Here is a 57,671-nt window from a genome sequence, read left to right as displayed (position 1 = left end):
GTTACCTTCTTCAGGTGACGCATCATTGACAACAACTATTGCACCAAGTGATTGCAACAATTCAGCAGCTGCATATCCGCTTTTGGCAAGGCCGAGCACTAATACGCGCTTCCCTTTAAAATCATTCGGCTTAATCATTTAGAACACCTCCAACAGTAAAGGGATGATCGCAGCTAAAAATGCCACTCCCCAAAAAACGATGACGATTTTCCATTCTGACCATCCAGATAATTCAAAGTGATGGTGAATCGGACTCATCTTGAAAACTCTTTTACCCGTCAATTTGAAGCTGGTAACTTGAATCATTACCGATAAAGTTTCAACAACATAGACAATTCCGATGATTAGAAGAAGAAGTTCCTGCTTCACTAAAATGGACAGCATGGCAATGGTTCCACCTAATGCCAGTGAGCCAGTATCACCCATAAAAACTTTAGCAGGCTTCATATTAAACAATAAAAAGCCGAGCATAGAGCCAGCAACAACAAATGAGAATATTGCTATGTCGTTCTGTTCATATGCGAGAGCGTACACACCGAAAGCGGCAAATGCGATCGTGGAAGTTCCTGCAACTAATCCGTCAAGACCATCGGACAAATTAACCGCATTTGAAAACCCGACTAGCCAAAACACGAGGAAAGCCACGTAGAAAACTCCCAAATCAAATGAAAAATCGGTAAACGGAATGGCAACAGTCGTTTCAAAAGGTCCCATTTTCAAAAGGAAGTAGGCAATTATCGCAATGACAATTTGACCGATCAATTTTTGGATGGATGTTAGACCCAAATTTCTTTTCATAACGACTATAATAAAATCGTCCAAAAATCCAATCAACCCGAAGCCCGCGAGAACAATCATTAATACAATCGTCTGGGTAGTTAGTACATCTTCATATATGTATGATAAGGCAAGCATTGAAATGATAATGGACCCCAGGAAAATAAGGCCGCCCATAGTAGGCGTGCCCGCTTTTTTCTTGTGGGCATCCGGGCCTTCTTCCCGGATGCTTTGCCCGAACTTCAGTCTTCTAAGCAGAGGAATGATTAACATGCCTAAGATTGCTGTTATTACGAATGCGACGGTAATTACCGTTATTGTAGCTTCGAGTTTCATAGTATGTTCTCCTTAACTTTTTTAAAAATACATTGTTATTCATTCTTCGGTATAGACATGGATAACATCATCCACATTCATAAGCGCATCCGGCTCAGGCATCTGATATTTTACGACTTCGCCTTTTCCGTGCCATTCAATACGATACGTATGAAGTTGACGACCAATCATATCTTTTGTCATTCCTGTCAAGTCAGGTACACGATGTGTAATCTGATCTCCCCAACGATATTCTTTCTCGAGCTGGTCTGTGCGTTTTTCTACACCAGCTAGCGGCGCAATTTCCTCAATAATTCTTCCGACAATTGGAGCTGCGATGACGCCACCAAACTGGACGGAGTTTTTCGGGCTGTCGACTGCGATGTAAACGAGCAATTCAGGATCGTCTGCAGGTGCAAAACCGATGAAGGACACGATATAATCACCGTCACGGTATGCTCCGTCCACAACTTTTTGTGCAGTTCCAGTTTTCCCTCCAACTCGTAAACCATCGTTGAAAGCATTGCGGCCAGATCCATTCGCGACAACAGACTCCAGCGCTTCTCTCACTTGGGCAGACGTCTCTTCACTAATGACCCGTCGTTTCAATTCGGGTTCAAAAGCTTGTAACGTTTCACCTTTATCATTCTTAATTTCCTTTACAATATACGGTTTATATAAGTTACCGCCATTGATAGCCGCAGCAACCGCCTGTACTTGTTGAATCGGTGTTACAGAAATACCTTGACCAAATGCTGTTGTCGCCTGTTCCACAGGCCCAAATCCTTCTTTTGAAAAGAGTATTCCTTTTGCTTCACCAGCAATACCTGATCCTGTCGTTTCACCGAATCCAAAATTACGGATATAAGCGTCCAATTTCTCTCCACCGAGTCGCTGACCAATTTCAATGAAGCCTGGATTACAGGAATTTTCCACTACTTCCAAGAAAGATTGATGCCCATGTCCGGATCTCTTCCAGCATCTCAACTTGGCATTAGCAACCATTGTATATCCCGGATCATGAAAATGTTCGTCATGCAAATCGATGACTTTCTCTTCTAGTCCAGCTGCTAGCGTTAAAATCTTAAACGTGGAGCCTGGTTCGAACGTCATCCACACAGGAAGATTTCTATTATAAATGGACGGATCCACTTCTTGGTAAGCTGTCGGATGGAAGGAAGGCATGGATGCAAGCGAAAGTATCTCACCAGTCTTTGGATTCATAATAATACCTACGGCTTGTGTGGAGTCATATTTCTCCATAGCTTGAATCAATTCGCGTTCCATGATTTTCTGCATTTCAACGTCGATCGTCAATTCAATCGTGGCTCCGTTATCACCAGTTTGAAATCCGTCGTCCACATGTGGTAATGGAACAGCCCTTGCATCAGTATACATTCTTATTTTATCGCCTGTACCTTGTAGTATTTCGTCATAAGCATATTCAATACCTGCCAAACCTTGCCCATCATATCCTGTAAAACCAATTAATCGAGCTAACAAATCGTCATTTGGGTAATTACGGGTAAAATCAATACCTGTATATAATCCTTCAATTTGCAGTTTTGCAATTTCATCCGCCTGCTCTTTAGTAATATTTTTTCCTTCAGGCGCAAGCTTTACCATATATTCCTTTTTCGTCATCTTTTCAAGCAGTTTTTTTGAATCCGTTTTGAGAATAGCAGCTAGCTCGATAGCCGCTTTTTCTGGTTGTCGATTTTGTGAGGGCATGAAATATAATGTCGGAGCAAGACGATTGCCTACAATAAGTTCCCCATTCCGATCATTAATCTCACCCCTAATCGCGCCAAAAGGGATTTCTCTATCCCAGTTTTCTTCCGCTTTCGCTTTTAACCATTCATGCTTAATGATTTGAACGTGAAAAAGCTTTCCGATGACCAGTGTAATAGAAAAGAGAAATATGATAAAGACAGCTCTTAATCTCTTTTTCGACTGTAAATCTGCATATTTACGCAGCGCCCCACACCTTTCGTTTTTCTATCAACTTATGAATGGATACGGTTGTCTATACATCATCCACCAATTATCTCTTCTACCTCTTCTGCATCTTCTTCAAACTCTCTTGGTGTAAATTGCATTTCAGGCGAACGCAACTGCAAGACGACCGGATCTTTTTCACTAATTACCGAACCTTGTGAAAGACTTTGTTCAACTACGTATCCATCGCCATTCAAACGTATATCTAGCCCTGATAACATCTTAAACGATAGAACCATTTTTTTCGACCACCCGGAAAAATTAGGCAATGTTGTTTTACCAGTTGTTTCCAACAAAACAATCGAGCCTTTAGTCAATTTTGTTCCTTTTTCAGGATATTGACTTATCACTTTTCCACCTTCACCGATTAAAATCGGAGTAAAACCTTGTTCAAGTATTGTATCAGTTGCAGTAGCAGAATCTTTATCAACGTTATTAATTAGCGAAACGGTATTCGACACACCACTGTCTTCAGGTACGATATTCATATACTTTAAACTACTATCCATAATTGTCGTAAACAATTCTGAAACCGGATCGGAACCATACTGACCGATCTCTAATTGTGGTTGTTGTACGATGACATATGTTAATAGTTGCGGGTCGTCGATAGGAGCCATTCCTAAGAACGAGTACAAATAATTACCGTCTCCCGCTAAATACCCTCTACCTTGTTTTTTCGGTATTTCAGCCGTTCCCGTTTTACCGCCTACGGTATAATCAGATAATGCGAACTTCTTACCAGTACCTGCTTCAGAAGTTACTGTAGAAGCTAAAATTTCTCTCACCTGTTTAGCAGTCGCTTTAGATATAGGAGACTTTCGCTCTTCGGGTTGATGGTCTTCTACAGTCTTTTTTGTATTCGGATCAATAATTTTGTCAATAACATAAGGTTTCATCATCTTTCCATCATTAGCGATCGCTGTAGCGGCTTGAATCATCTGGATTGGTGTTACCGTTGTCCCTTGTCCGTAAGAGGTGGTGAGCCGTTCACTTGGGTTAATATCTAGCAGAATTCCAGAAGCTTCATGTGGCAAGTCGATGCCGACTCTTTCACCAAAACCGAATCCTTTAAGATATTCAATGAACGTCCGGTCTCCCATACGTTCCAACAAATAGGCCATCGATACGTTTGATGAGCGTTGGAATCCTTCAAGGAACGTTATTCTTCCCCAACCTGTTTTGTTGACGTCCCTTATTGTTTTATCGTAAATCGTATATTGTCCAGATTGGTACTCAGCCATCGGATCCCATTTCTCTTCTTCAATTGCGGCCGCCAATGTAAACATCTTCATAGTAGAGCCAGGTTCGACTGTATTTTCTACAGCATCGTTTAACCAATTCTCCGTCAAACCTTCCCGTGTCCCGGGGTGGAATGAAGGTCGCTGACTCATCGCGTAAATTTCTCCAGTTTTCGGGTTCGCTACAACGACAAGCATTTTAGCTGGAGTATATTTCTCTTGTACTTGATTCATAGCGTCTTCAACAAAATTCTGTATCGTTTTATCAATCGTCAATTGAATTGTCATACCGTCTTTTGCCGGCATTATCTGTTTCTCTGTCTTAGGAAGAACAAATCCCCAGAAATCCGTTTTATAATCCATTTTACCGTTTACGCCAGTGAGCAGGTCGTTGTAAGTTTTTTCAAGGCCCATCTTGCCGACGGTTGTAATTTTTTTATCTGCATTTTCCTCTTTCATTGCAAACCCGATTAAATACGAAGCGAAATCTCCGTTAGGATAGAACCGTTTTTTATCTTCTATGAATTGCAGACCTGTAACTTCTTCTTTATCAGCTGCTTCTTTAATCGCTAGCATCGTTTCATGATTGATATCGCGTCCGGCTTTACCGAATTCTGTTTGATAGACTTTGTAATCATCCGTATTTTTTGCAACAGCAGAAGTCATCTGACCAAGGATCTTTTCTTCCTCCATCGGGATGAATCTGCTCAACAGTTCAGCTGTCTTTTCATAGTTCACAACATGTCTTGCTTTCTTAGCGTTTTTCTCAGTTGCCGATTCGGCCAATATGGCTATAAGTCGATAACTTAACGTATCAGAAGCTATTAATTCGCCATTCCTGTCAACTATTTCTCCTCTTTCGGCTTTCAATATCGCTTCTTTGGCATATTTAGCTTCTGCCATCATTGCGAGTTGACGACCTTCCGCCTGACCTGTAATTTGTATGCTTAAAAGCCGTCCGAATAACAGCAAAAAGAGCCCTCCGAAAATTAAAAACATCAGAAAGGCTCCCCATTGAAATCGAAACTTCTTTTTCATCGTCCAGGCACAACCTTTACGTTCTTCTCGTTAAGATTCAAGCCGAGCTCCTTCGCTTTATTCCAAATTACTTCGTATGTAGATTTCTCGCTCACTTGGATGGACAATTCAGTATTCTGTTTGGTTGTCTCGGTAATTTCTCGATTCAATTTCTGAACTTCCAAGTTCGTTTCGTTGACTTGTGCTTGAGTGTGCAAAATCATTGTTGAAAAAATAACGAGTGCTCCCGCAAAAAGCATGAACAAGAATTTCTCACCTGCTGAGAAAAACTTTCTGGAACGTCTAACCGGCTCTTGGTTTTCACGTCTTTCCGGTGCTCGCGGCTGCTCAATTTCATGTACCGTATTCGTTTGGAAAATTCTCTGTTCCAATGCCATCTAACAATTCCCCCTTTTTATTTTTTCTCTATGATCCTCAACTTTGCAGAACGGGATCTTTTATTGCCAGCAATTTCTTCTTCACTTGGAATAATAGGTTTTCTCGTAACTAGCTTAAAATCCGGATCCATTCCATCTGGTATGACCGGCAAATTCGGCGGAAGCTCTGGTAGCGATGACGCTTCCTTGAATATTGTTTTACATAATCGATCTTCAAGTGAATGGAATGTGATGACTGCTATACGTCCACCTGTATTTAACACCATCAAAGCATCTGTCAACGAATCTTCAGCTGCACCGAGCTCATCGTTCACCGCAATGCGAATTGCCTGAAAAACTCTTTTTGCTGGATGTCCGCCAGTTCTTCGCGCAGCAGCAGGAATTCCTTCTTTTATTAGTTCTGCAAGCTCGGAAGTCGTGCGAATCGGTGAATTCTTTCTTGCCTCTTCAATTTTTCTTGCAACACCTTTTGAGAACTTTTCTTCGCCATATCTGAAGAATATACGGACGAGATCTTCATATCGCCATTCGTTCACTACTTCAAAAGCTGTCAGTGGCGCATCTGTGTTCATGCGCATATCAAGAACTGCATCATGGTTATAGCTAAATCCTCTTTCTGGTGTATCCAATTGTGGCGAGGAAACACCAAGATCATATAGAATGCCATCGACTGAAGTAATGCCAATCTTGCCTAGCTCGCTTTTCAGATTTCTAAAATTCGAATGGATAAAAGTAACTTTCTCTAAATGTTCGGCAAGCTTTTCCTTCGCCGCATCGATTGCCGTCATATCCTGGTCAAAACATAGCAAGCGACCTGATGTTGACAACTTTTTAGCAATCTCAAGACTATGGCCAGCTCCACCAAGTGTGCAATCTACATAAATGCCATCCGGTTTAATGTTAAGCCCATCGACGGCTTCCTGCAGTAATACTGTTGTGTGATCAAACATCGAAACCGCCTCTTTCAGTAGTTGTCATTAAAAGTCAAAGTCAATAATGTTTTCTGCTATTTCATTGAATGACTGCTCAGATTCATCATAATAACTATCCCATGCATCTTTGGCCCAAATTTCAATACGGCTGGAAACACCAATGACGACACAGTCCTTTTCAACTTTCGCATAATCGAGTAATGAGGTTGGAATATTCACTCGGCCCTGCTTATCAATATCCACTTCGGTTGCACCGGAGAAGAAGAATCTTGCGAAGGCACGTGCATCTTTTTTAGTTACAGGCAACGCTTTCAATTTCTCCTCTAACCGTTTCCATTCCTCCATAGGGTATCCGAATAGGCAATTATCCAATCCACGAGTCAACACGAAACCATCCATCAAATATTCCCTGAATTTCGAAGGGACAATTAGACGGCCTTTTGTATCGACAGTGTGCTGATATTCGCCCATGAACATACTCTTCACCCCACTATATGAATTTAATGTACCACATCCCCCCACATTCCTCCACTCATATTCTATTTTACTTTTAAAATGTGTCAATAGTACTTGTTTCATTGAGATATTGCACAAAATTGGAAGACGCCAAACCTTCACACCAAAGCATAAAAAAACTTCCAGTCGATGAACGACTGGAAGAAGTTAAGTATGTTTTATAAATAAACGATTTTATGGGTACCATCCATTTCCATTGCTTGCATAAGCAAATCATCGACTAACGATGCACCATAACTGTTCATAAAGAAGTAAGGGGTAAAAATTCTCTCTTGTAAAGTGCCTACTGGCAATATTTCATTTTCAAGCGAATCGTATTTGCTTAGAACTACATCATGTTGAATCAGTAATTCCTCTTCCGCTTTTCTCTTTAAGTAATCGAACTGTTTTTTATGCAATCTATAGTTCTTCTCAAGTATTTGTTTCATGCCTTTACTTGCTACGCTTGCTAATTCGTCATAGCTCTTTTCTAAACGGTGCTCGGTTTCTGTTAGCACACGGTCAAAAATCTCATTATGGAATGATGCCAGTAATTCCTCACGATCTTGCTGAACTTTTCCAGCTAAAACATCTTCAACTGACAATGATAGTTCGTTCAACAATTGTTTAGATTTAGGTGTTATAAAAGTCATTGAAATCCGAGGAACGATAATTGGCATTTTTATACCTAAATGGTGGAATGCATCTTTTAGTAATGCCCAATAGGCGATTTCACCGCCACCGCCAACAAAAGCTAGAACAGGGAAAACCAAATCTTGTATTATCGGACGTGTTGCCACATTATTACTGAGTAGCCATGGTTGTTCATCCGCCATCGCTAGCATCTCCACTTCAGTAAACTGAATTCCTGTAGTTTCATTTACAAAGTAACCTTCTTTTTTAGACAGCAAAACACGACCTGTTTCATGTACATAAAAGAGATTAGCTGCGTCAAGTTGAGCTTGAATGGGTCGGTCGTATCCAGCAGCCTCGAACACATCTTCTCGACGGACGATTAGTTCCGAAAGCCTTTCAGCTTCGCTAATTAATTTCTTGAAATGCTTAGTCTCAAGTTCACGTAAAGGTCGATAGGCAGAATCGATAAATAATAACCCTTTCTCTTTAAACAGTCCATTCATTAATTTTACAAAGAACCTCGTAAATGTCTTCTCGGACTTGACTGCTTCAAGAACACTTTCTTTTAATGATTTAGTGTAGTCAGCTTCTCCAAACTGCCGGAAAACATCTTCAATGAAACTGATCATTTTTTCTTGTGAATAAGTAGCATCAGAAGCCATTAACTTAAAAACGAATTTTTCATCATACTGTCGCTTCGTCACTTTACCTGCCGTTTTAGTATAGACATGATTGATTTCATTCAGATCATGGTCTTCTCCAGCTATCCAAAAGACCGGTACAACCGGGACATTTAACTGTATCCTTTTCTGTTCAGCTAACAGAAGGACCGTTATTGCCTTATGCACGGAATAGAGAGGACCTGTCATTATTCCAGCTTGCTGACCACCAATTACTACGATGCCGTCTTGTGCCAATTCTTCAATATGTATTGACGCTTCAGACGAAATACCGAACGGAGCCATGTATGACTGAATGACAGAAGCAAGTTCACTCCTCATATACTCTCTTCCCGATAATTCATTCATTCTTTCCGCATATGAACCGTCTTCATTTTTGTAGTCAAAAAAAGTATGTATGAATTGTTCATTATGATTGTAAGCTTGCAGCACTTTATTTTCGTTTTGTAATACTATTGTTTCAATCTCCATCATGAATGCCCCTTTTTACTGGTTTGAAAAGAGTATATCATCCACGTTCACTGTAATGAAAAATATACGCTCTCCATTAGTTGTAACGGCGAATCATTTTAAGTATTCCATTATTTTTAATGATATCCCTACTACAAGTAATAGAATATACGAAAATGACAGTAGCAAAAAACAAGCTCTCCACGTCTTATGTAGAAATCGGACAATCTGAAATTCCTTTTCTTTCATCCGTTCTTTTGTTGCAAAATAGAGTGCAGTCAAAATGGACACTCCACTTATGGCAAACCCTGACCCTTCCCCGAAAATCGTTAATGAGATTATGTACACAGATATGAATAAAAATGGCGTTGTCCAATCAGCAGATTTCCGCATCATACTCGCTGGCGACTTACCTCGCTTTCGCATGATGATTAAAAACGAAATCATTGTAAGAAAAGGGAACAAAACAATTACACCAACAATAAATGATATGAGCATTTTCACAATTACAAATCAACTCCTATTCATAGCGCGAAGCACGTTTTCCAATATCTTCATTAACGGCATGTTTTTCCCTCGTTCATCAGCCATCCGGAGTAATGCAGTGACAATCGTGTCAATTTCCATTGGCTTACCAAGTAGACGGTCTTTCAACATAGAGGATTCGTTGTTACGCGTCTTAAAGCAGACTTCTTCGACAGCAGATATCGGTAAATCGCTTCTCATCTCTGGGAAAACATTCATTATTTCTTCGTATAATTCATAAAATAGTTTTTTTGCATACGTATTTTCCAACAATTCTCCATTCCGTATTTGAAGAATGGCTGTCAATGGATTAATCATGCAATTTATTAATACTTTACGAAAAAGAATACTTTTTGCATCTTTTACAACTTCAATAGGAAACGAACTCGACGCACTTTGTTTCATCAAGACAAGCGCTCCAGCATTTCCACGATATGGAGCGATTTTCATCATTCCAATGCCATTATGGGAAACCGTCCTATCATCGATCCTCGTTGCTCCATGCTCTATAGTTGCAAAAAACAGAACCGGCAAAGTAGTATCGCTCACCATTTCAAAATGCGAAAAGCCATTTTGCACAAAAAGAATCGGACTTTCCATGTCTTCATCTATTAAAGTCTGGACAAGCGAAGTGACACCTCCTGATTTTACAGCAATAATCCACAGAACTTCCTTAGACAAATTTCGTATATCTGTTTCAGCGCCTATTTCACCGATAATCGTTGAGTCATGTCCATTGATTCTTCGTATGCCTTGTTGTCGTATAAGCTCTGCCTGTTCTGGCCTTCTTACGAAATATGTAACTTTCCAACCGCTTTCAGCAAGATATGAACCAATTAACAGACCGATAGAACCAGCTCCTGCGATCACTACTTCCATCGCCGTTTCCTCCTTCTCAAAAGGGCGCCCTCATTCATAAGGCGCCCTTCATAATCATTTATTCAATTATACAGGATAAACGGAATGTTTTTTAGGTGGCATCGGTAAATCTTTTGTTGAATACATTATAAATCTACTTGCAAGTACTTTTCGCAAATCAGAAGGAGCGATAATTTCATCGATTATCAATTCTGATGCCATCTTATAAATATCGATTTCCTCTTTATATTCTTTATGTTTCTCCTGAACGAAAGCAATTTTCTCTTTCGGATCTTCAATCGCTTCGATTTTATTCGAATAGACCGCATTAACAGCCGCTTCAGGTCCCATTACAGCGATTTGCGCCGTCGGTAAAGCGATGCAGACGTCAGGTTCAAATGCAGGACCCGCCATTGCATATAAACCCGCACCATACGCTTTGCGCACGACTACAGAAATTTTCGGAACTGTTGCCGAGCTCATCGCCATGATCAGTTTCGCACCGTGTCGGATTATTCCATCGCGTTCCACTTTCGTACCAATCATGAAGCCTGGCACATCCGCCAAGAATAGTAACGGAATAGAGAACGCATCACATAGATTAATGAATTTAGCCGCCTTGTCAGCTGAATCGATGAAAAGCACTCCACCTTTCACTTTTGGCTGATTTGCAACGATTCCAACTGGCCGTCCTTCAATACGGGCAAGACCCGTAATAAGTTCAGGTGCGAATAGTTTCTTCACGTCAAAGAAACTTCCTTCATCCACAAGTGCGTCAATTGCCTCATACATATCGAATGGTGCATTCTGATTTTCAGGAATGATTTCTTCCAGAGTGCGACCAGCTTTCGCTTCAACCGACTCCTTTATTCCAGGTTTTTCAGTGAAGTTTGCGGGGAAGAATTCTAAGTACCGACGCGCTTCTCTAATTGCTTCTTCTTCGTTTGCAACGAGCACATCTCCACAGCCGCTCACCGAACAGTGCATCTTCGCTCCGCCCATTTCTTCAAGCGTCACTTTTTCACCGATCACTTTTTCAGCCATTCGCGGTGATCCCAAATACATTGACGCATTACCTTCAACCATGATGACAATATCACAGAATGCAGGAATGTATGCACCACCTGCTGCAGACGGCCCGAACAACAGACAGATTTGAGGGATGAATCCCGACAACCTCACCTGATTGTGGAATATTTTACCCGCACCCCTGCGATTTGGGAACATATCAAGCTGGTCTGTAATTCGAGCACCTGCTGAATCGACTAAATATAACATCGGAACTTTATTTTTTTCAGCAATTTCCTGAATCCGAATGATTTTTTCGACTGTTCTCGATCCCCAAGAACCTGCTTTTACAGTCGAATCATTCGCCATTACACAGACAGTTTGGCCATTCACTTTCCCCATAGCAGTCACAACACCATCTGCCGGCAAATCGCTCGCTTCACAGTTTGCAAAACGCCCATCTTCCAAATACTCACCATCATCGAATAATAGACCGAGACGTTCCCGAACAAACAACTTATTCTGTTCTTTTAACTTTTCATGATACTTAGGCTGACCCCCAGCCATCACTTCTTCAATTCTAGCCGCAAGCTTTTCATTGTAACCTGTCAGTTCAGTTTGTTTCGTCATCGTCATACCCCTTCCGTTCAACTATACAGTGATTTGCTATTGAATCTGGTTTACGCTTCGATTACCGCAAGGACGTCATCTTCATTTACAAAATCTCCAACTTGCACATTTATGGAAGCAACTTTACCCGCAACATCCGTTTCTACCGGGATTTCCATTTTCATAGATTCCAAAACGATAACGACTTGTCCTGCCTGCACTTCTTCACCTTCAGTTACATTTACCGTGAATACTGTTCCAGCCATTGCTGCTTTTAATTGTGTCATTTACATTTCCTCCTTTTGTTTTTCCAGCCATTTTGGCAATACACCCGTATTATAATCTCCATCAATAAATTCAGATGAACCTATGAATTTTTGAAAGAGTGGTATATTCGTTTTTAACCCGTCAATTTTAAACGCTTCAAAAAATCCCTTCGACTTTTCTATTACTTCTTGACGATGAGCACCGTGAACAATCACTTTCGCAATCATCGGATCATAAAACGGCGTTACACTCCCACCCTCGTCATATCCTCTGTCAACACGCACTCCGTCTATTTCCTCAAAATACAACTTGGCAATCTTGCCGGGTGAAGGCATGAATGTCTTCGGATCTTCCGCATAAATGCGATATTCGATAGCGTGACCAGTTGAACGGATCTCCGACTGCTCTATAATCGGCAATTCAGACCCACGCGCAACATCGATTTGCCACTGCACGAGATCGAATCCTGTCACTTCTTCCGTGACCGGATGTTCCACTTGCAGACGGGTGTTCATCTCAAGGAAATAGAATTCATCATTGTCACCTAAAATGAACTCCACTGTACCCGCATTACGGTAATTAACTGCTTTCGCCGCTGCTACTGCAGCAGCGTGCAAACGATCTTTCACATCTTTCGATAAGCAAGGAGAAGGTGATTCTTCAATCACTTTCTGATTCCTTCTCTGTACAGAGCAATTCCGTTCAAAGAGATGGACTACATTCCCTTTTGTATCTCCAAAAACTTGGACCTCTACATGACGCGCTTGCTCTATGAATTTTTCCAAGAAAACAACGTCACTGCCGAAATACGCTTTTGCTCTTGTTTTGACGGATTGGTAATGTTGACTGAGCGCTTGCTCATTTTCACACCGAATCATACCGATGCCTCCACCGCCCGCACTCGCTTTCAGCATAATTGGATAGCCAATTCCTACTGCCGCTTCAATCGCTTCTTCAAGAGTTGCGATACCTTCATCTGTTCCAGGTACTACAGGAACACCTGCATCTTTCATTTTCAAACGCGAAGCAATTTTATCACCCATCAATTCAATCGTGTCCGCATCAGGTCCAATGAATAGTAGACCTGCATCTTCAATTTTGCGAGCAAATGATGCATTTTCGGACAATAAACCGTACCCAGGATGGATAGCATCGACATTTTCGCGCAGTGCGATGTCAATGATGTCATCTGCCTTTAAATAGGATTGCTGAACAGGACCTGGCCCTAGCAGAAATGATGCATCCGCCGCTTTGACAAATGGCATTTGTTCATCAGCTTCTGAGTAGACCGCAACAGTTTGAACGTTCATTTTTTTACACGTTCGTATAATTCTAAGCGCGATTTCCCCACGATTCGCGATAAGGATTTTTTTCATATAGTTACCCCCAAGTTGCTTGAATTGAATTTCTCCACTTATACAGTTTATACGATGAATGAAACCGTTTTCAACTATTTGTCGAATTTCATTGAATTTATTGGGTAATGTGATCGGTTTCAAAAACCTACATATCGCTATCTTTTATAGGAATTTCTTGTTTTTTTATTCAGAAATTCAGCTACAGCTTGGTGGTGCGCTTCACTTTCCCATAGCAAAGAACATTGCCTCGCTTCTTCAACCATTCGTTCACGAACATTGTTATTCACCCAATTTGCAGTGGCTACTCTTTTATATGACCTATGAACATTTGGATGAATAGATTTCATGCGATCTATAAAACAATCAAGCCCCACTTGAGCGTCTCCTTCAATAACTTCCGTTGCCCATCCAAGTTCTTTTAGTTGCTGAGCAGTATGTATTTTAGCTTCTGACAATAATTTTAACGTATGATCATGCCGACTCAATTTCTCAAACAGTTGCGTAGCGCCTCCCCATCCACTTGTAATGGCGAGAGTACCTTGGATGAATCCAGCCTTCGCTGTAGACATTACGACTCTGTAATCACACGCTGAAGCGATTTCACAGCCACCCCCTACTGCTGCTCCATTGACAAGAGCTATAACAGGCATAGGCAATGTGGATAGTCTATATAATAGGCCAGCCATTTTACTTAACATTGGAAACGCCTCATCAGCCGTATGGTATCCATGAAATTCAGTCAAATCACCACCAGAGCAAAATGCACGGTCGCCACTTCCTGTAATGACAGCAAAAGCGATTTTTTCATTTTCTTCAAGTTGTGCTAAAAAACTTGCTAATCCATCCATCACTTCAGTGTTGATGGCATTTCTCATTGCAGGACGATTAATTGTGAATGTAGCGATGTTATCATTAAATTCAATTTTATAGGACAAGATGATACCTCCCAGTTGGAAATTACGGATCTAAATCAAGAACTAGAATTTATAATTGGATATAGAAAAACCACCGGAGCCATGGCCTCGCGGTGGTTTTTGAGTAGGTGAACCTGAATTATTCTCCTACTACGTCTTTTCCTTTGTAATGACCGCAAGATTTGCAAATGCGGTGTGCCAATTTAATTTCGCCACAATTATCACAAGTTGTCATGCCTGGAACTTGTAACTTGTAATGTGTACGACGAAGTCTTTTAGCTGTTTTAGAAGTTCTTCTTTTTGGTACTGCCATTTGGGCACCTCCTTATAATCGCCTATTTCTTGTCAGAATCAAAAAATCCGGCTAACCCAGCTAATCTCGGGTCAACTTTCTTTTCTTTTTCTTCGTGTTGCAGTGCCTCGTATTCTTCATCAGTCGTATACGACCAACCTTTCCCCTCTGCGCTTTTCATCTCATCTGCATTTTCGCTGAAAATCTGTAAAGGCACTTCAAGAAGAATTAATTCTTCGAAAACTGGGGTAGGATCAACAACTTCCCCGATGACCGGGTGAATGTTATCATCTGAAGCAAGGGTGGTTTCGTCCCAACTGAATTGCTCGTCCGTTTCAATTGAAAATGGGAGTTCCACATCTTCCCAAGTTCGGGAACATGGTAACGTCATCACACCTTCAAGATGAAAATGACAAGTCAATTTTTTCGAACCGATTACACAGCTACCCGTTACGTGGACAGGCTTGATATCCCGGATTTCCGGATTCCGTTCTTTAACGGAGTCAAGGTTGACCGCTTCGTCAAGCGGCATAGCACCTTGCCTGTATTTCTGTAGTTGATGAATGGACCATTTCACGTCAATATCACCTCAAGACAACACTGTTGATTATATAATGGATAAAAAGGGATGTCAAGATATTTTCTTGTCACCTAAAACGCATCAAAGTATAATGCAAATAGATTATATCGAAGGAGTGAGCAGAATGGAAGCGACAGGCATTGTAGTCGAATATAATCCTTTGCACAACGGTCATGTCTACCATGCGCAACAAGCAAAAAAGGCGACAGGCGCTCAACTAGTAGTCGCCGTAATGAGTGGAAACTTTTTGCAAAGAGGAGAACCGGCTTTTGTTGATAAATGGGCACGAACGAAGATGGCTTTAGCTGCAGGAATCGATATTGTGTTTGAATTGCCCTACAGCTTCGCCACCGGTCATGCGCCGGTATTCGCTGAAGGAGCAATCCGCTTATTGGAAGCAGCCGGCTGTTCCACCTACTGCTTCGGAAGCGAAGACGGGGATTTAAATATGTTTAAACAAAGCCTTGAGCTCATCGACCATTCTAAGGATACATACGAGCATGAGGTCAAACTCGCTGTCCAAGATGGCCTTAGTTACCCGATGGCATTGAACAAAGCGTATATGACACTTAACGAAACAGGCAACGGTGCCGCCGATCTATCTAAGCCAAATAACATTCTAGGCTTCCACTACATGCAAGCTGCCAAATTCATCGGTTCAACTATGAAACCTGTCACTATCCAACGACTAGGCGCAGACTATCATAAAGAAACACTTGAACTCGGGGAGATTGCAAGTGCGACAGGAATAAGGAACTCTTACTTTTCTTCATCGAGTCTTGATCAAACAAACGATTTTGTCCCTACTATGACTCGTGAGTTGCTCGTTAAATGGCAACAAGACGGGTTACGTTTTGGTCAATGGGAAGTTTTTTATCCTTACTTACGTTTGATTATTTTACGTGACGGTCCTGAACATTTAACTCATATCGCTGACATTACGGAGGGCATTGAGAACTTAATTTATCGTGCAGCGAAGAAACATTCAACTTTTCAACCATTCATGCAAGCTGTAAAATCAAAACGTTATACATGGACACGTATACAACGTATGCTCACACACATTCTAACAGGTTTTACGTATAATAAGCGGTCAATGATGCAAACACCCTCTTACTTGCGTTTGCTTGGCATGACGGTGAATGGACGAGCTTATTTAAACGAAAAGAAAAAAAGCCTGCGTTTGCCATTAGTTAGCAAAGCAGCCTCTCTTCTAGATCCAGCGTTAGCAATGGATATCCATGCTTCTGATATTTACGCATTAGGAACCGGACTTCCTACAAGTCAGGACTATTCATTAGCACCAATAATAGAAAATCACTTCTCTTCCAATTCCTTTAAATAAGCTAAAGCATCATCTACTGTTTTAACAGGCACGATTTTCATTTTCGTGCCTATTTTTTTGCCCATTTCTACAGCCTCTTCATAATTTGTCCGAATACTGGGATTGAGTTTACGAACACTTTCTGGCAACTCATCATCCGGAGCGAAAAATATTTCCACACCTTCACGATCTGCTGCAATTACTTTAAAGTCAGCTCCACCGATACGGCCGACAGTACCATCAGGTAACATCTCTCCGGTGCCTGCAATATTATAACCTTTTGTTAAATCTTCATCGAGCAGTTGATTCATAATCTCAAGCGTGAACATCAACCCTGCTGAAGGCCCTCCGATGTCTGCTGTATTCATCTTCACTTCAGGATCTGTCGTTAGTTCCCTATCTTCTTGGAACTGCACGCCAAGACCAATTTTACCCTCAGATTTTGGAATTTCACTTAATGTCAAGTCCACATCTACTTGTTTCGAATTTCTGTCCACTGTAACTGTAATCTGATCTCCTTTGTTCATACCTGCTATAAGTTCTGCAAACTCGCCAGGTTTTTTTAAAGTATTTCCTTCGACAATGCGGATCTTATCACCCGCCTGAAGTTTTCCATCAGCAGCTCCGCCTTCAACAACCTTTGCAACAAATATTCCATCATACGCTACAGTGACTGGAATACCTACTCTGTCAAAGGCGACAGTAATTGCATTATATTGCGAGTCAGACATAAGTTTCTTCTGACGGACATTATATTCTTTATCATCCTCGCCTTCACGTCGCACTCTATTAATCGGTAAAATTTTCATCTTACTTGAAATGTTTGACATGAGATACGATATCGGAGTTGCTTTGCCGATCGAAATTGTCATGAGACTAAACGAACCCAAATTATTTTTATCTCCACCTACAACTTCGACTATAGGTGCTAAATCATATGCACCACCGGGTTTGGATACATACGCATCAAGTGGATAAACAAATAAAAATGCGATAAAAACTAATGCAACTATATACAAACCAAGCTTTTTCATTTTCATGCCAACACACCTCCGTTAATAGCCTGTACTCGTACTACATATATATGGTGACAAGCTTGTAAATCGTTTTTCACACTATCAATAAGTGTACCACCTGTAAAATCCATAATAAAGCAAAATCAACGCGCTGATTAGTAATTTACATACAAAGGAGGAGCTTGATTGTCTATCTACAAAAATTATGAGCAACTATTAAACCTATGATCAGTATTATTATTATATGGGCTTTGATTGTACTATTCATTTTACAACCTGGTGTTGCTCATGATGGCGCTGAAGCTGGAGCACAATTATTTGTACATGCGCTTTTACCTTATTTGCTTCCTTATATTATTCTAACGCAATGGTTATTAAAAATACCTTCACCGAGAAAATCGACACGAAGTTGGAAACGTTATATGAAAGCGTATATATTAGGTTCTTTTGGAGGTTTTCCAGTAGGTGCCGTAACCGTGTCAGAAATGCTGAAAAACGGAGAACTGACCAGACGAGAAAGCGGCTTTCTACTTGCAGCTTGTCATGCTCCTGGACCTATGTTCATATTAGGCTTTGTAGGTACGGAACTTCTTGGAGAGGTTTCTGCTGGATGGAAGTTGCTCGCTTCAATTCACATTGCAAATCTCCTCTTCTTTTTGTTCACTTTATTGCTTTTGAAGAAAGAACAAAAGACGGATGAAACAAAGCACAATCATATGGATAATAAAACGACCAATTCACCCTTTCTGGATTCTGTGAAAGCAAGTTCTTCTGTCATCATGCTTGTCGCAACGACCGTCATCTTCTTTTCTTCTCTTGGAAATGTTTTGACTTCTGTCATCTCAACAATATTCACAGTAGACTTAGGTATAACTAAAACGATTTTGCTCGCTATTTTTGAAATGACTTCTGGTGTACAATCTGCCACTGATCACTTTTTCACAAATCCAGTATTCCCTTTTATAATTGCTGCAATCATTTCATTGAATGGATTAAGTATCCATATGCAAGTATTCGTCATTAGTAAAAGTGTTAATTTACCGATTACTCCATATGTAATGAGTCGTGCATTCAGCGTTGTAGCTGTTCCTACGATTTTATATTTTTTGCTGTAGGTAAAATGAAAAATGGTTATGACATGTATCTGTCATAACCATAATGCTTATGTATATAATAACAACCTATTTCCGGTATTTGTTTGCCAATGCTTTTTCAACTTCAGCTGGCACGAGTGCGGAAATGTCTCCTCCGTACCTTGCAACTTCTTTTACAATGCTGGAACTAAGAAATGAATATTGATTTTTCGTCATAACAAAAAACGTTTCAATCGATTCGTCTAGCATTCGATTCATTGAGGTGATTTGCATTTCATACTCAAAGTCCGAAATGGCTCGCAATCCTCGCACAATGACTGATGCACCGACATTGTGGGCGTAATCTATTAGCAGACCTGTCGATGATTCCACTTGAACATTTGCGAATTTATTTGTAACTGTACGAATCAGATCCATACGCTCTTCCACAGTGAACAACGAATTTTTAGAGGAATTGTTCATTACGGCGACTCTCACTTCAGGAAACACTCTAGAAGCTCGTTCTATTATATCGAGGTGACCATTTGTAATCGGATCGAAACTGCCGGGAACTACTGCAATCTTTTTCACTGAAATACCTCATTTCGTATAGATGGATATCGCACTGTTGCCATAAATAGGACTTTTTGTTTTCATAAATTGTCCGAATTGCTCAGGCAATACAAGATGTTTGTCGTGCTCACAAACGATAATTGCCTGATCCGTCATCAAATCTGCTTGAATAAGTACTTCTGCCAATTCATAATATTTCTCTTCGGCATAGGGTGGATCTATGAAAAGCAAATCGATTTCCACATTGGCAGCAGTTAGTGTTTTAACAGCATTTCTAGCATCTGCTTTAACAATGTGGACAGCTTCTTCTAGATGACATTTTTCAATATTTTCACGGATAATCGAACAAGCACGCGGATTCTTCTCAAAAATATATGCTTTTTCTGCCCCTCTAGATAATGATTCAATGGAAAGAGAACCACTACCACCAAATAGCTCTACAGCTATCCCACCTTCAAAGTAAGGCCCAATCATATTAAATATAGACTCTTTTACTTTGTCAGATGTAGGTCTAGTTATGTTCCCTGCGAGCGATTTTAACGGTGTGCCTTTTCTAGAACCTGCTACGACTCTCATTCGGAACTTCCTTTCTTCAATGATGTTACAGTAATTGTGTCAGCGGATTTTTGAATGGACAGTTGAAAAATACGCCTTAATGCATCTTCTTCAAAATAATAGTCGTCACCCATCCGTTCAAAAGGTGATTCCCTAAGTGTATATCTTTTTTCATTCAAGACATAAAATGGATCCCTAAGCGAAAATCTTAATTTATCCATGTCGTTTTCGATATAAATCGAACGGTTATTTGCCGACACCTCGTACCCTAAACGAGTGAGCACTTTATCAATTGGATATAATGTCCGATCGTCTTTTATAATGATGTTCAACTCTTCCACGGTTTTTCCACCTACTACAACTGTACGAGATTCTTCAAATAGAAGAGGATAAATTGTTTCATTGTTTTTACGGACGAAAGAAGTACCCTTGCCAATAATTGATCCTATCACTCCATCAAGAGTCGCTGCATCAACTTTGCTCCCACGCTTATCTTCCAGAGTAGTTTTAAGCGCAACGGTTTGACTAGGTGTGAGTACAGCCATCAGCTCAGCATAAGCGGCATTCGACTTCTTCCCACCCGCTTGTTTCCCTATAAGAATTGACGTTACAAGATCAGCAGTAATTGATTCATCAGATGGTATTTTGTAATGTGTTCGAATCGCTTTGCGCACGGTTGCAACATACACTGATGATTGATTGCCCGTTGTAATTAGAAAACGATCAGATTCAAGCGCTTTGTTAGTTCCGTCAAAAACCATATCAATATGATCAGCTTTTAGACGTTCCAAGTTGTCCGCCATTTCTTTAACAAACGCGACATCAGTTGCTTCGCCGTATATGGATAGGTGCTCACTTGAATACGTTAAAGGCTGTGCATTGCGTTGCCAGTAAAGATCAGTCACTTGTCCCTTTCCCTTAAATAGCGAGTACTCAATCATATCCATCTCTTTGCTTCCGACAAGTTGTAAACCGCTAATCCACATTCCTCGGTTATTCGTTTCATCGGTAATGTGTAGAATTGTGGACGTTGGACTTTCATTACGCAATGAAGCGAATGGAGCTTTAAAGAGTTTACGGGAACTTAACGCAGACTCTTTAGAAATCGTATAAGAGATCGATTGTGTATTCCCTTCACCTTCTAAAAAAGCGGTGGAGTTCTCGTTCAATCTTGTACAGGATAATTCATTTTCCAAATAACAGGTAGCTTCCTTACTTCCAATAGGTAACACAATTTCATGTCTTCCAACATTCAAGTTACGAAAGTGATGCCGTACGATCATTTTATCTGTCCGGTTAATCACTTCAATCTCTTGGCTATACTTCGAATTTTGTTGACGCTCTTCGCTTGCATCCGCTAGTTGACTATAATGCATATATAATAATGCAATATTAATGATTGCAAGTAGTAGAACCGTCCGTGAAATTATTTTCAATGATTGCACCTCATTGCAAGGGATGATTAATACTTCTAAAAAGACTATGGTATGATGTCTGTATTCCGTATTGAAGGGTTGTGCTAAAGATGTTGCAACAATATTTTATTGAACTTGGTGAAGGGTATGGAGATGTTTATGAATTACTGGAGCTTCTGAAAACAAATGAACACCGACTACATAGGACGTTCATTTTCTCTTCTGAAATTGAAGGTAAGCAAGCAATTTCACTTGCTGCAACATTCAAGCCTGCAAATGACAGTAATTTTATGCCGATTTATATTTGCAGAGAAGGCATTAAAGAAGATGGTGAAAAAAAATCAAAGCGCAGGCTGCTCTTTGAACAGGCAGCTGAGCAAAGCGGTTCAGAACCTATACCAATTAGCGTTAAACATTCATCCGAGTTTGCGGATACTAGATTGTTTTTTCAATACATAACTGGGATTCTGAGATTGAATAATTTAGTTCCGCCGTTAAGATGAAACATTAGCCCATGTTTATTAAACTGTTAAAGCCCGATTTTATAATCGTATTCTTTCGCCTTGTCAGGTTTTGCATTCTCATATTCGGTCTTGACAAAAGGTCTAAAGGACGGCAATACTTTTTTTACAGATGGAAGCCGTTCTATTTTACGTATATTATCTGCGACATCTGCCTGGTCGGCATACAGAACAACATACTTCATCTTTCTGGAAATATAATGGACGTGTCCATATTTTCTTAGTGATTTAGCTTGTTTCAAATGATGGAGATAAACAATTATCCCTTGTCGATCAATCATGATTTCCCCCCTCTTTCCTACCCCATACAATACCATATGTGAGAAATGGGCTGCAACTTAACATTGCTGACTTCTTCCGTTTTTTCACTTATAATGAGGAAAGAATATTTTATCAGATGATAGGAGGCTAAGAATATGGGAAGAAAAACAAAGGTTGCGCTTACCGTCGGAGCTGCCAGTGTTGCAGCATGGGCAGCGTCAAAAGCCGTCGCGAAGCCTAAGCCGCGTCTCCAAAAAGAAGCGCTAGCATTTGAAGATCCGGTTATCCTTGCCGATTGTTCCAAGTTGAATGATGTACCTAGTTTGACAATGACAGCATTCAGTAAATGTGTGGAACTTGGAGTACATGGCTTTGCTGTCGATGTCCGACTGACAAAAGATGAAGAAATTATTCTTTTCCAAGACGAACTTACGGATCGTACAACTGATTTCTCAGGAAAAGTATGTGACTATACGTTTGCTGAACTTCAACAAGCAGATGCAGGCTATATGCTAACTGATAAGGATGGTAATCATCCTTACAGAGGGACAGGTGAGCAAATTGTTTCGTTACGAGAACTGCTGCTTGTATACCCGCAACTGTTGCTTGTCGTCAATTTGAGGGATTCACCTGACACATACGAAGGCAGCCTTATACCATCCAAGCTTTGGAGATTGTTGGAAGAGAGTGAAGCGGAAAATCGTGTTATTGTAACAAGCAACTTTGATGAGCAAACTGATCGTTTCAATCTATATGCGCAAAACAAGGTTGCAACAGGGGCAGGAAAAGATGAAGTAAAAAAAGCATACAGTGTCTTTTCAAGCAAATTTGGCCATTTATATAATCCTCGTGCAGACATATTCATCATACCTGAGAAGTTTGGATTGTTCCGAATGAATACTGAAAATTTCATCTCATTTTTATCAAAAGTGAATGTCGCAGTCTATTACGAAGACGTAAATGATAAAGAAACAATGTCCAAGTTGTTAAATGCAGGAGCATCCGGGTTTATCACTTCTCAACCCGAAGCAATGCTATCGTTTCTCCAACACGTTACTAATTCATGATAAAAACGGTTGCCGAACATAAATCGGCAACCGTTTTTACTATTCCATCTGTTTATGCTGAACATGAACAACTTCCACCAGATCCACAACCGCCACCGCACGAAGAATCTGAAAAAAACCCATCTCCTGTCGGAACTTTTACTGCATCGGAAACCGATTTTGCAATAATTGAGCTGACCTCGTTCAATAAATCCTGGACATCATTTTCCGCAAGTCGCAACGCAGCCACTTGCTCATTCATATCCAACTCTCTTTTTTGTAGACGTATATTTTTCATGACTATTTGATAGTCAGGATGGTATCTGCCAAAACGTTGAACTTCTTCATAGCGCTCCTTCATATTAGCGAAATCATGAATCTTGTTCGCCAATTCTTTGTCGGAGTATACGACATCATTCGCTCGTCGATATTCTTCTACAACATCCGAAGAAAGCAACATGTCGGAAAGTGTTTCCGATTGCTCAATGATAGACATCCATTCGTCTGTCATCAACATAGGGCATTCCCCTCCATTCTTCTCTATCATAACAAAAAACAGAAGAGGGATGCATTTATTCCGTCCTAATTCCGAAAATCTTATCGTCTAAACATTGTTTTGCTACTTCAATATCACAAAAATGATGTTGAGTACTGCCAATTTGTTGAGTCTTCTCATGCCCTTTACCCGCTATTAGGATAATTTCACCTTCGGTAGCCTCCGCTATCGCCTTCTGTATGGCTTTCTTTCGATCCGGCTCAATACTTACCTTCTCCATATGAAAGATGGTGCCCTTTAAAATGTCATTAATAATAAATAGTGGATCTTCATTTCTCGGATTGTCTGACGTAATAATCACTTTGGATGAACAGGTTGCCGCAACTTCACCCATCTGCGGACGCTTGCTGCGGTCTCTGTTCCCCCCACATCCAAACACAGTTGTAATCGTGGTACCTTCATTTTCTTCGATAAGTGATAGAAGAATTGTTTGAAGGGCATCTGGTGTATGTGCATAGTCAACATATACAGTGAGATCGTCTTTTGAAATTCGTTGCAATCGACCTTCAGGTAATTCTAGTTGACGACTTAACACAAGTGTTTCCTTGAGATCGTATCCAAGCATTGTCAACACACTGACTGCAGCGAATGCGTTACTTCGGTTATGCTTACCAGGCAAATTGGGATAATTCTCAGGCAATATTGTCTTACCTTGTATCATATTCATATTGTAAAATTCCAGTTGTTTGCTAGTTTTCCCGACTAACGAAACACATTGCAAATCATCCGCATTTACAATTAATCGATTAGCAAGCGTGGCAAGCTTCTTCTTCGCTTCGATATAAGCTTCTTTACTTCCATGTTCTTCGTAGTGATCTATACCTATATTCAGAAAAACACCGATGTCAATGGTGCAATGATCTAATCTGCCCGAAGAAAGACCTAAAGATGATGCTTCCATCACCACATATGACATGCCTGCATTTAAGCAATCCTTTAATAGCGGATGCAAATAATCAGCAGGCAAAGTAGTCATTTCAGGCACCGAACAATGTATTTTATAGTCGTTCATAAATATCCCTGTCGTTCCGATAACTGCTGCTTTTTCACCATGTAAACGTAATAATTGGGCGATGAAATGCGTTACTGTTGTCTTTCCGTTCGTCCCAGTCACAGCAATTACGGTAAGCGAATCAGAAGGATTACCAGCTAAATTGGCGCTTGCATGAGAGATGAATTGGCGTCCGTCCGGAACAGTTATCCAAGTCACACCTTTTTTCCGAACATACCCCGCTGGAATGTTGCGGTCCAGGATAATTGCCACAGCACCACGACTGATTGCCTCATCTACATGTAGAAATCCATCAGCGTGAGCGCCTTTTCTTGCTACGAAAACATAATTCTCTTTTACGGAACAGGAATGCTCAGTAATACCTTCCACCTCTATCCCGACACTACCTCTAACTGTGCACGGCCAATTTTTCACTAATTCCGATAGCAACATTAGCACTCTTCCCTTCCCGAACAATTTTCTCAATAAGCGAATATATTGAGAGCGAACCATACTTTATCGTATGAACAAACTGAAACGAACGACACGAAGAAAGTTGGGAACATGAATGATAGTTCAGAAATTTGGTGGCGTTGCCATGAAAGACCGCGATTCTCGAAGACTGTGTATTGCACACATTAAGGAAGGATTGGAAGTTCATCAAAACGTAATTGTCGTCGTCTCAGCGATTGGTAGAGCTCCCGATCCGTATTCAACCGATTGTCTACTTAAACTGACAGATGCATTTAGTTTTTCTAAATCTGCGAGCGACCTAGCTGTATCATGCGGTGAATTAATTGCATCAGCCATACTCTCCGCTGAATTGGAGGAAGCAGGAATCCCTAACAGGGTTCTTCATGGCATTCAAGCTGGAATTTGGACTTCAGGAGATTTTGGCGATGGTACAATTAGCGATGTGGACCCAGCAATGATTATAGATAGCTTAAAAGAAACAGGATGCGTCATAATACCAGGTTTCCAAGGTATTAACGAATTTGGTCAAGTCATGACAATTGGTAGAGGTGGAAGCGACTTGACCGCTATTGCTCTTGGCTCAGCAATGCGCGCATCTCATGTTGAATTTTTCAAAGATGTGCCCGGCATCATGTCTGCTGATCCAAATCAGACTAAATCCGCAAAGAAATTAGAACAGATGACGATTAGGCAACTGTTGCCCTTGTTGGACACAGATAGACCTGTTATTCAAAAACGGGCGGCACTATACGCCATGAAAAAAGCGATACCCCTTTACGTAAGAGGCATCGCTTCATCGGAGAAGGGTACATGGATAACTCCATAATCTGTTATCGTAATAAACCCGGCTCCGATTTTCTTTTACTATCTGATTTTATCATTACTTGTGTGAAATATTTACCGTATGCCCCTGTACCTATCTCCGTCATTTCAGCATCCAACAACACACTTCGGTGAGCAGGTGAATTAAGCCAACCATGAACTGCGTCGATTGCATCGACATAGTTGGTTGCAATATTCTCACCGGCTCTTTTATGTTCTATTTCGCTCCTTTTCAATCGTTCCGACAAATTCCCAGCGGAAGGTGATTCGTGAGAAAAATAGTTCTCGATAGCCATGTCTTTACTATGCTCTTGCGCTAGCTTCGATAACCAATAGTCATATTCAAGTGTGTTCAAACCATTATGTTCTCTATAAATATTTGTAAGTTCATAGATTTGTCTTTCAATAGCCCTGTCAACTTCCATCTGCTCAGTAGAAGATGGAACTTTTACGTGAAAAAGGTCTCCTGTAAATTCCATGTCATATGGCTGATGAATTACAAGCATCTTTGGAGTTATGAACCTAACACCTTCAATATTACCATCGTCTGTATCAACATAAATTTGCGCAAATAGGTCATCATATTTTATGAGGATTTTCTCCATAATGTCTTGATTATTCAATGTAAACGTATAAACATTTTCATCTATTTGCACATTAACTTCTGTATCAATAATCGTAAAACGAAAAATTTCTTCTACATTCTGTCCAATTGAATAAGGGGAAAGATCGAGATTTGGATCAGCACTAAACAACTGATTTACTTTTCCCTCTTCCACACCGACCATCATTTGAGGCTCTCCTGAATATACCCACCAATTATAACCGAAAGATGATGGCTCAATCCGATCAGGTTGACCGTATTCATCGGTGATTAGGTCAACATTCTGTCCAACATAAGTTGAAAGTCCTTTCTCTGGACGAATCTGCCCCACCGTTTGTTCGGGTAATGCTTTATTTGGAGCCGGAATCGCAGTTCCGTGTTTTACAGGTGATTCAAGTGGCTCATTTTCCTTTACCCGACTATCCAAGAAATAAAAAAGAGCGAGAAGGATTACTAGTAATAAAGCAATTTTCCATATGACGTTCATCATTTTCAACTTACTCGCCCTCCTATTAATTATTCTTACTGACAACTTTACATAGTAAATGGTCTTCTGTCATCCATTACTCATTATTTCGTCTTAATTAATACAATATAAAGCATTACAATAAACATTTTGGGAATAATAGATGACACAATGTTGTCATTGCAACTGACAACGATTTGTTCTATGATTAATAAGAATAGATATTCGACTGGATGAACATGAAGGAGGACTTTAAACGATGTATATCGAAAATACAAACATTGAAGGTATTGTAGCAGACCTACCCCTACTTGACGAAATCATGCTAAAACACGATTTAGTACGTGCTGGCCAGTGGGACTATGAACGTGTAACTTATGATAAGAAATATATTATCAAAGAAGGAACGTATTACTTGCGCGTATTCGGTTTCACACCAGATGGAGATGTTGGTACTGGAGATGCAATAATGCATTTGAAAAAACCAGTTATCGGAAAGCATTACTATCCACATGGCGTCGAATACGGTGAAGATGAGTTTTTCCCGGAAGGTCTTTTGAAAGATTGCCAAGCGACCCTAAAAGCCGTTTATGACGATCTTCATCCACATCTCCTAACTAAATAATCATTTTTCCATAAAAAGCCGAAGAAGTTAACAATCTTCGGCTTTTTGTCTATTCATTCCCTTGTGTATTGGTTATAATGATAACAATGAATGATTTGGAGGAATGACCGTTGTCCCGTTTGCTAATCAAAAGAAATTTCATTATTATAATGGTGATTTTGCTAATTGCCTTTCTCTCAATATTTATCCTTCCTGTTTCCATACCAATAATTTTAGCTCTACTCACCGCAATTGTATTTGAACCACTTGTCAAATTGACAGAGATAAAATTTAAATGGAAACGAAAAATGTCTGTTATTTCAGTCTATATCTTCATACTCGTTTTGATAGCCGTCATTCTTTATTATACCGTCACATCACTTATAGGGAGAATAATACAATTCACTAAAGATGCGCCGGATTATTTAAACAAACTGGCTGGTATATGGATTGACTTTCAAAACAAAATTTTTGTTTATACCTCTGGACTACCCGAAGACGTCATAAAATCAATGCAAAACGGTTTCAATGATATACTGACATCCTTCCAAAAATCTTTACTCACTTTATTTAATCCTGACAAAGTTGTCGCATTGGCTTCTGAAATTCCTAACTTCTTAGTCAGTCTTATCGTTTTCATGATTGCATTGTTCCTATTCATGCTTGAATTGCCTGAGTTAAAGAAAATGATGTTCCGGCATCTAACAATCGAGACAGCAAAAAAAGTACGCTATATGACAGCTAAATTGAACTCAGTTATTATCGGATTCATGAAAGCCCAATTACTCGTCAGCTTAATAATCCTTGCAGTCTCATTTGTCGGATTACTTATTATTGCGCCGAAATATGCACTCGTCATGGCGATTGTCATTTGGATTATCGATATCATTCCGATTTTGGGGTCAATTATTATTTTAGCACCATGGTCTCTTTATCAGTTCCTCAGTGGAGATATTGCTCTTGGGACAAAATTAGCCGTACTGGCGGTTGTACTTCTAATTATAAGAAGAACGATCGAACCAAAAGTGATGGGTAACCAAATTGGCTTATCTCCCCTTCCAACCTTGATAGCGATGTTCATTGGATTAAAACTGTTTGGGGTGCTTGGTTTCTTCATTGGACCAATGATTGTAATCTTATTCAATACCGCACGCGAAGCAGGGATTATAAAATTGAATTTCAAGATTTGACCGAAGCTATAGCTAAAAGCCGTTAATTCAAAGTTGAATTAACGGCTTTTTCTCATATCTAGAATCCTAATATTGCTTTTATCATTGACGTTGTTTCTCCGCCTTTATAAATTACATAAAGAAGCAGGTACACTGCTACACCAGTTATCGCAGTAAACATCCACATGATTGCAGTAACTGGACCAAGTTTTCTGTGACGCTTCAAACGTTCTTTGAAGCCTGCACGAATTACAATTGCGCCGAATACAGCACTTGTTGTCGCAAGAATGATATGGAAAATCAAGAACACTGTATAGTAAATCTTAGCATTTTCAGGCCCTGCAAAAGCTGTATTACCAAAAAGGATGGTACGCGACAGATAGATGATTAGAAAAAGCACAGCAGAAATTGTTGCAGCTATCATTGTCTTCTTATGTGCATCCAACTTCCTCGCACGTGCTAATTTCCAACCAATTGCAACAAGAATACCTGATAAAACAATTAAGAACGTGCTTAAAGTTGGTAAAAACGGAACACCCATTTCGAAATACCCCTTCATTTTTATATATTAAGTTATCCGTGTACTTTTATACTTTGTCTCGCAAGTAAATCTTTTTGAGTTATTTCGTCTGCATTCATTTGTTCTTCTCTATACCATTTGATGAATATCTTACCAATAACAACAACGTATATTAACTCTTGTATCACTTTCATAATAATTCCGCCCAACTGCTGATCGTACAAAGTAGGCATATTCGTAAACAATTCAGGGCCTGAAATAGATAGACCAGACAATGTTCCAGCAGGTACACATAGCGCCATTGCTTTTAACCATGCTTCACCCGTACTATATGTTTCGTATACAGGCACATCTACAAAGATGATAAGGGAACAAGCTGGTGTTAGCAGTATCGCGCTTAAAATGACATAACCGATTTTCTTCAATCCATGTAGTTGCGGGTGGCTCTCCAATGTATTAACGACTGGCCACCATAAGAAAAATGCTGACAAGAACAGCATAATCGTAAATATCGAGTGCATTACAACACTCATTTTAATGAAATCTAAAACCATCGGATAATGATTTAAAGAAAACATCACCGTAAAGACGAGTAGACTTATGACTGGCTTTGTAAACAATCTGACGATCTTGTCAATCAATTTAACGGAAAATACCTTTTTCCAAATGAAATTGGGTATTCCGATTATTAACAAAGGGGCTACTACTAATAGGAGTAACGCCATTTGTGCCATGTGAACGGAAAATAAAATATGACCTAAAAGATCTGCAGGAGATCCTTTAACGATATACAGAACAACCATGGAACTAATAAAATATCTTATCTCCCTATTCGTAACAGGCTCGGACCCTTCAAAAAGATGTCGCCATTTTTTTGTTAAAAGAAAATAGAGTACAGTAAGAACTACAATAAAAATAAAAAAGTATGGACTCCACAAAGCGCGAAATCCGAATATGCTCAAAGGCATCATTGCCATCGCTCCTTTTATCATGTCTCTCTCTAGTATAAAACGAATAAACGTTTAACACAATGAACGAACATTGACAATTAGCTTGATATGAAAAAAATAGTTTAAACATGTGAAAAGCCTGTGGAACAATATCCACAGGCTTTTCACAATTAATTACCACCAAACGATTGTTGCGAATGTCAAAGGAATCAAGAAGCCTAAAAGAGCTCCTGTGAACATGAACATCTGAGGGATGCCATGACCTTTTTCACTCATATGCATGAAGTAGTACAGCTGTAACCCAACTTGGACTGCTGCAAAAAGCATTAGGATTGGTACAATGAAGTACTTAGAGAATCCTGCTACTCCTTGTTCGTGAGCAACAACCATTGAAAATGAAATAAGTGTCAGGAAGATCATAAGCGAAAACATCATTACCTGACCACGCATAGACTGCTTTGCACGTCTTTGTGCAAGCGACTGTTCAGCCGGTGTACGTTTGTAAACTTGGATGTCTGCCATCTTAACCTATCACTCCCATCAAATAGACTACAGTGAAGATGAATACCCAAACAACATCGATGAAGTGCCAATATAACGAGAAAGTATAATACTTTGTTGCGTTATAAAGGTTCAATCCACGTTTCGCATTACGGATTAGTAACAGCGTAATCCACACTAGGCCTACTGCTACGTGGAAGCCGTGTGTTCCAACAAGTGTGTAAAACGCTGAACTGAATGCACTGTTGTTAAAAGTAAAGCCCAACCCTACATAATGAGAAAACTCATATACTTCAAGCATTAGGAATGCTAATCCAAGTAATGCAGTGATAGCAAGCCATAATTGCATCTTTTTAAAGTTGTAATTACGCAAATGGTACATTGCGAACACACTTGTTAAAGAAGATGTTAAAAGCAACATCGTCATGACGAATACTAACGGCAATTCATACAATTCTTGAGTGGAGAAGCCAAATCCTGACGGTCCAGAGTTTTTTAACGCGATATACGTTGCAAACAATGTCGCAAAAAGAATAGTCTCTCCCCCAAGGAATAACCAGAAGCCGACAAATTTGTTTTTAGCTTCAAGTGTCGCTTTTTCCGGGTGTTCTGGCCAAGTTTCAGGGGTGAATTTCTTGTTCAAATCCATTAGTTTTGACCCCCTTTACGTTTCAAATCACGAAGAATTTCTTCTTTCTTGATGTAATAGCCAGTATCATCCTGCAATGAACGTGCTGCCATCGCTATGAATGTAAATACAAGTCCGAAGATTAGAACGCCAAGTCCCCATTCGGTTTCAGTACGGAACATCGCTCCGAATCCTGCAATGAACAGACCTAGAGACATAAGCAGAGGAATAATTGAACCGTTCGGCATATGAATATCCTTGACAGGTTCTGCCGGAGTTAATCCGCTTGCGTTGCCTTCCATCTTCTCGATCCAAACCGAGTCAAGTCCACGTACAAGTGGAGTTTGAGCAAAGTTGTAATAGAGTGGTGGAGATTCAATCGCCCACTCAAGAGTACGTCCGTCACCCCATGGGTCATTGGCAACTTTAACGTTCTTGATGGATGTGATGATAACATTATAAACAAGTACAATAACACCGATTGCCATGAAGAAAGCACCTATTGTACTAATTAAGTTTGCCATATCCCATCCTTGGTTAGGCATGAACTTCCATACTCGACGTGGCATTCCCCAGAATCCAAGCCAGTGCTGGATAAGGAATGTCATATGGAAACCGATGAAGAAGAACCAGAATGTCACTTTACCTAATGCTTCATTCAACATAGTTCCGAACATCTTAGGCCAATACAAATGTGTTGCAGCCAAAATCGCAAGCACAACACCACCAACGATTACGTAGTGGAAGTGAGCAACGATAAAGTATGAATCGTGTAACTGGTAATCCAATGGTGCAGCACCTTGCATAACGCCCGTAACTCCACCCATGACGAATGAAGGGATGAAACCAAGTGCATACAACATCGGAGTTGTAACTGTGATGCTACCGCCCCAAATGGTTAATAACCAGTTGAAGATTTTCACACCGGTAGGAACTGCGATCGCCATTGTCGCTACAGCAAAAATAGCGTTTGCTGTCGGTCCTAGACCAACTGTGAACATATGGTGAGCCCATACCATGAATCCAAGGAAACCAATTAGCACAGTCGCGAAGACCATGGATGGATATCCAAATAGACGCTTACGAGAGAAGATTGAGAATATCTCAGAGAATATCCCGAAAGCAGGCAAAATCAGAATGTACACTTCAGGGTGACCGAAAATCCAGAAAATATGCTCCCAGATAATCGTGTTTCCGCCCATTTCATGATTAAAGAAGTTACCACCGAACATCCGGTCAAACGTTAATAAGAACAGACCGATTGTCAATGGAGGAAATGCGAACAGAATCATTGCCGAAGCGACAAATGTTGTCCACGTGAATAGCGGCATACGCATGTATGTCATACCAGGTGCACGCATGTTAATGATCGTTACGAGGAAGTTTATCCCCGCCATTAACGTACCACCACCGGCTATTTGTAGACCTATCGCATAGAAATCAATACCATGTCCTTGGGAAGCAAGTGATAGTGACGCATAGGAAGTCCATCCTGCGTCAGGAACTTCACCAATAAACCAAGAGATGTTAAGAAATAGTCCACCGAAGAAGAACATCCAGAACCCTAATGAGTTAAGGAATGGGAATGCAACATCACGTGCCCCAATCTGTAGTGGTACTATCGCGTTCATAAATCCAAATAATAAAGGCATTGCTGCTAAGAAAATCATGGTTGTCCCGTGCATTGTAATCAAGTCGTTGTAAAGACCTGCACTGACAAAATCGTTATCCGGCTTATGAAGCTGCCAACGGATAAGCATCGCTTCAATTCCGCCGATTACGAAGAAGAATCCGCCTCCAAGGAAGTAAAGGATTCCGATTTTCTTATGGTCGACTGTTGTAAGCCAATCCCACAGCGTTGCGCCAAAACTCTTCTTTTGAGCAACTGAACTCACTTTGTTTACCTCCTCATCAAAATCGCTAAAAATTATTGTTCAACAGATAAGCCCATTAAATATTCAGCTAGAACATCCAACTCTTGGTCAGAAAGTTGCTCACCGAATGACGGCATCTTATTACCAGGCTTGTGCTTTTGAGTATCTTTGATCCAATCGATCAACGATTCTTTATCGTGATCCATGAATCCTGCAACCCGGTTACGATCTCCGAATGTAGCTAAGTTAGGTCCTTGCTTCTCGTTACTGCCACCGACTGCTGAAACAGCGTGACAAGCGATACAGCTTTGGTTGAAAACTTCTTCACCTTGTTCGTTTGCAACAATTTGTTTCTCGCCAGTCGCTTGCATGGAAGTAACCCACTGGTCAAATTCCGGGCGTGGCATCGTTTTAACTTTAAAGTCCATTAGGGCGTGGGACGGACCACAAAGCTCCGCACACTTTCCGTAGAAGACTCCATCACCATTTTTAATATCATTGGAATCCTTATCAAATACTAAGTAGAACTTATTTACGTTATCTACGTTAGTATCCAATTTACCACCAACTGCTGGTATCCAGAAGGAGTGCTTTACGTCAGCTGCAATAAGGTTGAAGTAAACTTTTTCATCCATAGGAACAACAAGTTCCTGTGCAGTAACGATTCCTAGGTCAGGATATTCAAATTCCCACCAGTACAGTTTTGCTGTTACATCTACAATAAGGTTTTCAGGATTACCATCCTCATCCACTTCCCCCATGGCTGCAACGTCACCAAGTTTGTATGTGTAATACACAGTAGGGACAGCTAGAAGCAATATTAAGAGGATCGGAAGAACTGTCCATACAAGTTCAAGTTTGTGACTTCCTTCAACTTGTTCAGGTATGAAATCTTCACCCAATTTAGATCTTCTGAATCGTACTAATGCAATTACATAAATTGTTACAACTACAATAATGACGACTAACATGATAACTGAAGACAGAATAAGTAAGTTGAACTGGTCTCTACCGACTTGTCCTGCCGGGAGGAGAGTTGAAAGTTCTTCTTGACCACATCCTGCAAGGAAAACTGTTAGTACTGCCAATAGTGAAAAGAGACGCCACTTTTTGAGTCCTTTCATCATCGCTAACTAATACCTCTCTTTCTAAAAAAAATGTTTTCTTTAAATGAGGACAGTTGACCTCTCTATAATGAATTCCTGTTAAAAGAAAGAATTCCAGCTGTTAAATGAATATGGAGAAAATGATCATAGCTACAAAAAGGATTGTCATGTAATTCAAGGAATAAATGAACATGGAAGTAGCCCATTTCAGATCATCTTTCGCTTTGAAACCTTTTACAGCTAAATATAGCCATCCGATATTCAAAGCAGTTCCGAGAATGATAAATCCAATTCCAAGTTGTGAAAGGAGAAACGGCAATGGGAATAAAAGCAATACCCAAGCAAAAATTGATTTCTTTGTCCTTGCAAAACCTTTGACTACCGGTAGCATAGGGATGCCAGCTGCCCGGTATTCGTTCGTTCTGCGCATTGCTAGCGCGTAAAAATGCGGTGGTTGCCAAGCAAACATTATTAAGAATAATGCCCAGGCACCCATTCCTAGTGAAGGATCCACTACTGACCATCCGATTAGAGGCGGGATTGCACCAGAAATGCTTCCGACGATTGTATTGCTGACGTGTTTTCGTTTAGACCACATTGAATAGAGTACAACATAGCTGAACACACCTGCAAGTCCCCAAAGAGCTGCAGCCGGTGTTGCTAAAAATAACAACAGCTCACCTACTACAATAAACGTCAATGCAAGTGACAAAACGGCTGGTGCTTTAAATCTTCCTGTGACAGTAGGACGCGTCTTCGTCCTGGACATAACTGGGTCTATATCACGGTCAATAAGATTGTTCAATGCGGCTGAACCCGCAATGATAAGTCCGGTACCAAAAATTCCAAACAACAACAGATCCAAGTTACTGATGAAACTTACACCTGTAAATTGAAAAGCTAGGAAAAGACCGGTGAACGTTGTGATCAAATTGGAATTCACAATTCCGATTTTAATAAGCGCCAGAAAGTCTTTAAGTAGTGAAGTCGATCCGATATCCGATTCAGCGGATGAAGTAATCGCTCGACCGTTTGACATATGTACCCTCCTTCTAAAGTTGTCGGCATGGACCGCTATACTTAACTATAGCGAAATTCGTCAATGATTTCTATAGATAAACCGAATTTCGACAGAAACAGAAAGTATATGTACTGCATTTATAGTCTGACCCTATCTATAGTAAATCATTTTCGTATGTCTTTTGTGAAGTTAAAGGGTCTTTTTTATGAACAATTTGTGAAATAGCTGTTTAAGTTTGTCTTTTCATCCGATCTACGTTGTTTTTTCTCCGTATTTTCGCTATCATCGACAAACGGAGTCTTTTTAAAGAATGATTTATTATCAATTAAAGAAGGTGTCTTTTTTGCGTTATAATAAATATTTAAAATGGTTCGGCGTCGCTTCAACGATTGGCATGTTGCTTATCCTACTTGGTGGCGCACTTGTCACGAAAACAGAGAGCGGCATGGGATGCGGAAGGTCTTGGCCAGGTTGTAACGGCCAACTAATACCGGATGAAATAACCGCGGAAGTCCTTATTGAATTTTCACATAGACTTGTTACAGGCGGAGTCGGCATACTGATTGTCATCTTATCTATTTGGTCATGGAAAGCGATTGGTCATATTAGAGAAACAAAACTCCTTTCATTCTTAGCGCTATTCTTCCTGATTTTACAAGCATTGATCGGAGCCGCACAAGTTCTATGGGGCCAAGGGGATTTCATACTTGCCTTGCACTTCGGTATTTCACTCATTTCATTTTCGGCAGTCCTTTTACTGACCTTGCTTATTTTTGAAGTGGACAAGAAATATGATGCCGATAAGCTTAAAATCGGTAAAACAATGAAATTCCATACGATAGGTGTAACTATATATTCTTATGTAGTCGTATATTCAGGCGCACTCGTCAGACATACAGAATCAGAATTGAGCTGTGCAGATTGGCCAATGTGTCGAAATGGCGATTTTTCTTTGCCGGCGAATTTCTGGGAATGGGTTCAGATGAGCCATCGTACCGCAGCTGCGTTAATATTCATTTGGCTTGGTGTCATTGCAATCCATGCTTTCCGTCACTACAAAAATCAACGTGTTATCTATTGGGGATGGATGATTGCTTTCATTCTTGTTTGTCTACAAGTTTTGGCAGGAGCTGCTGTCATTATTTCAAGATTGAATCTTTATCTTGCTTTACTCCATTCTTTGTTCGTAACATTACTTTTCGGTTTACTAACGTATATGGTACTTCTCGTATCAAGAAGTGGTAAAAAATAAATAGAGAGGCGCTCGCTGCAAACCGAGCGAGTGCCTCTTTTTTAATGTTCAAGCTCAATAAGTAAATCACCAGTTGAAATCCCTTCACCTGCTGATACGTATATCTGTTTCACAATACCATCATAAGGCGCTTGTATTGTCGTCTCCATTTTCATCGCTTCAGTAATAAGCAGGTGCTCACCCCTTCTCACTTTAGCTCCTTTTGATACAGCTACTTTAAGGACTGTGCCAGGCATTGTCGCAGCGAGATGTGAATCATTTGCAGGATCCGCTTTTTGTTTACGGACGACATCTGATTCTACATTCATATCTTGGATGACGACTTCTCGGGGCTGACCATTTAACTCAAAGTAAATAACTCTTGTCCCATCTGATTGCGGTTCGCCGATGGAAACGAGTTTAATGATAAGTGTCTTCCCTTTTTCAATTTCCACCTCGATTTCTTGACCGAGGCGCATTCCGAAAAGGAATTCGGGTGTGTTAATGACCGATATGTTACCAAACTCTTTTTTCATAGTTGCATATTCTTCAAACACCTTCGGATAAAGCGCATACGCAAGTGAATCTTTCAATGTCGAAGGATGATCGAGCAAGTCCTCAGTCTTTACTAGCAACTCATCGAAATTCACATCCTCCAAGAGCTCCCCTGGACGAACAGTAATCGGTTTGCGTTCCTTCAGTATGACTTGTTGCAATTCTTTCGGGAAACCACCGTACGGTTGTCCAATATAGCCTTCGAAAAACTCAATAACTGATTCAGGGAAATCAATTGAAGCACCCCGTGAAATAACCGTCTCTTCATTCAACTCATTTTGAACCATAAACAACGCCATATCCCCAACCACTTTTGACGATGGTGTCACTTTCACGACGTCTCCAAATAGCATATTGACTCTGGAATACATGCCTTTGACATCTTCCCAGCGATCTCCGAGTCCGACGGCTTTGGCTTGTTGTTGCAAGTTTGAATATTGTCCTCCAGGCATTTCATGAACGTATATTTCAGAATGAGGACTATTCATCCCACTCTCAAAGTGCTGATAGTATTTACGCACATCTTCCCAGTAATACGATAATGATTCCAGAGAGGCGACATCTGCACGCACTTGCCTTTTTCCATTTTGCATAGCATAGAACAACGAACTTGCCGACGGTTGGGATGTAAGCCCCGCCATAGAACCTAGTGCAGTATCTACAATATCAACACCCGCCTCAATGGCCTTTGCATACATATAAATGCCATTACCGCTAGTATCGTGGGAATGTAAATGAATTGGAATATCAACCGTTGCCTTCAATTCGGAAATAAGTCTATAAGCAGCTTCTGGTTTGAGAAGACCAGCCATATCTTTGAGAGCAAGTATATGCGCTCCTGATGCCTCCAGCTCTTTCGCCATCGTTTTGTAATAGTCAACTGTGTACTTAGCGCGGGAATCATCTAAAATGTCTCCTGTATAGCAAAGAGCCGCTTCAGCGACCTTTCCAGATTGGCGCGATGCATCAATAGCGACTTCCATTCCTTTAATCCAATTTAAACTATCGAAGATCCTAAATACGTCTATTCCAGCTTCTGCTGAAGTCTTTACAAATTCTTTAATTACATTATCAGGATAATTCGAATAGCCGACTGCATTCGCGCCACGAAACAGCATTTGCAACAGGACATTTGGAATCTGTTCCCGAACTTTCATGAGACGCTCCCATGGATCCTCTTTTAGGAATCTGTAGGCAACATCGAACGTTGCACCTCCCCACATTTCAAAGGAGAACAGGTCAGGTAGTAGCCTTGCGGATTCAGAAGCGATGTTCACCATATCCGATGTACGCACCCGTGTTGCAAGCAATGATTGGTGTGCATCACGGAAAGTAGTATCGGTAAGAAGAACATCGTTTTGCTCTTTGATCCACTGTACAAGTCCTTCAGGTCCTCTTTCATCTAAAATCTGTTTTGTACCTGGTGCAGGTGTAACTGACATATCGACTTCAGGTTTTCTAACTGTATGGAAAACAGGCTTTGCTTGTTTTCCGATTCCTGGGAATCCATTCACCGTCACGTTGCCGATGTAATTTAAAATTTTTGTTCCACGGTCTTTCTTAATCGGAAACTCAAATAGTTCTGGTGTCGTGTCAATGAAGCTCGTATCGTAATTGCCTGTTAAGAAATGTTGATGTTTAACGACATTTTCAAGAAAAGGAATGTTCGTTTTAATGCCTCGTATCCTGAACTCCTGCAAATTCCGATCCATTTTCGCTGCGGCATCACGGAACGAGGTACCCCATGTCGATACTTTAACAAGAAGTGAATCGTAGTAAGGAGTAATAACCGCTCCTTGGAACCCATTTCCCGCATCAAGACGTACCCCAAAGCCGCCACCAGAACGGTACACCATCAGTTTCCCTGTATCAGGCATGAAATCATTCAATGGATCTTCTGTCGTCACCCTAGATTGAATTGCATATCCAAAAAGTGGAATATCTTCTTGTGTCGGAATCGCTGCATCACCTTCGTGAAGATTTCCGCCATTTGCAATATGAATTTGTGCATGGACAATATCTACTCCAGTGACCATTTCAGTAATCGTATGTTCAACTTGGATACGTGGATTCACTTCGATGAAATAGAATTTCCCATCTGAAACGAGGAACTCGACTGTTCCGGCATTGACGTAAGAAATGTTTTTTGAAAGCTTGACTGCAGCGTTACAAATTTCAGCACGCAATGCGTCGTCTAATGAAATGGATGGTGCTATTTCAACAACCTTCTGATGTCGACGTTGAATTGAACAGTCCCGTTCGTATAGGTGAATGACGTTTCCATATGTATCACCAAGAATTTGGACTTCTATATGTTTGGGTTTGTTAATGTATTTTTCTACATACACTTCAGCAGATCCAAAAGCGGATTTCGCTTCAGATCTCGCCCTTTCAAATGCTTCCATCACTTCATCAGCAGAATTGACGATACGCATGCCTCGTCCCCCACCACCAAGTGAAGCTTTAATAATAATAGGATATCCATGTTCATTACCGAAAGAAGTAACTTCAGAAGCACTATCCACAGGGCCGTCTGTTCCCGGAATCACTGGTATTCCTGCATTGATTGCTTGTGTACGCGCTTTCACTTTGTCCCCAAACATGTCGAGATGCTTGGATGTTGGCCCGATAAAGATAATTCCTTCCTCTTCCAACCTTCTAGCGAACTCTTCATTTTCCGCAAGGAAACCATATCCTGGGTGCACTGCATTAGCTCCACTTGACTTAGCGATTGAAATGATACCTTCGATGTCTAGATAAGCATCGATTGGCTTTTTCCCTTCACCTACAAGGTATGACTCGTCTGCTTTATAACGGTGGAACGAACCTCTGTCTTCAGCCGAATAAATGCCGACCGTCGGAATCTCCAATTCTGTACATGCCCGAAAAATACGTATTGCAATTTCACCACGGTTTGCTACAAGGATTTTCTTAATACGACCCAATTCCACCATCAATGCACTCCCTTTTCTATTTATTTTTATGGTATTTTGTGAACATTGACACATTCATCAATATTCCTAAAGCTAAAGATAACAGAATTAAAGAAGTTCCGCCATAACTAATGAAAGGTAACGTGACACCTGTAAGAGGAATAAGTCCTGTTAATCCCCCAATATTCACGAAAGTTTGAATTCCGATAACGCCTCCAACTCCAGCCGCGAGCATTCTCGCTTGGGGGTCTTTTGTATTCATCGCGATATACAATGCCCGCATAACGATGAATCCGAGTCCTCCCAACACAATGATTGTACCGAAGATGCCAGTCTCTTCGGAAATGACCGCCATAATGACATCAGTTTGAGGTTCTGGCAAGTAACCCATTTTTTGAATAGAGTTACCGAGCCCGAGTCCTTTCACTCCACCAGAGCCAATTGCGATATAACCATTGGCAATCTGGTAGCCGGAACCTTGCGCATAAGCGAATGGATCCAAGAATGATAAAATCCTTCCTTGTCTACTACCAGTCATAATCGTATCCCATCCGATATAAAGAATTGTCACGGCCGCCAATATCGCAATGCTCACAATACCGCTCAATTTAATGAACGTCTTAAACTTGATTCCGCTTGCTGCTATTACCGCTAATGAAGTCGTAATAATAATGAACGAAGTTCCGATATCCGTTTCCATCATAATTAATCCGATTGCAAACACAAGAATCAGCACAGGTGGACCGATTGATTTATTTATAGAATCGATGTTTCCCGCTTCGTATTTTTTAGCAAAAACACTTGAAAAGTAAACGATGATGACAATTTTGGCTATCTCAGAAGGTTGGATGCTTCCAAAGCCAGGTAACTTGATCCAACTTTTCGCCCCACCAACATCAGTGCCCAAGATGTGGACTAGAACGAGCATAACAAACATGAATAAGACTGAAAAAACCATCAGTTTCTTTCTTTTATAATTTTGAAAAGGAAAAAAGGTCGCCATTAGAAAGACGGGGATCGATACAGCGAGATTCGTCAATTGCTTTCTATAGAAATAATCTGAAGCATACTCAAACCGGTTTACAGCGACAACCATACTGGCACTATAAATCATTACTAACCCAAATAAGCAAAGTACTATGTACGTGATGAATAATGGGTAATCGAAGTTCCGTATCATTTTTTTAAAGTAATTGCCCACTGTCATCACCTCTTCTTATGTTAAATAAAAAACTCAAACCAATAATAAGTTTGAGTCTTTTGTTTATTTTTTTGTGGAAAGCTCATGCAAGATATTCATTTCTTTCTCGAGTAATGAAAGGATTTCCTTCCCTTTAACGCGATCGATTAAACCAAGCTTAACAGCAAAATCTATTTCTCTCGACAAACCGTACATTTGAGTATCCAGCACTTCCTCATAAAGCGGGCACTGAGGCATCGTCAAGTTATCCATTTGTACTTTTATGAGTTGTGCAATCTTGTCTGCATCGGCCTGTAATTGCTGAATTGCTTTTTCCTGATACGTTTCTTGAAGCTCTATATCCATGAGGACGCCCCCATTCACCTATTATTCCTACATGGTGATTATGAATAAATTGTATCTTTTGAGGGCATAAATTGCAAGTGTTTCCCTTCTATCCTTATACTAAAAATCAATGACTTTCCACATACAACTAGAAGAGGTATACTGGATATTATTAAGAATGTTGTTATTCAGCAGTAGGAGGCTATTATTTTGGAAACGATTATCCCTATAAAAGGTAATGTAAATCACATAATTACGCTTGATCCGACAGTATGGATTTTTGACGATCGGAAACTCGATCTCAACACATATTTCATTGAAGCTCAAGTGGAACGTGATGAAGATGAAGAATACAAAGAAAAAATGGGCAAGCATTGGTCTCGGGAAATTATGGAAGGCGCTACATTCCCTCCGACTTTGAAAACCGAAAAGAAATTTGATAGAAAAAAGTTGGTTAGCGGTACATTTGGTATTGCACTTGAACAGTTTGTAAAAAATGCAGTTCCTGCTCAGGACGCAAAGACGATAACATTTACAACTACCGATGATGTAGCTTATCCGTTCCCGATAGATGAGCTTAACCAATTCATTTTCAAATTTAGTCAAGACGGAAAGCCACTTACTTCTGACGGCCCAGTTCATTTGCTATTCAAAGACGGTTCAAATGCCGATAATCCAATTCGGAATATTACTGGCATTACAATTGACTAACATCGCACCTCTATTTTAAGGAGTTGATAGGTTATGCGTGTAAAATGTGTACTTTGCGATGATATCGGTAAATTATCAGATGATGATCCTCTTGCAAAGAAATTGAGGAATCATCCGATTAACACGTATATGTGCCCTACTTGCAAGAAAAGAATTACAGAGCTTACAAATACCAGAGTTTCTACTGGAAAATTCGTCTTCCACCGTAGTTCGCACCCTGCAGAAGACGCTTTCTAAAATGAATAAAAAAACTCCGCAGCATCACGCAGCGGAGTTTTCTTTATGTTCATTCATTCTACGCACTCTGTAGATGATCAAAATTAGAGCCGCTACAATTAATCCTTCTACAATTGGTAGGAATAAAGCTAGGAAAGTCAATATTAGACATCCTATAAATAAGAATATATATATCACTATGTTTTGCCAGAAAAGTATTTTCCGCGCAAAACCCAGTTTATAAACCAGAGCAGACATGAGAAACACAACAGCCAATAGAACATACCCAGCAGATGTGTCAGAAGGCATCACTTCATATATGAACCGCGCAATGCCCGACATCCTATCAAGTACCTCTTCGGTTTTCATTCAACACATCCCTTTCCAATATGAGAACGGATCATTCACCAAGCTTTTTCTTTTTTTGGACACGTTCACGTTCATTCTTATCAAGGACTTTCTTACGTAAGCGGGTGGAAAGCGGTGTAATCTCGCAATATTCATCATCACCGAGATATTGCAATGCTTCTTCCAATGAAAGGATCCTTGGTTTCTTTGTTGTAACTGTTTGATCTTTTGTAGCTGATCGGACGTTTGTTGCATGCTTGATTTTTGTCAAGTTAATTGTCAAGTCAGTATCGCGGTTATTTTCTCCAACAATCATACCTGCATAGATGTCCGTCCCAGCTTCAACAAACATGACACCACGGTCTTCCAATTGCATAATACTATAACCAGTAACTGTACCGGTCTCCATAGAGACAAGCACACCATGGCGTCGTCCACCTAACTTACCTGACGCAACTGGCTTATAAGAATCAAATGTATGGTTTATGATTCCGTAACCTCTTGTAAGTGTAAGGAAATCAGTTGAATAGCCAATTAATCCACGTGCTGGAACAAGGAAAATCAGACGGACTTGTCCATTTCCGTTGTTGATCATATCGATCATTTCACCTTTTCGTTCACCCATCGACTCAATGATGGAGCCCGTATACTCTTCAGGAATATCAATTTGAACACGTTCAACTGGTTCAGAACGTACGCCATCGATTGTGCGTATAATTACTTGTGGTTTCGAAACTTGTAATTCGAATCCTTCACGGCGCATATTTTCGATTAAGATGGACAAATGTAATTCTCCACGGCCGGAAACTACCCATGCATCTGGAGAATCAGTTGGATCTACACGTAAAGATACATCTGTTTGCAATTGTTGCTCTAGTCGTTCCTCGATTTTACGAGATGTCACCCATTTACCTTCTTTTCCAGCAAACGGGCTATTGTTGACAAGAAAAGTCATTTGCAAAGTCGGCTCGTCGATATGAAGTTCCGGTAAAGCTTCTAAATGATCGACTGGGCATACAGTTTCACCAACGTCGATATTCTCCATACCAGATACAGCAATAAGGTCTCCAGCAAACGCCTCTTGGATTTCAATTCTTTTCAGACCTAAGAAACCATACATTTTCGTCACACGATAATTCTTAGTAGAACCGTCTCGTTTCATTACCGAAACTTGTTGGCCAACTTTCATAGTTCCGCGGAATACGCGACCAATTCCGATACGACCTACATAGTCATTGTAGTCCAATAAAGAAACTTGGAATTGCAACGGCTCGTCACGGTTGTCGATTGGTGCAGGAATGTTTTCAATAATTGAATCGAACAATACTTCCAACGTTTCTTCCTGATCAGCAGGATTTGGAGAAAGACTTGCAGTTCCATTGAAACCTGAAGCGTAAACTACAGGAAACTCAAGTTGCTCGTCATTCGCATCCAATTCGATGAATAACTCAAGAACTTCGTCGACTACTTCTTCCGGACGACCAAATTCGCGGTCAATTTTGTTGACGACGACAATTGGTTTTAAGTTCGTTTCTAATGCCTTTTTCAATACAAAACGCGTTTGTGGCATACATCCCTCAAAGGAGTCGACAACAAGAATAACACCATCAACCATTTTCAAAATACGTTCTACTTCGCCGCCAAAATCAGCGTGACCAGGGGTATCTAAAATATTGATTTTAGTATCTTTATATTCAATACCAGTGTTTTTAGCAAGAATGGTAATTCCACGTTCACGTTCCAAATCGTTTGAATCCATAGCCCGTTCTTCTACATGCTCATTTGATCTAAATATCCCTGATTGCTTTAAAAGCTGATCAACAAGCGTTGTTTTTCCGTGGTCAACGTGGGCGATGATCGCAATATTTCGTAAATCACTTCGTGTATTTGTCATGTTTTCACTCCATTATCTTTTATCAGATGATTAACTGTGTTATTATAGCACATGAGAACGATATAAAAAAACATTTAATTTGAAAGAAGGTACATTTGTGAAAAATATTAAATGGATTTTCGTCATATATTCTCTTGCAGCAGTTGCGGCAATGTGTAGTATCGGTTTAGCTGTGGGCATTCGTAGCATTCCCTTAGCGCTAATTTCCATGCTTGCACTCGTCTTGGTAATGGGAAATGGTTTTAAGACAAAAAAGAAAATGCGTGAACAAGGTTTATTGTAATTTTTCAGGGACTGCATGTATTCGTGCAGTCCCTTTTTTTCATTTCAATCTGATGTGATTTCTAAGAATTTCATCATGCAGACCAGGTCTAGCAACGATGAATGTGTCTTGGTTTAACAAATTAGGCTTTTCGCCTTTTAAATTCGTCCCGATTGCACCGACTTCCTCAGCGATTACCATCCCCCCCGCAATATCCCAAGGAGATAGCCTCAGCGAAAGATAGGCGTCTATCCTTCCTGAAGATACATATGCAAGTTCCATCGCCGCAGAACCGTATGAACGAGTCCCACGGCATTTATGGACCATATCAGCAATCGGTTCATTTTCAATGCGACGGTTAGGGGCAACCCAACTTGCATTGACACCAATAATCGCTTCCGATAAAGGCGTAACTTCAAGCATCGGTAACTTCTCATCATTATAATAAGCGCCTTCACCTTTAGCGGCATGATAAAAATCGTCATTCATTACGTCATAAATATATCCTAACATGCCAACTCCATCACAATAAATCCCTAGAGAAATGGCGAAATTGCGTTTCTGATGAACAAAATTCATTGTGCCATCTATTGGATCTAACAGCCAAATAACGCCATCTAATGAACGGATATCGTCACCAAAACCTTCTTCCCCGAGCACAAAGTGATTCGGAAAATCACTTTGAATTCTGCTTATGAAAAACTGTTCGATAGCTTTATCAATATTTGTGACGAGATCATTCGCATCAGCTTTCGTATCCACATCAATTGTATTGAAAAAGGACACCCGGATTTTATGGCCCGCTTCCTTTATTAACGACTTTGCATACTTATCAATTGTTCCCCAATTCATATTATCACCCTAACTACATCCATATTATCTAATTGTATCATATCGCCAAGATGGACAACAAAGAAGCGCCTCCAATTTCTCCTCGTTTAGGAGTTCATTGAAGGCGCTTTATTGGTTTCTTTTTTTTATCGTTACGCAAAAGCATTGAATGTCTCCAGCTCACTGTGAATTTCAGTAAGTCTAGTTTTACTTTTTTCCACTTGCTTGTCATCTTTACCTACAACAGCATCGTGCAATGTAGCCAATTCATAATCCAATTCAAGATGCAGCATTTCTACATATTCCTTTTCAATTTCGTTCTTTCGAATAATGTGGACAACTTGTTTCATCTCTAACACCCCTTCTTATATAATTTAACGATGCATTTAATTACTTACTTCTAACTTATGCTGGTGTTATTGCTTTGGTTAGTTATAAGCCTTCTTGTATTAGATTGTTCCCCATTTTCTGTTACGATAAACGTAATTACTGATAAGGAGGATAAAAAATGCCGCAAAGTTTTTGGGATTCAAACGATTTTGCAGTCTTTTCAATAGACGGCTTAGATCAGCGAATGGAGGCACTTCAAAAGCTTATCCAGCCAAAATTCGCTGTATCAGGAGAACATATATCCAGTTATTTATCTTCTCTTGGAAAAGGTGAATTTTTCCCGCATATCGCAAGACACGCTAGAAGGACTGTAAATCCTCCTAAAGATAGCTGGGTTGCATTTGCACCTGCTAAAAGAGGTTATAAAGCTTTACCCCATTTTCAAATCGGCTTATGGGGAACACATCTCTTTGTCATTCTTGCTGTCATTTATGAAAACCCCGATAAAAAAGGGATAGCCGAAAGATTAGAAAAAAACAGTAAAGTATTTACTACACTTTCCGAAGACTTTGTAATATCCGGGGATCACATGAAACCCGAAGCTTCCTACATAAGCAAAATTGGTCAAGATGGTGTAGCAGTTCTACTGGAAAGGTTAAAAACGGTAAAGAAAGCGGAATTAGTCATTGGAAAACATGTTACACCTGAATATGCAGTTTCCATGACCGATACAGAGTTTCTTAAGTTTGCCGAACAGACAATTGATGAATTGTTACCTGTCTATAATGTCATTACAGGATGACTATGAAAAACGGAAGGTGGCATTAGTATGCCCCTTCCGTTTTCATTTATAACAATCGAGTTCAGTCAATTTTTAATTAATTCACCGTCAGTAGCTTCCTTCGCGCGTCTAACGATATTGTAACAATTAAATCCGCTTGCTTCTTCGAATTCCTTAAATAACGTTTTTTCTTCGGCTATTGACGGGACGACTTTTTTGAAAGCACGATAAGCATCCATGAATTGCGTCCGTTCAATAGAAGATTCGTATGCCTTCTCCACAGCTTGAAAAAGAGCGAGCACATCAATAATTTCTTCTGTCGACCAATGATGACTGATCGGATAATTATAGTCCATAAAATTCGTCACCTTTCTTTATATCCATTCACTTCGTATTTGTTCAGCTTGATGGACCATTCTAGTAATAAGCTCTTGAACTGTCGGAATGTCTTCGATCATACCCGTTACTTGCCCTGCCCAACCAAATCCATGATTACTTTCGCCATCATGAATAAAACGCTTATTTGCTTCACCGCTAATAAATTCTTTAAGCTCTTCAAATCGAGCATGCTTTTCTTCCAATCGTAATATCTGTTCAGTCCATTCATTCGATAACGCTCGCGCTGGAGCACCAATAGATCTTTTAATAACGACTGTACCAGTTTCATTTGTTGTAAGGAGTGCATTCTTATACTCTTCAGTAGCATGTATACATTCTTGTGTCGCTATGAATCGCGTTCCCATTTCAATACCTTCCGCGCCTAAAGCATGTGCAGCCATCCATCCTCTACCGTCTCCTATGCCGCCTGATGCGATAACAGGAATTTTTACAGCATCGACAACTTGTGGTACAAGAACAATCGTTCCGACATCATCCCGCCCTAAATGTCCCCCGCCTTCCTGACCAACGACCATAACCGCATCAGCACCTAGAGATTCGGCTTTTACAGCTTGCCTTTTCGCCGCTACTAGCACTAGTTTTTTCATATTTGTATTTTTTAGGTAGTCAAAAAATGGCGCAGGATTGCCACCAGTGACAGAAACAACTTTAACCTCTTCTTCAATGGCTACATCAAGTAGATGCTCGTATGGTCTGCCATGCTGGCCGATAGCAAAATTTACACCAAACGGCTTCGATGTTTTTGATTTCACTTTGCGAATTTCAGCTCGCAACGACTCTGGAGATTCCAGACTCATTGCTGTTATTTGTCCTAATCCACCCGCTTCTGAAACGGCGGCTGCGAGATCCGCGTAAGCAAGGTAAGCTAATCCACCTTGTACAATCGGATAGTTTATTCCTAACAGCTCAGTAACTCTCGTATTCCATTCCAATTGAAATCCCCCCTTATTCCGTTACATCACCATTTTCTACTGTTTTAATCAGCTTAGGATCTACAAATTCATACCCTTTATCCCTTAAACCGTTCACAATATCTTCTAATGCATCAGCCGTCCATTCACGGTCGTGCATTAACAGATTGGAACCATTGCGCAAAAGTTCCGTATTGATCATAATATCGGTTATCGCTTCTTTCGTCATATACTCTTTCACGAAATCATAGCCATATGACCAATTCATTAATAGCATCCTTTCTTGTTGCGCAAGAGCTCTACTGTAATCAGTATTGGAACCAAATGGAGCTCGGAAGAACTTCGGACGCTCTCCAGTAACTTCTTCGACGATTTCATTTACCGATATAATCTCTTCTTTTTGTTCTTCTTCAGATAATGACTTCAAGTTCGCATGCGTTTTTGTATGATTCCCGATGACAAAGCCCATATCATGAAGTTCTTTAAGAATCTCTTTCTTTTCATCTGTGTTGATAAAATGACCATTGACGAAGAAAATTGCAGGGACGTCCATTTCTTTTAATGTCTTTGCCATATCTAACGCCCTTTTGTCTGGCGCATCATCGATTGTCAATAGAACAACATTCGGATTTGCATCACCAATCGGCTCGATGGAATACGTTTTAGGATTAAGTTCATAGAGAGGTTCCTGTGCGACATAATCAGTCTCCTCTTCTACGGTTTCATCTTCGGTATCCACCTTTTCTTCAGAAACAATATCTTCCGATCTAGTTCCATTTTCCACTTTTTCCAAATCTGATCCAGTTGTATTATCAATAGATTGTTCAACTTCATTTTTGTCATTGCAAGCCGACAGCAGCATCAGCGTGAATAACGATATGTATAGCAAATTTTTCTTCATGGTATCATCTCCTCTAGTTGAATATTTTAATCCTAACATGATAGCTATACCCGTTTCAAACGAAGGATGGCTACTTTCAGCGAAATTTGCTTTTGTATAAAATAAAGCAGAAAAACGTCCAGAGCTTCAAGCTTCTGGACGTTTCGTGTTTCTATTATTTTGTAATCATATGAATCGGTTTACCTAGAGCAACTTCAGCTGCTTCCATCGAAATTTCTCCCAATGTAGGATGCGCGTGAATTGTCATGGCGATATCTTCAAGCGTCATGCCAGCTTCGATTGCAAGTGCTAGTTCAGCAATCATATCAGATGCGTTTTCGCCTACGATTTGCGCCCCAAGAAGAAGACCATCTTCTTTGCGAGACACAAGTTTAACGAAACCATCTGTCGCATTAAGTGCAAGTGCACGTCCATTAGCTGCAAATGGGAATTTGCCTGCTACAACGTCAAATCCTTCGTCTTTCGCTTGCTGTTCGTTCAAGCCGACTGTAGCAAGTTCAGGATCTGTGAAGCATACAGCTGGAATTGCCATATAGTCGACTTCTGATTTTTCGCCAGAAATCGCTTCAGCAGCAATTTTAGCTTCATAAGAAGCTTTGTGAGCAAGTTGTGGACCCGAAACGATATCTCCAATAGCATAAATGTTCGGTACGTTTGTACGGCACTGCTTATCGACTTCGATTAGTCCGCGGTCAAGGAAGTTCACACCTAGACCTTCAAGACCAATTTCATCCGTATTAGGACGACGTCCAACTGTTACTAACACATAATCCGCTTCGACTTTCTGCTCTTCGCCTTTAGCTTCGTATGTTACGACGACTCCGCTCTCAGACTCTTCAACGCCTTTCGCAGATGCTTTCACTACGATATCGACGCCTTTTTTCTTCAAGCCTTTTTTAACGATTTGAGTCATTTGTTTTTCGAAACCTGCAAGGATATCGTCTGCACCTTCGATGATTGTAACTTTTGAACCAAGGTTTGCATATGCCGATCCAAGTTCAGTTCCGATGTAACCTCCACCAATCACCACAAGATGTCCAGGTACTTCTTCAAGATTAAGAGCTCCTGTTGAATTGATGACTCGCTTAGTATACTTGAATGATGGAATTTCAACGGGACGTGATCCAGTAGCAATAATCGCATTTTTAAATTTATATGTCTGGGATGATTTTTCATCCATAACTTTAGCAGTATTAGCGTCTACAAAGTATGCTTCACCTTGCACGATATCTACTTTGTTACCTTTTAGCAAACCTTCAACACCGCCAGTTAATTTCTTAACGACGCCCTCTTTGAAAGCTTGTGCTTTAGAGAAGTCTAATTTTACATCAGTTGCTGTAATTCCCATATCATCGGAATTTTGCGCTGCTGCAAAACGATGTCCTACAGATATCAATGCTTTAGAAGGAATACATCCGACATTTAGACAAACGCCTCCAAGAGTTTCCTTTTCAACGATTGTTACCTTTTGACCTAGTTGTGCAGCGCGGATTGCAGCTACATATCCTCCAGGACCTGATCCTACTACAAGTGTATCCACTTCGATTGGAAAGTCTCCTACTACCATATGTTTACGCCTCCATTAATAAAAGTTCTGGATTTCCGAGCAATTTCTTAATGTGGTTAAGAGCCTGCTGTCCTGTAACACCATCAATAACCCGATGATCGAATACCAATGATAATGCTAACATAGGTGCGGCTACAATTTCACCATTTTTTACTACCGGCTTTTCAGAAATACGGCCGATACCTAAAATAGCGACTTCCGGATGGTTGATAATTGGCGTAAACCATTGACCGCCAGCTGAACCGATGTTAGTAATGGAACAAGATGCACCTTTCATTTCTGTCGGGCTCAACTTGCCATCACGAGCTTTTACCGCAAGCGCGCTAATCTCTTCAGAAATGGCGAATACAGATTTACGATCAGCATTCTTAATTACCGGAACGAGTAGTCCACGATCTGTATCAGCTGCAATTCCGATATTGAAATAATGCTTCTGGATGATTTCTTCTTTCTCGTCATCTAAAGAAGTATTCAGTTGCGGGAATTCACGCAACGTAGATACTAAAGCTTTCACTACATAAGGAAGGTAAGTTAATTTGATGTCCTTTTCTGCTGCAATGTCTTTGAACTTCTTGCGGTGAGCGACAAGTTCAGTAACATCGATTTCATCCAACAAAGTTACATGAGGAGCAGTGCGTTTTGAATTGACCATCGCTTTTGCAATCGCTTTTCTCATGCCCGACATTTTTTCCCGTGTTTCCGGGAAGTCGCCTTCAAGAATGACTGGAGCAGAAGTTTTCGTACCCTTATCTTCAATCGCCGTTGTTTCTTCAGCACTTTCAACGACAACTTCCTCTTTAGTAGAGGATTTCTGACCGCCATTTAGGAATGCTTCGATATCCTCTTTCAGTACGCGTCCGTTCTTACCAGACCCTTGTACCTCATGAATATCCACTTCTTTATCACGAGCAAATTTACGAACTGATGGCATCGCGATTATGCGTGATGTAGAACTGTCTCCACCTTCAACTTTAGCTGATGAGACAGGTGCAACCTTCTTCGGTTCTTCTGTTTTCTGTTCTTCTTTATCAATATCTTGACCAGCTTCTGCTGTCGATTGAACTTGAGCTTCGGTTTCTTCTTTTCCTTCTTCTTCTCTAGCGTGCTGATGATTTTCGTACCCAGGAGCGTCAAAACGGATAAGGATATCACCAACTACCGCGACTGTCCCTTCTCCAACTAAAATCTCTTCAACTGTGCCTGTAACAGGTGATGGAATTTCCACAACTGCTTTATCGTTCTGGATTTCAAGAAGTGTGTCGTCTTCATTGATTTTATCGCCTTTAGCAACAAACCACTTTACAACTTCACCTTCGTGAATTCCTTCCCCGATGTCTGGCAAACGGAATTCAAATGCCACATGATTCACCCTTTCATATTGTCAGAGATAAACTCTGAATTAGAATGTCAACACTTTCTTAGCTGTTTCAATGATGTCGTTCGCATTTGGCAACCATGAGTTTTCACCTTGCGCAAATGGATAGATTGTATCAGGCGCCGTAACGCGTAATACAGGCGCTTCTAAACTTAAGATTGCACGTTCCGTAATTTCAGAAACGACGTTTGCGGCAATCCCAGCTTGTTTTTGCGCTTCTTGAACAACAATTGCACGATTTGTTTTTTCAACAGATTCGATAATCGTTTCGATATCCAAAGGCTGAATTGTTCGAAGATCGACAACTTCAACTGAATATCCATCTTTTTCAAGTGCTTCAGCTGCTTTTAAGCTCTCATGAACCATAGCGCCATAAGTTATAATTGAAAGGTCTGTACCTTCACGTTTCACATCTGCTTTCCCTAAAGGAATTGTGTACTCTTCTTCAGGAACTTCCTGTCTGAATGAACGATACAACTTCATGTGTTCAAGGAAGATGACTGGGTTCTCGTCTTTAATAGCAGAAATCAGAAGACCTTTTGCATCATAAGGAGTCGAAGGAATAACAACTTTCAAACCAGGTTGTGAAGCAACAAGTCCTTCAAAACTATCAGCGTGCATCTCTGGTGTCGCAACTCCGCCACCAAATGGAGAACGAATCGTTACAGGTGCATTAAAATGACCACCACTTCTGAATGATTGACGAGCCAATTGTCCGCTAACTGAGTCAATTACTTCATATAGGAATCCAAAAAACTGAATTTCCATAACAGGACGGAAACCTGTAAGTGTTAAACCGATTGCAAGGCCGCCAATACCTGACTCTGCAAGCGGTGTATCAAAAACGCGATCAACGCCGAATTCTTTTTGTAACCCTTCTGTTGCGCGGAAAACCCCGCCGTTTGCGCCAACGTCTTCACCGAAGACGAGGACATTTTCATCATTTTTAAGCTCCGTGCGCATCGCATCGGTGATTGCTTGAATCATCGTCATTTGTGCCATCGGTTACTTCGACTCCTTCGCAGTATAAATATCAAGTTGTTCCTGTAAGTTAAACGGCAAGTCGCCTTTGTACATAATATTGATAAAATCACTAACTTTCTGCTTCGGTGCTGCATCAGCTTTCTTGATAGCTTCTTTAATTTCTTCTTTTGCACGTTCGATAACTTCGTTTTCCTTCTCTTCTGACCAAATACCTTTAGCTTCCAGGTATTTGCGGAAGCGAATTAGCGGATCACGTTTTTCCCACTCGCTATCCGTTTCTGAAGTACGGTACCGTGTTGGGTCATCTCCAGCCATTGTATGTGGACCATAACGGTAAGTCATTGTTTCAATAAGCGTCGGTCCTTCACCGTTAATTGCACGCTCTCTAGCGTCGCGCGTTGCAGCGTAAACCGCAAGAGCATCCATACCATCAACAAGAATGCTAGGAATACCTGCAGCTACACCTTTTTGAGCAAGTGTTTTAGCGGCAGTTTGCAACTCACGTGGAGTGGAAATCGCATATTGGTTATTTTGAATGATGAAAATAGCAGGTGAACGGAATGCTCCTGCAAAGTTTATTCCTTCATAGAAATCACCTTGTGAAGTACCGCCATCTCCTGTATAAGTCATCGCTACAGCTTTCGTACCGCGTTTTTGGAATCCTAATGCAACTCCAGCCGCTTGTATATATTGTGCACCAATAATAATTTGAGGCATGAAGATATTAAGACCTTCAGGAATTATACTGCCTTGGTAATGACCGCGAGACCATAAGAATGCCATATGTAATGGTAATCCGTGAAACACGATTTGTGGGACGTCGCGGTAACCCGGTAAAATGAAATCTTCTTTTTCAAGAGCGAAGTGAGATGCAAGTTGGGATGCTTCCTGACCTGCTGTAGGTGCATAGAAGCCTAAACGTCCTTGACGGTTCAACGAAATTGAACGTTGATCCAAAATTCTTGTGTAAACCATGCGTGTCATCAGTTCTGTCAATTCTTCATCCGATAGTTTTGGATCGGCTTCTGCATTAACGATCTCGCCTTCTTCATTCAAGATCTGGAACATTTCAAACTGTTCTTCAATTGAATGAAGCGTTTTCACCGGATCGAACTGCTTGTCTTTTTTTGCAGCCATGAGGCAACTCTCCTTTATAACTGTATTATGTTTAGATTTTGTTAGTAATGATACAATCAACTTCCTTAATCAGTATACTGAAGAGGGGCAAATAGGTCAATCATTGGATTCCTATAGGTTCGGGCAATGCATCAGAAGTATAAATTATTTTAAAATACATATCTGTACTACTACAATATGACGACTGTATTATAATAGATCACTATTAGATTTAAAAAAAAATAATGAAGACAATGAGTCTCCATTATTCCCTTCCACTATTCTTCTGTACTCAAACTTTTAAAGATACTCTCTTTAACTTTATTTACTTTTTTTGTAGCTTCATTGAATTGAGTTATTGTCGCTTGAACAACTTCATTTTGGGCATTAACTTCTTGAACACGTTGTTTAAGTTCATCCAACTCCACATCTTCTTTTGACAGCATTCCATAAAATTCTTTTTGAATCGCAGTAAGCTTTTTATATTCACTAATAAAAGTTGCGTGCAAATCATATCTTTCACTAACAGCATCTTGCAGCTTTTGAATCTGTTGTTTCTCTGAATCTGTTGCTTTCTCTTTAATATCATCCAGTTCACCGGTGAATGCTTTAGCCTCATTCATTGCTTTTTCTTCTTCATCCAAATTAGTTAATCTTTCATCATTTAACTGCTTCAACTCATCCACTTTAGTACGGAGCTGATCGACATCATCTTTAGTTAGCTCCATTGTTTCAGTAAAGGTCTTTTGTTCATGTTGTTCCAATTCTGTCAGCTTAGTTTGCACAGAACGATAAGTCGACTCTGAGTCATTCATTTTTGTTAATGTGTCGGAAAGTTGTTTCTCCGTGGACGCGCCTATACTGCAACCAGTGAGTACAAGCATGCCGACAGTAAGCAACCCTATGATTTTAGTCTTCATGTTCTTTCCTCCAATCTGATTTTCACTATAGCGTGATAAGATTCTAATTTCAAGCATGTACAAAATCCTTTATCCCTTTATAGTATTGGATTATACTATGGACACAGTATTTTATTCGAAAGGAAGAACGTCAATGATAGAAATGAAAGACATAGTACGCGAAGGGCATCCCTCTCTTAGGGAAGTGGCATCTGAAGTCACTTTTCCGCTGACTGCAGAAGAGCTGTCGCTTTGCGAAGATCTGTTAGGTTATGTCGTAAACAGCCAAATAGACGAACTCTGCGAAAGATATGGCCTGCGCCCTGGAATAGGTCTCGCCGCTCCACAAGTAAATGTTTCTAAAAGGATATTTGCCCTCCATATAGAAGAAGATGATAAGAAACCATTGAGCATTATTGCTATTAATCCAAAGATTGTAAGTCATTCTGTTGAAAAGACATACCTCACTTCCGGAGAAGGTTGCCTCTCTGTAGACCGTGATGTTGAAGGTTTCGTTCCTAGATATGCTCGTATTACAATAAAAGCATTAGATATTGATGGAAAGGAATTTAAATTACGTCTGAAAGGACTTCCCGCAATCGCGTTCCAACATGAATTGGATCACTTGAATGGAATTATGTTTTATGATCATATTGATCCGCATACACCATTTAAAGATATACCAGGCGCAGTTCCTTACGAAAGAGAGTGAATTATCATTTGAAACTTTTAGTGAAAATAAAACTTGACAGAAAGTTCTAATTTCAGTACAATAGTTTCAAGGAGTGATATGCCCATGTACAAGCGCCTGAAACGTAGATTTCTTAAGCGGCTCAACGGCATACTCGGCAGAAAGACAATCGCTTAAATTACGCCTACCAATTCTGTTGGTAGGCTTTTCTTTATTTTAAAGATGTGGCATGATAATATGAAGAGAATGAGTTCAAACGAACGTAAAAAGGAGAGTTTATTATGATTTACAAAGTTTATTACCAACAAAACGCATTACAAGTTCCAATTCGCGAGAACACTCAACATGCATATGTCGAAGCTGATTCAGAAAAATCCGTCCGCGAAAAATTGAGTGACCGAAACTATAATATTGAATTGATTCAATTGTTAGAAGGTGCACACCTCGAATATGAGCAAGCATCTTCACATTTTGAGCTTGAGCAGGTCTGAATACAATGAAACTAATTAAGAATAACGAAACTGCTGTTTTCGCTTTAGGCGGACTAGGTGAAATCGGCAAAAATACGTACTGTATTCAATTTCAAGACGAGATTATTGTCATTGATGCAGGTATTAAATTCCCAGAGGACGATTTGTTAGGAATTGACTATGTCATTCCAGACTATACGTATTTGGAACGTAACATTGATAAAATCAAAGGGCTGTTTATTACTCACGGTCATGAAGATCATATTGGCGGCATTCCGTATCTTCTTCGCAAAATTAATATCCCTGTTTACGGTGGTAAATTAGCGCTCGGGTTACTACGCAACAAATTGGATGAGCACGGCTTATTGCGCTCTACTAAGATGATTGAAATTAAAGAAGATGACGTTATAAAATTCCGTAAGACTTCTGTTTCATTCTTCCGGACAACACATAGTATTCCTGATGCGTTTGGTGTTATCGTTAAAACACCTTCAGGCAACATCGTTCATACAGGAGATTTCAAATTCGACTTCACCCCAGTCGGCGAACCAGCAAACCTTGCTAAGATGGCTAAGGTGGGTAGTGAAGGCGTTTTATGTCTTCTTTCGGATAGCACGAACGCAGAAGTTCCAAACTTCACGATGTCTGAACGTAAAGTCGGAGATAGTCTCAATGAAATCTTTAGGAAAGTGGAAGGACGGGTAATTTTCGCAACTTTCGCATCTAACATACACCGACTTGAACAAGTTATTGAAGCTGCTCAAAAATACGGTAGGAAAATCGCCGTATTTGGTCGCAGTATGGATAACGCAATTACGATCGGCCGTGAACTCGGTTACATTAATGCGCCTAAAGAATTGTTTGTCGACACACAGTCTTTAAACAGACTCCCTGCGAATGAAGTAATGATTCTTTGTACTGGTAGTCAAGGAGAACCGATGGCGGCATTGTCTAGAATTGCTAACGGAACACATAGACAAGTACAAATTCAGCCTGGCGATACGGTTATCTTCTCTTCTTCACCAATTCCAGGAAATACATTAAGTGTCAATAAGACAATCAATGCCCTATTCAGAGCAGGTGCAGAAGTAATACACGGCGCTTTAAACAACATCCATACGTCAGGACACGGTTCACAGGAAGAACAGAAGTTGATGCTTCGCCTAATTCAACCGAAATTCTTCATGCCGATCCATGGTGAGTATCGCATGTTGACAATGCATAAGGAACTTGCGATTAGTTGTGATGTCTTACCTGAAAACAACTTCATCATGGGCAATGGTGATGTACTTGCCCTTACTGAGGATACAGCTAGACTTGC

61 protein-coding genes (2 of these 61 cut by a window edge) are annotated in these 57,671 nt (G+C 40.3%); 15 read left to right on the top strand and 46 right to left on the bottom strand.

The window, feature by feature from the left end:
- From murD to H9649_RS02445, 16 genes are all read right to left on the bottom strand, one after another.
- Nucleotides 1-138 carry the 5' end (the start) of a UDP-N-acetylmuramoyl-L-alanine--D-glutamate ligase gene (murD, locus tag H9649_RS02520; RefSeq protein ID WP_191693083.1) on the bottom strand. 1,212 nt of this gene lie to the left of the window's left edge, so the window shows 138 of its 1,350 coding nt (coding positions 1-138); it begins with the start codon at nucleotides 136-138; its stop codon lies beyond the left edge, outside the window.
- On the bottom strand, nucleotides 139-1,113 hold the full coding sequence (gene mraY, locus H9649_RS02515; RefSeq protein WP_191693082.1) for a phospho-N-acetylmuramoyl-pentapeptide-transferase: 975 nt from the start codon (nucleotides 1,111-1,113) through the stop codon (nucleotides 139-141). It lies immediately after the preceding gene.
- Between the two features lie 39 nt (nucleotides 1,114-1,152).
- Entirely contained in the window at nucleotides 1,153-3,069 is a 1,917-nt protein-coding gene (locus H9649_RS02510) for a penicillin-binding transpeptidase domain-containing protein (protein ID WP_191693355.1), read from the bottom strand.
- 56 nt (nucleotides 3,070-3,125) lie between these two features.
- The gene (locus H9649_RS02505; protein WP_191693081.1) at nucleotides 3,126-5,330 is read right to left on the bottom strand and encodes a penicillin-binding transpeptidase domain-containing protein; all 2,205 of its coding nucleotides are present in this window, start codon (nucleotides 5,328-5,330) and stop codon (nucleotides 3,126-3,128) included.
- 35 nt (nucleotides 5,331-5,365) lie between these two features.
- On the bottom strand, nucleotides 5,366-5,746 hold the full coding sequence (gene ftsL, locus H9649_RS02500) for a cell division protein FtsL (protein WP_191693080.1): 381 nt from the start codon (nucleotides 5,744-5,746) through the stop codon (nucleotides 5,366-5,368).
- A 17-nt stretch (nucleotides 5,747-5,763) separates the two neighbouring features.
- Nucleotides 5,764-6,696 carry a 16S rRNA (cytosine(1402)-N(4))-methyltransferase RsmH gene (gene rsmH / locus H9649_RS02495; protein ID WP_191693079.1) on the bottom strand — a complete coding sequence of 311 codons (933 nt, stop codon included), beginning with the start codon at nucleotides 6,694-6,696 and terminating at the stop codon, nucleotides 5,764-5,766.
- A gap of 27 nt (nucleotides 6,697-6,723) precedes the next feature.
- Nucleotides 6,724-7,155, bottom strand: a complete 432-nt coding sequence (gene mraZ / locus H9649_RS02490) for a division/cell wall cluster transcriptional repressor MraZ (protein ID WP_191693078.1) — start codon at nucleotides 7,153-7,155, stop codon at nucleotides 6,724-6,726.
- Nucleotides 7,156-7,352: 197 nt separating this feature from the next.
- A complete protein-coding gene (bshC, locus tag H9649_RS02485) occupies nucleotides 7,353-8,960 on the bottom strand; it encodes a bacillithiol biosynthesis cysteine-adding enzyme BshC (protein ID WP_191693077.1) in 1,608 nt (535 codons plus the stop codon).
- A gap of 93 nt (nucleotides 8,961-9,053) precedes the next feature.
- Nucleotides 9,054-9,437, bottom strand: coding sequence for a DUF3397 domain-containing protein (locus H9649_RS02480; protein WP_225229643.1), 384 nt, complete (start codon nucleotides 9,435-9,437; stop codon nucleotides 9,054-9,056).
- A 15-nt stretch (nucleotides 9,438-9,452) separates the two neighbouring features.
- Entirely contained in the window at nucleotides 9,453-10,343 is an 891-nt protein-coding gene (locus tag H9649_RS02475) for a ketopantoate reductase family protein (RefSeq protein ID WP_191693075.1), read from the bottom strand.
- A gap of 66 nt (nucleotides 10,344-10,409) precedes the next feature.
- The gene (locus H9649_RS02470; RefSeq protein ID WP_191693074.1) at nucleotides 10,410-11,960 is read right to left on the bottom strand and encodes an acyl-CoA carboxylase subunit beta; all 1,551 of its coding nucleotides are present in this window, start codon (nucleotides 11,958-11,960) and stop codon (nucleotides 10,410-10,412) included.
- Between the two features lie 50 nt (nucleotides 11,961-12,010).
- Complete coding sequence (locus tag H9649_RS02465; RefSeq protein ID WP_191693073.1) at nucleotides 12,011-12,226, bottom strand: biotin/lipoyl-containing protein; 216 nt, start codon at nucleotides 12,224-12,226, stop codon at nucleotides 12,011-12,013.
- Nucleotides 12,227-13,582: an acetyl-CoA carboxylase biotin carboxylase subunit gene (locus H9649_RS02460; RefSeq protein ID WP_191693072.1), complete on the bottom strand. Its 1,356-nt coding sequence runs from the start codon at nucleotides 13,580-13,582 to the stop codon at nucleotides 12,227-12,229.
- Nucleotides 13,583-13,719: 137 nt separating this feature from the next.
- Nucleotides 13,720-14,499 (bottom strand): enoyl-CoA hydratase/isomerase family protein, encoded by a 780-nt coding sequence (locus tag H9649_RS02455; RefSeq protein ID WP_191693071.1) that lies wholly within the window; start codon nucleotides 14,497-14,499, stop codon nucleotides 13,720-13,722.
- Nucleotides 14,500-14,617: 118 nt separating this feature from the next.
- The gene (gene rpmF, locus H9649_RS02450; protein ID WP_191693070.1) at nucleotides 14,618-14,791 is read right to left on the bottom strand and encodes a 50S ribosomal protein L32; all 174 of its coding nucleotides are present in this window, start codon (nucleotides 14,789-14,791) and stop codon (nucleotides 14,618-14,620) included.
- Between the two features lie 22 nt (nucleotides 14,792-14,813).
- Nucleotides 14,814-15,347 carry a YceD family protein gene (locus H9649_RS02445; protein WP_191693069.1) on the bottom strand — a complete coding sequence of 178 codons (534 nt, stop codon included), beginning with the start codon at nucleotides 15,345-15,347 and terminating at the stop codon, nucleotides 14,814-14,816.
- Between the two features lie 127 nt (nucleotides 15,348-15,474).
- Between H9649_RS02445 and H9649_RS02440 the strand changes: the two genes are divergently transcribed.
- Nucleotides 15,475-16,695 carry a nucleotidyltransferase gene (locus tag H9649_RS02440; RefSeq protein WP_191693068.1) on the top strand — a complete coding sequence of 407 codons (1,221 nt, stop codon included), beginning with the start codon at nucleotides 15,475-15,477 and terminating at the stop codon, nucleotides 16,693-16,695.
- On the opposite strand, the gene H9649_RS02435 is transcribed toward H9649_RS02440, so the two are convergent.
- Nucleotides 16,668-17,714: a SepM family pheromone-processing serine protease gene (locus H9649_RS02435; RefSeq protein ID WP_191693067.1), complete on the bottom strand. Its 1,047-nt coding sequence runs from the start codon at nucleotides 17,712-17,714 to the stop codon at nucleotides 16,668-16,670. The genes H9649_RS02440 and H9649_RS02435 overlap by 28 nt on opposite strands.
- Nucleotides 17,715-17,914: 200 nt before the next feature.
- On the opposite strand from H9649_RS02435, the gene H9649_RS02430 reads away from it, so the two are divergent.
- Nucleotides 17,915-18,805, top strand: coding sequence for a hypothetical protein (locus H9649_RS02430; protein WP_191693066.1), 891 nt, complete (start codon nucleotides 17,915-17,917; stop codon nucleotides 18,803-18,805).
- A gap of 66 nt (nucleotides 18,806-18,871) precedes the next feature.
- Here the strand turns inward: H9649_RS02430 and coaD are convergent, their stop codons facing one another.
- Genes coaD through H9649_RS02415 form a run of 3 tightly spaced genes read right to left on the bottom strand, consistent with a single transcriptional unit; the run spans nucleotide 18,872 to nucleotide 21,327 of the window.
- A complete protein-coding gene (gene coaD, locus H9649_RS02425) occupies nucleotides 18,872-19,354 on the bottom strand; it encodes a pantetheine-phosphate adenylyltransferase (RefSeq protein ID WP_191693065.1) in 483 nt (160 codons plus the stop codon).
- Nucleotides 19,355-19,363: 9 nt separating this feature from the next.
- Nucleotides 19,364-19,912, bottom strand: a complete 549-nt coding sequence (rsmD, locus tag H9649_RS02420) for a 16S rRNA (guanine(966)-N(2))-methyltransferase RsmD (protein WP_191693064.1) — start codon at nucleotides 19,910-19,912, stop codon at nucleotides 19,364-19,366.
- The gene (locus tag H9649_RS02415) at nucleotides 19,909-21,327 is read right to left on the bottom strand and encodes a stalk domain-containing protein (RefSeq protein ID WP_191693063.1); all 1,419 of its coding nucleotides are present in this window, start codon (nucleotides 21,325-21,327) and stop codon (nucleotides 19,909-19,911) included. Before H9649_RS02415 ends, rsmD begins: the two co-directional genes overlap by 4 nt.
- A gap of 89 nt (nucleotides 21,328-21,416) precedes the next feature.
- Between H9649_RS02415 and H9649_RS02410 the strand changes: the two genes are divergently transcribed.
- Complete coding sequence (locus tag H9649_RS02410) at nucleotides 21,417-21,809, top strand: DUF7147 family protein (protein ID WP_318241640.1); 393 nt, start codon at nucleotides 21,417-21,419, stop codon at nucleotides 21,807-21,809.
- Nucleotides 21,810-21,835: 26 nt separating this feature from the next.
- On the opposite strand, the gene H9649_RS02405 is transcribed toward H9649_RS02410, so the two are convergent.
- Nucleotides 21,836-22,108 carry a YlbG family protein gene (locus H9649_RS02405; protein ID WP_191693062.1) on the bottom strand — a complete coding sequence of 91 codons (273 nt, stop codon included), beginning with the start codon at nucleotides 22,106-22,108 and terminating at the stop codon, nucleotides 21,836-21,838.
- Between the two features lie 135 nt (nucleotides 22,109-22,243).
- On the opposite strand from H9649_RS02405, the gene H9649_RS02400 reads away from it, so the two are divergent.
- Nucleotides 22,244-23,155, top strand: coding sequence for a glycerophosphodiester phosphodiesterase family protein (locus H9649_RS02400; RefSeq protein WP_191693061.1), 912 nt, complete (start codon nucleotides 22,244-22,246; stop codon nucleotides 23,153-23,155).
- 52 nt (nucleotides 23,156-23,207) lie between these two features.
- Here the strand turns inward: H9649_RS02400 and H9649_RS02395 are convergent, their stop codons facing one another.
- Together H9649_RS02395 and H9649_RS02390 are read right to left on the bottom strand one after the other, a co-directional pair.
- Nucleotides 23,208-23,651, bottom strand: a complete 444-nt coding sequence (locus tag H9649_RS02395) for a YlbF family regulator (RefSeq protein ID WP_191693060.1) — start codon at nucleotides 23,649-23,651, stop codon at nucleotides 23,208-23,210.
- 55 nt (nucleotides 23,652-23,706) lie between these two features.
- Entirely contained in the window at nucleotides 23,707-25,134 is a 1,428-nt protein-coding gene (locus tag H9649_RS02390) for a UDP-N-acetylmuramoyl-L-alanyl-D-glutamate--2,6-diaminopimelate ligase (RefSeq protein ID WP_191693059.1), read from the bottom strand.
- Between the two features lie 115 nt (nucleotides 25,135-25,249).
- On the opposite strand from H9649_RS02390, the gene H9649_RS02385 reads away from it, so the two are divergent.
- Nucleotides 25,250-25,981, top strand: a complete 732-nt coding sequence (locus H9649_RS02385; protein ID WP_191693058.1) for an amino acid kinase family protein — start codon at nucleotides 25,250-25,252, stop codon at nucleotides 25,979-25,981.
- Nucleotides 25,982-25,985: 4 nt separating this feature from the next.
- Here the strand turns inward: H9649_RS02385 and H9649_RS02380 are convergent, their stop codons facing one another.
- Nucleotides 25,986-27,071: a CAP domain-containing protein gene (locus H9649_RS02380; protein ID WP_225229641.1), complete on the bottom strand. Its 1,086-nt coding sequence runs from the start codon at nucleotides 27,069-27,071 to the stop codon at nucleotides 25,986-25,988.
- Between the two features lie 235 nt (nucleotides 27,072-27,306).
- On the opposite strand from H9649_RS02380, the gene H9649_RS02375 reads away from it, so the two are divergent.
- Nucleotides 27,307-27,672 (top strand): YugN family protein, encoded by a 366-nt coding sequence (locus H9649_RS02375; protein ID WP_191693056.1) that lies wholly within the window; start codon nucleotides 27,307-27,309, stop codon nucleotides 27,670-27,672.
- Nucleotides 27,673-27,782: 110 nt separating this feature from the next.
- A complete protein-coding gene (gene ytvI, locus H9649_RS02370) occupies nucleotides 27,783-28,841 on the top strand; it encodes a sporulation integral membrane protein YtvI (protein WP_225229627.1) in 1,059 nt (352 codons plus the stop codon).
- A 58-nt stretch (nucleotides 28,842-28,899) separates the two neighbouring features.
- Here ytvI and H9649_RS02365 read toward each other — a convergent pair whose 3' ends face one another.
- From H9649_RS02365 to cyoE, 7 genes are all read right to left on the bottom strand, one after another.
- Nucleotides 28,900-29,361 (bottom strand): DUF420 domain-containing protein, encoded by a 462-nt coding sequence (locus tag H9649_RS02365; protein WP_191693055.1) that lies wholly within the window; start codon nucleotides 29,359-29,361, stop codon nucleotides 28,900-28,902.
- Between the two features lie 32 nt (nucleotides 29,362-29,393).
- A complete protein-coding gene (ctaG, locus tag H9649_RS02360) occupies nucleotides 29,394-30,308 on the bottom strand; it encodes a cytochrome c oxidase assembly factor CtaG (RefSeq protein ID WP_191693352.1) in 915 nt (304 codons plus the stop codon).
- A gap of 156 nt (nucleotides 30,309-30,464) precedes the next feature.
- Nucleotides 30,465-30,812, bottom strand: a complete 348-nt coding sequence (locus H9649_RS02355) for a cytochrome C oxidase subunit IV family protein (RefSeq protein ID WP_191693054.1) — start codon at nucleotides 30,810-30,812, stop codon at nucleotides 30,465-30,467.
- 1 nt (nucleotide 30,813) lies between these two features.
- The gene (locus H9649_RS02350) at nucleotides 30,814-31,440 is read right to left on the bottom strand and encodes a cytochrome (ubi)quinol oxidase subunit III (RefSeq protein ID WP_191693053.1); all 627 of its coding nucleotides are present in this window, start codon (nucleotides 31,438-31,440) and stop codon (nucleotides 30,814-30,816) included.
- On the bottom strand, nucleotides 31,440-33,314 hold the full coding sequence (locus H9649_RS02345) for a cytochrome c oxidase subunit I (protein WP_191693052.1): 1,875 nt from the start codon (nucleotides 33,312-33,314) through the stop codon (nucleotides 31,440-31,442). The genes H9649_RS02350 and H9649_RS02345 overlap by 1 nt, the downstream gene beginning before the upstream one ends.
- 32 nt (nucleotides 33,315-33,346) lie before the next feature.
- Nucleotides 33,347-34,420 carry a cytochrome c oxidase subunit II gene (gene coxB / locus H9649_RS02340; RefSeq protein WP_191693051.1) on the bottom strand — a complete coding sequence of 358 codons (1,074 nt, stop codon included), beginning with the start codon at nucleotides 34,418-34,420 and terminating at the stop codon, nucleotides 33,347-33,349.
- A 100-nt stretch (nucleotides 34,421-34,520) separates the two neighbouring features.
- On the bottom strand, nucleotides 34,521-35,438 hold the full coding sequence (gene cyoE / locus H9649_RS02335) for a heme o synthase (RefSeq protein WP_191693050.1): 918 nt from the start codon (nucleotides 35,436-35,438) through the stop codon (nucleotides 34,521-34,523).
- Between the two features lie 325 nt (nucleotides 35,439-35,763).
- On the opposite strand from cyoE, the gene H9649_RS02330 reads away from it, so the two are divergent.
- Nucleotides 35,764-36,672: a COX15/CtaA family protein gene (locus H9649_RS02330; protein ID WP_318241639.1), complete on the top strand. Its 909-nt coding sequence runs from the start codon at nucleotides 35,764-35,766 to the stop codon at nucleotides 36,670-36,672.
- Between the two features lie 41 nt (nucleotides 36,673-36,713).
- Here the strand turns inward: H9649_RS02330 and pyc are convergent, their stop codons facing one another.
- The 3 genes from pyc to H9649_RS02315 are packed head-to-tail and all read right to left on the bottom strand — an operon-like array spanning nucleotide 36,714 to nucleotide 41,685.
- Complete coding sequence (pyc, locus tag H9649_RS02325; RefSeq protein ID WP_191693351.1) at nucleotides 36,714-40,151, bottom strand: pyruvate carboxylase; 3,438 nt, start codon at nucleotides 40,149-40,151, stop codon at nucleotides 36,714-36,716.
- Between the two features lie 25 nt (nucleotides 40,152-40,176).
- Nucleotides 40,177-41,346, bottom strand: a complete 1,170-nt coding sequence (locus H9649_RS02320) for an FtsW/RodA/SpoVE family cell cycle protein (RefSeq protein WP_404828696.1) — start codon at nucleotides 41,344-41,346, stop codon at nucleotides 40,177-40,179.
- Between the two features lie 57 nt (nucleotides 41,347-41,403).
- Nucleotides 41,404-41,685, bottom strand: a complete 282-nt coding sequence (locus H9649_RS02315) for a YlaN family protein (RefSeq protein WP_191693047.1) — start codon at nucleotides 41,683-41,685, stop codon at nucleotides 41,404-41,406.
- Between the two features lie 189 nt (nucleotides 41,686-41,874).
- On the opposite strand from H9649_RS02315, the gene H9649_RS02310 reads away from it, so the two are divergent.
- Together H9649_RS02310 and H9649_RS02305 are read left to right on the top strand one after the other, a co-directional pair.
- Entirely contained in the window at nucleotides 41,875-42,375 is a 501-nt protein-coding gene (locus H9649_RS02310; RefSeq protein ID WP_191693046.1) for a peptidyl-prolyl cis-trans isomerase, read from the top strand.
- Between the two features lie 33 nt (nucleotides 42,376-42,408).
- Nucleotides 42,409-42,612: a YlaI family protein gene (locus H9649_RS02305; protein ID WP_191693045.1), complete on the top strand. Its 204-nt coding sequence runs from the start codon at nucleotides 42,409-42,411 to the stop codon at nucleotides 42,610-42,612.
- Between the two features lie 24 nt (nucleotides 42,613-42,636).
- Here H9649_RS02305 and H9649_RS02300 read toward each other — a convergent pair whose 3' ends face one another.
- Together H9649_RS02300 and typA are read right to left on the bottom strand one after the other, a co-directional pair.
- Entirely contained in the window at nucleotides 42,637-42,960 is a 324-nt protein-coding gene (locus H9649_RS02300; protein WP_191693044.1) for a YlaH-like family protein, read from the bottom strand.
- Between the two features lie 31 nt (nucleotides 42,961-42,991).
- Nucleotides 42,992-44,833 (bottom strand): translational GTPase TypA, encoded by a 1,842-nt coding sequence (gene typA, locus H9649_RS02295; RefSeq protein WP_191693043.1) that lies wholly within the window; start codon nucleotides 44,831-44,833, stop codon nucleotides 42,992-42,994.
- Between the two features lie 97 nt (nucleotides 44,834-44,930).
- Here typA and H9649_RS02290 point away from each other — a divergent pair, with 97 nt between their 5' ends.
- A complete protein-coding gene (locus tag H9649_RS02290) occupies nucleotides 44,931-45,116 on the top strand; it encodes a YlaF family protein (RefSeq protein WP_191693042.1) in 186 nt (61 codons plus the stop codon).
- 39 nt (nucleotides 45,117-45,155) lie between these two features.
- Here H9649_RS02290 and H9649_RS02285 read toward each other — a convergent pair whose 3' ends face one another.
- Together H9649_RS02285 and H9649_RS02280 are read right to left on the bottom strand one after the other, a co-directional pair.
- On the bottom strand, nucleotides 45,156-45,947 hold the full coding sequence (locus H9649_RS02285) for an inositol monophosphatase family protein (RefSeq protein WP_191693041.1): 792 nt from the start codon (nucleotides 45,945-45,947) through the stop codon (nucleotides 45,156-45,158).
- Nucleotides 45,948-46,078: 131 nt separating this feature from the next.
- Nucleotides 46,079-46,276, bottom strand: coding sequence for a hypothetical protein (locus H9649_RS02280; protein WP_191693040.1), 198 nt, complete (start codon nucleotides 46,274-46,276; stop codon nucleotides 46,079-46,081).
- Between the two features lie 158 nt (nucleotides 46,277-46,434).
- On the opposite strand from H9649_RS02280, the gene H9649_RS02275 reads away from it, so the two are divergent.
- Nucleotides 46,435-47,058, top strand: coding sequence for a YktB family protein (locus tag H9649_RS02275; protein ID WP_191693039.1), 624 nt, complete (start codon nucleotides 46,435-46,437; stop codon nucleotides 47,056-47,058).
- A 65-nt stretch (nucleotides 47,059-47,123) separates the two neighbouring features.
- Here H9649_RS02275 and H9649_RS02270 read toward each other — a convergent pair whose 3' ends face one another.
- The 8 genes from H9649_RS02270 to H9649_RS02235 form a co-directional block, all read right to left on the bottom strand.
- Entirely contained in the window at nucleotides 47,124-47,393 is a 270-nt protein-coding gene (locus H9649_RS02270; RefSeq protein WP_191693038.1) for a UPF0223 family protein, read from the bottom strand.
- A gap of 18 nt (nucleotides 47,394-47,411) precedes the next feature.
- Nucleotides 47,412-48,368 carry an NAD(P)H-dependent flavin oxidoreductase gene (locus tag H9649_RS02265; protein WP_191693037.1) on the bottom strand — a complete coding sequence of 319 codons (957 nt, stop codon included), beginning with the start codon at nucleotides 48,366-48,368 and terminating at the stop codon, nucleotides 47,412-47,414.
- A gap of 13 nt (nucleotides 48,369-48,381) precedes the next feature.
- Nucleotides 48,382-49,248: a polysaccharide deacetylase family protein gene (locus H9649_RS02260; RefSeq protein WP_191693036.1), complete on the bottom strand. Its 867-nt coding sequence runs from the start codon at nucleotides 49,246-49,248 to the stop codon at nucleotides 48,382-48,384.
- Between the two features lie 154 nt (nucleotides 49,249-49,402).
- On the bottom strand, nucleotides 49,403-50,815 hold the full coding sequence (gene lpdA / locus H9649_RS02255; protein WP_191693035.1) for a dihydrolipoyl dehydrogenase: 1,413 nt from the start codon (nucleotides 50,813-50,815) through the stop codon (nucleotides 49,403-49,405).
- A 4-nt stretch (nucleotides 50,816-50,819) separates the two neighbouring features.
- Nucleotides 50,820-52,175 (bottom strand): dihydrolipoamide acetyltransferase family protein, encoded by a 1,356-nt coding sequence (locus tag H9649_RS02250; RefSeq protein ID WP_191693034.1) that lies wholly within the window; start codon nucleotides 52,173-52,175, stop codon nucleotides 50,820-50,822.
- A gap of 39 nt (nucleotides 52,176-52,214) precedes the next feature.
- On the bottom strand, nucleotides 52,215-53,192 hold the full coding sequence (locus H9649_RS02245) for an alpha-ketoacid dehydrogenase subunit beta (protein ID WP_191693033.1): 978 nt from the start codon (nucleotides 53,190-53,192) through the stop codon (nucleotides 52,215-52,217).
- 3 nt (nucleotides 53,193-53,195) lie between these two features.
- On the bottom strand, nucleotides 53,196-54,311 hold the full coding sequence (gene pdhA / locus H9649_RS02240) for a pyruvate dehydrogenase (acetyl-transferring) E1 component subunit alpha (RefSeq protein ID WP_191693032.1): 1,116 nt from the start codon (nucleotides 54,309-54,311) through the stop codon (nucleotides 53,196-53,198).
- Between the two features lie 257 nt (nucleotides 54,312-54,568).
- The gene (locus tag H9649_RS02235; protein ID WP_191693031.1) at nucleotides 54,569-55,210 is read right to left on the bottom strand and encodes a YkyA family protein; all 642 of its coding nucleotides are present in this window, start codon (nucleotides 55,208-55,210) and stop codon (nucleotides 54,569-54,571) included.
- A gap of 133 nt (nucleotides 55,211-55,343) precedes the next feature.
- On the opposite strand from H9649_RS02235, the gene def reads away from it, so the two are divergent.
- From def to rnjA, 3 genes are all read left to right on the top strand, one after another.
- A complete protein-coding gene (gene def / locus H9649_RS02230) occupies nucleotides 55,344-55,901 on the top strand; it encodes a peptide deformylase (protein ID WP_191693030.1) in 558 nt (185 codons plus the stop codon).
- 260 nt (nucleotides 55,902-56,161) lie between these two features.
- A complete protein-coding gene (locus H9649_RS02225; RefSeq protein WP_191693029.1) occupies nucleotides 56,162-56,371 on the top strand; it encodes a DNA-dependent RNA polymerase subunit epsilon in 210 nt (69 codons plus the stop codon).
- Nucleotides 56,372-56,376: 5 nt separating this feature from the next.
- A protein-coding gene (rnjA, locus tag H9649_RS02220) for a ribonuclease J1 (protein WP_191693028.1) crosses the window boundary here: on the top strand, nucleotides 56,377-57,671 show its 5' portion. Its footprint extends 373 nt past the window's final position; 1,295 of the gene's 1,668 nt are visible here — the first part of the coding sequence; it begins with the start codon at nucleotides 56,377-56,379; its stop codon lies beyond the right edge, outside the window.

Source organism: Sporosarcina quadrami, assembly GCF_014836615.1.
Classification (GTDB): Bacteria; Bacillota; Bacilli; order Bacillales_A; family Planococcaceae; genus Sporosarcina; species Sporosarcina quadrami.
This window is presented reverse-complemented; position numbering and strand designations above follow the sequence as displayed.

Coding starts and splice junctions, on each gene's coding strand:
- H9649_RS02410 (WP_318241640.1), top strand. CDS start 21,417: ATGTTGCAACAATATTTTATTGAACTTGGTGAAGGGTATGGAGATGTT.
- H9649_RS02400 (WP_191693061.1), top strand. CDS start 22,244: ATGGGAAGAAAAACAAAGGTTGCGCTTACCGTCGGAGCTGCCAGTGTT.
- lpdA (WP_191693035.1), bottom strand. CDS start 50,815: ATGGTAGTAGGAGACTTTCCAATCGAAGTGGATACACTTGTAGTAGGA.
- H9649_RS02440 (WP_191693068.1), top strand. CDS start 15,475: ATGGAAGCGACAGGCATTGTAGTCGAATATAATCCTTTGCACAACGGT.
- H9649_RS02470 (WP_191693074.1), bottom strand. CDS start 11,960: ATGACGAAACAAACTGAACTGACAGGTTACAATGAAAAGCTTGCGGCT.
- H9649_RS02315 (WP_191693047.1), bottom strand. CDS start 41,685: ATGGATATAGAGCTTCAAGAAACGTATCAGGAAAAAGCAATTCAGCAA.
- def (WP_191693030.1), top strand. CDS start 55,344: ATGATAGAAATGAAAGACATAGTACGCGAAGGGCATCCCTCTCTTAGG.
- H9649_RS02475 (WP_191693075.1), bottom strand. CDS start 10,343: ATGGAAGTAGTGATCGCAGGAGCTGGTTCTATCGGTCTGTTAATTGGT.
- H9649_RS02235 (WP_191693031.1), bottom strand. CDS start 55,210: ATGAAGACTAAAATCATAGGGTTGCTTACTGTCGGCATGCTTGTACTC.
- H9649_RS02270 (WP_191693038.1), bottom strand. CDS start 47,393: ATGGACTATAATTATCCGATCAGTCATCATTGGTCGACAGAAGAAATT.
- bshC (WP_191693077.1), bottom strand. CDS start 8,960: ATGGAGATTGAAACAATAGTATTACAAAACGAAAATAAAGTGCTGCAA.
- H9649_RS02305 (WP_191693045.1), top strand. CDS start 42,409: ATGCGTGTAAAATGTGTACTTTGCGATGATATCGGTAAATTATCAGAT.
- pdhA (WP_191693032.1), bottom strand. CDS start 54,311: ATGGCTGCAAAAAAAGACAAGCAGTTCGATCCGGTGAAAACGCTTCAT.
- rpmF (WP_191693070.1), bottom strand. CDS start 14,791: ATGGCAGTACCAAAAAGAAGAACTTCTAAAACAGCTAAAAGACTTCGT.
- rsmD (WP_191693064.1), bottom strand. CDS start 19,912: ATGAGAGTCGTAGCAGGTTCTAGAAAAGGCACACCGTTAAAATCGCTC.
- H9649_RS02260 (WP_191693036.1), bottom strand. CDS start 49,248: ATGAAGAAAAATTTGCTATACATATCGTTATTCACGCTGATGCTGCTG.
- H9649_RS02460 (WP_191693072.1), bottom strand. CDS start 13,582: ATGAAAAAAATCCTTATCGCGAATCGTGGGGAAATCGCGCTTAGAATT.
- rsmH (WP_191693079.1), bottom strand. CDS start 6,696: ATGTTTGATCACACAACAGTATTACTGCAGGAAGCCGTCGATGGGCTT.
- typA (WP_191693043.1), bottom strand. CDS start 44,833: ATGACAAATACACGAAGTGATTTACGAAATATTGCGATCATCGCCCAC.
- H9649_RS02430 (WP_191693066.1), top strand. CDS start 17,915: ATGATCAGTATTATTATTATATGGGCTTTGATTGTACTATTCATTTTA.
- H9649_RS02245 (WP_191693033.1), bottom strand. CDS start 53,192: ATGGCACAAATGACGATGATTCAAGCAATCACCGATGCGATGCGCACG.
- H9649_RS02275 (WP_191693039.1), top strand. CDS start 46,435: ATGCCGCAAAGTTTTTGGGATTCAAACGATTTTGCAGTCTTTTCAATA.
- coxB (WP_191693051.1), bottom strand. CDS start 34,420: ATGATGAAAGGACTCAAAAAGTGGCGTCTCTTTTCACTATTGGCAGTA.
- H9649_RS02280 (WP_191693040.1), bottom strand. CDS start 46,276: ATGAAACAAGTTGTCCACATTATTCGAAAGAACGAAATTGAAAAGGAA.
- H9649_RS02225 (WP_191693029.1), top strand. CDS start 56,162: ATGATTTACAAAGTTTATTACCAACAAAACGCATTACAAGTTCCAATT.
- cyoE (WP_191693050.1), bottom strand. CDS start 35,438: ATGTCAAACGGTCGAGCGATTACTTCATCCGCTGAATCGGATATCGGA.
- H9649_RS02405 (WP_191693062.1), bottom strand. CDS start 22,108: ATGATTGATCGACAAGGGATAATTGTTTATCTCCATCATTTGAAACAA.
- H9649_RS02365 (WP_191693055.1), bottom strand. CDS start 29,361: ATGGGTGTTCCGTTTTTACCAACTTTAAGCACGTTCTTAATTGTTTTA.
- H9649_RS02300 (WP_191693044.1), bottom strand. CDS start 42,960: ATGAAAACCGAAGAGGTACTTGATAGGATGTCGGGCATTGCGCGGTTC.
- H9649_RS02480 (WP_225229643.1), bottom strand. CDS start 9,437: ATGCTCATATCATTTATTGTTGGTGTAATTGTTTTGTTCCCTTTTCTT.
- H9649_RS02285 (WP_191693041.1), bottom strand. CDS start 45,947: ATGAATTGGGGAACAATTGATAAGTATGCAAAGTCGTTAATAAAGGAA.
- H9649_RS02395 (WP_191693060.1), bottom strand. CDS start 23,651: ATGTTGATGACAGACGAATGGATGTCTATCATTGAGCAATCGGAAACA.
- ftsL (WP_191693080.1), bottom strand. CDS start 5,746: ATGGCATTGGAACAGAGAATTTTCCAAACGAATACGGTACATGAAATT.
- mraY (WP_191693082.1), bottom strand. CDS start 1,113: ATGAAACTCGAAGCTACAATAACGGTAATTACCGTCGCATTCGTAATA.
- H9649_RS02380 (WP_225229641.1), bottom strand. CDS start 27,071: ATGATGAACGTCATATGGAAAATTGCTTTATTACTAGTAATCCTTCTC.
- H9649_RS02385 (WP_191693058.1), top strand. CDS start 25,250: ATGATAGTTCAGAAATTTGGTGGCGTTGCCATGAAAGACCGCGATTCT.
- H9649_RS02435 (WP_191693067.1), bottom strand. CDS start 17,714: ATGAAAATGAAAAAGCTTGGTTTGTATATAGTTGCATTAGTTTTTATC.
- H9649_RS02390 (WP_191693059.1), bottom strand. CDS start 25,134: ATGTTGCTATCGGAATTAGTGAAAAATTGGCCGTGCACAGTTAGAGGT.
- H9649_RS02320 (WP_404828696.1), bottom strand. CDS start 41,346: ATGACAGTGGGCAATTACTTTAAAAAAATGATACGGAACTTCGATTAC.
- H9649_RS02465 (WP_191693073.1), bottom strand. CDS start 12,226: ATGACACAATTAAAAGCAGCAATGGCTGGAACAGTATTCACGGTAAAT.
- H9649_RS02375 (WP_191693056.1), top strand. CDS start 27,307: ATGTATATCGAAAATACAAACATTGAAGGTATTGTAGCAGACCTACCC.
- H9649_RS02355 (WP_191693054.1), bottom strand. CDS start 30,812: ATGGCAGACATCCAAGTTTACAAACGTACACCGGCTGAACAGTCGCTT.
- ctaG (WP_191693352.1), bottom strand. CDS start 30,308: ATGCCTTTGAGCATATTCGGATTTCGCGCTTTGTGGAGTCCATACTTT.
- mraZ (WP_191693078.1), bottom strand. CDS start 7,155: ATGTTCATGGGCGAATATCAGCACACTGTCGATACAAAAGGCCGTCTA.
- H9649_RS02350 (WP_191693053.1), bottom strand. CDS start 31,440: ATGGATTTGAACAAGAAATTCACCCCTGAAACTTGGCCAGAACACCCG.
- H9649_RS02505 (WP_191693081.1), bottom strand. CDS start 5,330: ATGTTTTTAATTTTCGGAGGGCTCTTTTTGCTGTTATTCGGACGGCTT.